This window comes from Eubacterium ramulus (assembly GCF_003122485.1).
In the GTDB taxonomy this organism is placed as follows: domain Bacteria; phylum Bacillota; class Clostridia; order Lachnospirales; family Lachnospiraceae; genus Eubacterium_I; species Eubacterium_I ramulus_A.
Window position 1 is genome coordinate 1 of sequence record NZ_JRFU01000003.1, and the last position, 57,671, is coordinate 57,671.

Below are 57,671 nucleotides of genomic sequence, written 5' to 3' on the forward strand. Positions count from 1 at the left end.
GACCAGAATCACGCACCAAGTCTCACGTGCGTTCGACTTGAATGTCTTTTACTGTTCTTTACTGTTGTGCCGGACTAACTGTCAGTTTTTTATTTCATGATTTCCTGTCCATCAAGTGTCACCGAAACAATGTCATCAACATTGATAAAATCCGGGAATCTCATCAGCCAGTCGCTCTGATTATTATCATTATCCATCACAATAGAGCCACTAAAGATTTTTGTAACGCCCTCTTCTTCTGCGTAATAGACCTGTTCTTCTTTATCCATGGTATGATCCCCATCTTTCATCCATGCAGAATCTAGTTTCTGATAACGATAGATCATGCCGTCTTTCATGGTAACCTCTACCTTTGAAAATGGAAGCGGTTCCAAAGATTCTGTTGACACATCATCTGTAGCATCTGTGTTCCAGCAAATTTTCAGATAGCCGCCAGTAATCTGAACCGTATCACATGCCGTATTTTTTTCTACATTCAGATCAACCACTTTGATATCTCCGGTTGGCTCCAGTTTAAATGTACCAAGCACGCCTGTCTTATTATTTCCACGAATCACCAGCTGATCGGATGCATTTTTTCTTCCATTCATATCAGTAATAATCGCATAATAATGGAACGTGTGACCGTTTTCTATCATAATCGCATCATTCCCTGTATTGGCAGAAGAACCAGAATCAACACCAAAATCTCCTACTATCATTGATCTTAAAATTTCATCATCTGTATCTTCACCTTTTGCTCTGTAAGCATCCATTTCGTCCTTAGTATAAAAATCAGAACCATCGATTGTAGCAAACGTCACATTCGATATGATAATGCCTTTTTCCTTATCATAAAAATAAGAATCCAATGTAACCCGCACATTTCCATCCGTCAAGCTCTGATCACTTTCTACAAAACCATCTGCGACCTGATAAACAGCTTCCATAGAAGCATGCTGAAACATCATTGCAAAAAAGTGAATCGGATCTGTGCCTGTCTGTGCATAGCAGATTCCGGTTCCTGCTCCTCCTGCCAACACCAGACAAATGATAGCCGCTGCCACCTGTGACGTAATTTTTTTCTTTCTACGCAATCGTTTAACCTTTGCATTTGATAATAATTCCATACCGATACGATCATCTAATGTGATATTTGAAAATGCTTTCTCATAGGATTCATGATTCAGTTTCATAGGATACTCCTTTCTCTGTCAGCGATCTGCGGATTTTCTCTCTTCCGCGCTGAAGCTGTGTCTGTACGGCAGATTCCTTTCTCTGAAGAATCTCTGCGATTTCCCGCACAGAATATTCTTCATAATAATATAGGTGAATCGGTAACCGGTATTTTTCCGGAAGCGCCAGCACCGCCTGACGAAGCAGTTCATATTCCGGTTTTTCGGAAACTTTTTCCGGCGTCATATAATCCTCATACTGCACACGCTCTTTATTCCATTTCAGCTTCAACACATTTTTACATGCATTGATCGTTACCCGAATAAACCATGCTTTTTCATGATATTCGTCCGAAAAATCCGGTGCTTTCTGCATAAATTTTTCAAATACATCCTGAAAAACATCCTCTGCCTGCGTCACGCTTTTGCAATACGAATATGCCAGCTTGAAAACAGTGTCCTTATACTTCTGGTAACATTCCAGTACACGATTCTCATTTATTTCTTTCATCTGCACTCCCCACTTACTTCTGTTTATCTGTTTGTTCCAGAGATATCTCTTTCACTAATAAAACAATCGCGCACACTGAAATATCACAAAAATTGGAAAAGCTGGCGAAAAATTCACCAGCTATCACAAGATCCTATTTTGGATATATCACATTTCCTTTTCATATCGATACACGCCCCATGATTGCCCTGCCATATGACCACTCAGCAGCCATTTTTTATATGCCCGCTCCAATCCGGTATTCTCTGGCAGATTTTCAAAATCATTCTGCTCCGCGCCATAATAAATCCGCCACAGATCATTATTGTTTTCTCTGGTACGATACACGTCATAATCTGACAAAAATCTGCGAATGTTGGACTGTTCCGGTAAAATTTCTTTATTTGCCGGGAACAATAACCATGATTCACATACAAACACCAACGGATGCTCCATAAATTCTGTACGATAAAACTCAGCAGCTTTTTCATAGGATTTTTGAACTTCTGTGTAATCCAATTTTCCACAAGATGGAATGTGCACATTTATCACCGGACTGTCTTTATGTAATATCAGACCATCTTTCTCATACTCGTCATCAAATTTAATCAATTCAAATTGAAGCCTTCCCAGTGCAAAACGTTTTAACTGGAACCACCATGGAAACCAATGCATCACAAACGTTCCCCAAATGTCATACATTTGATGACACTCCAACAACTTCCAGTGCATATCTGCCATAGAATCATGAAAAATCTCCCTGCTGATTCCCCGCTTCTGATAAAGTTCCCATGTTCGTCTGCTGATTCCGATCATAAATAATAAATCAAAAGTATATTTCGAAATACCTTCTTCTCCATCAAAATCTTCTGATATTTTCTGAAGTAACACATAATCCAAATCAGGATTTTCCCAGTATTTTTGTTCCCATTCAGTAAACACATGATACAAATGTTCATTTTTGATAATCAATTCTAATGAATTTGAAAGTAATTCTACCGCTTCCGCTGGGAATTCATGTTCTTTTGAGAATGCTATTAAATTTTCCTGCCAATCGTGACAGATTTCAGTTTTGTCTGTTTTGTAATTGTTCATTATACCCTCTTACTCTTTCAGACTCATCCTCCGAAACCGTTTTCAACTTCTCTTTTTTCGGTTCTTTCAGGAATTTTTTAATTGCAAAAATAATCGCCATACCGACAATGGTCAGCAGATTTTCCACCGAGCTTGTTTCAAGTACCACCATATGACGGACAATGACAAACATTACAACTTCCAGAACGGTATCCACATCCGGTTTGCAAAGCATCTTGAAAAACTCAATACCGATCAGAACGTTTAACACATATCCTAAAAAATCCAAAAAAGCATGTGCAGATTCGCGGTTCTGCACAAATTCCATAAACGGTTTCCACAGGGAAATAACCGCCACGATTACTGCAATAATAATGATAATATTGACTGCCAGCTCCAGAAGCTCACTTGCCCGGTCAATCATTCTTCTGATTTTTGATCCCATAGTTTCACGCATCCTTACTGCTGATTTTTATGCTGATTAAATACCACGTCACCGGATTCCTCAAAAATCTCGATCAGGTTTCCTGTATTGTCACGGATAAACACGCCATAGGTGTCATCTACTTCCGCTACCATAGCGATCTCCACGCCCATCGCTTCCAGTTCTTCCTTCGCTTTTCTTCCGTCCGGAACACCAAAAGACATATGTTTGTTTCCGTGTGTCATCAGATCTCTGTTCGGTACTCTGCGGTCCTCCGGCAATGGATTTGCTCCAGGAGCCTCAAATACCTCCAGCAAAAATCCTACACCCTGTAAATGCGCTACTTTGATTCCTGCTCCCGGAATTTCAGATCGATTGACTACGGTAAATCCAAATACGTCTGAATACCACTGAATCGTCTCCTCAATATCTGCAACACTGATCGCACAGTGATTGATTCCATTAATTTTTACTGCCATTTTTTGCTTCCTCCCTCTTTATAAATCCCTGTCCTGCATCACTTACTGTTTTCAGTATATAGAAAAACACAGGTCCGCGCAAGTACCATTCATACCGGAATCTATCAAACAAAAAATCCCGGTTGAAAAACCGGGATTTTCACAAGCTTCGAAAGGGACTCGAACCCTCGACCCACGCATTACGAATGCGTTGCTCTACCAACTGAGCCATCGAAGCATGCACAAAGAATTATATTAGATTTTCAATTTCATTGCAAGCCTTTTTTCATATTTTTATAAACTTTTTGAGAATTTTTTTGAGAAATTCTGTTCTTCTGTCACACTTCATGCCATTTCGAATTTTTTCTAATTTTTCAAAAAATCCCATTTTTGTACAAATGTGCCAATCGACTTTTTCCCGTAGTTACGCAGTTTCTGCCATTTTAGGGAATTTTTAACGGTCTGTGGACACCCTGTATTTTGGCAGATATGCCATCTTGCCTTTTAGAAAAAGCTGTGTTATCTTTAGCCCACAGTAAACATCTGATCGTCTTTTCTTTTTCAACTTAATATGCAATATAACACTTTTCAGACAGTCATCATGGAGCGTTTGGAGCACGATATTCCCGATCCAAAACGCATCTCGATCCAGCAGGTTTCCAAAAATAATGGCATTGTCCTTGACGGACTTACGATTATGGAAAACGACTGTAATATTTCACCGACACTTTATCTGAATTATTACTATGATTCTTATAACCACGGCATCAGTTTTAATGATGTTTATCAGTCCCTGCTCAGCGATTATCACCGACATAAGCCTTCCCAAAAGATTGATCCGTCTTTTTTCACGGATTTTGACAATATCCGGGACAAAATTGCCATGAAGCTGATCCATTATGAGCGAAACAAAGAACTTTTGGAAAAGGTTCCTCATATCCGTTTTCTGGATTTGGCAATTGTATTTTATTGTCTGATCTCCATGGATTTTACGACCGGCAATGCAACAATCCTGATCCATCATTCCCATTTAAAGAACTGGAATATCACAACGACAGAATTGTTTCAGATCGCCAAAGACAATACTCAGAAGATTTTGCCGGAAAAACTGTATGATATGAATGATGTCATTTATGAATTATCCGGACGGCTCACGCATCCTGATCCAACCGTGTCCAGACCATCTCCCTATCCAATGTTCGTACTCACAAACGAAACGAACCTGTTTGGTGCTACATGTCTGCTCTACAAAGATCTGTTAAAGCATTTTTCTGAAGAATCACAGACTGATTTCTATATTCTCCCAAGCAGTATCCATGAGGTCATTCTTGTTCCGACGCTGGAGAATGACTGCTACGGAGAACTGTCTGATATGGTGCGCGAAGTGAATGATTCTCAACTTATGGACGATGAAATTCTCTCCACACATGCTTACTACTACTCCCGCCGCAAGAACGAAATAACGATGTAATCTATGATCCATCTTTCCATTTTATAACATCATAGTTGTAAGTGGATTTTCCAACTCACATAATCATAATATACACAATCCGGCGGAACAGGAAAATTCAAGAATCCATTAACATTCTTGTTGCAGGATACGCCTCATGCAACGCATGACATATTTTTCTGCGTATTTTTATAAGCTTTCATTTCCTGACTCCGCCGAATGTGTAAAAAATTCATTTACAGCAGAATATTGCAAAAATTACTTTTTGCTGGTTTTCTGCGTTGTTGTTTTCTTTGCAGATGATGTTGTTCCTGTTTTTGTTGTCTTTGCAGACTGTTTTTTTGATGCAGAAGTTTTCTTTTTGCCAGTCTGCTTTTCTGCTGCTTCTTTCTCAGCAGTTTTCAGTGTGGCTTCCTGCTCTGTCTCCTTTGAAGCAGCTTTCTGTGCAACTTTTTTCTCTCCCTCTTTTGATGCAGCTTTCTGTGCAGCTTCTTTCTCTGCCTCTTTTAATGCAGCTTCCTCTTCTGCTTTTTTGAGTGCAGCTTCACGCTCTGCCAGTTCAGCTTCCATCATTAATTTTACACGAAGTTCTGCCTCCAGACGTTTCTGCTCACGTTCTTCATACTCCTGCTGCCATTTGTGATCGCGCTGACGGTCTTCTTCACTCCGTTTATAAAGTCCCTCATAGATTTCAGCATACTTGCTTGCAGAAGCACTCCAGGAATAATCCATTGCCATGCCACGCTTGATGATTTCTTCCCACTCTTTTGGATAACCAAAATAGATTTTTGCGGCATAACGGATCATATACAGCATTTCATGTGCATTATAATTATGGAAACTGAATCCATTTCCGGTATGTTCAAACTCATTATATGCCTCTACGGTATCTTTCAGACCGCCGGTTTCACGAACCATCGGTACTGTTCCGTAACGCATGCTCATCAGCTGACTGAGTCCGCACGGTTCAAACAGTGACGGCATCAGAAATGCATCGCAACCTGCATAAATACGGTGTGCAAAATCTTCTGAATAGCAGATATTTGCAGAAACCCGTCCCGGATATTTCTGTGCAAAATAGCGGAACATATCTTCATATCGCTGCTCTCCGGTTCCAAGTACTATGATCTGGATACGCTCGTCCCCAAGGATCTCATCCATCATGTAATCCACCAGATCAAAGCCCTTCTGATCTGTCAGACGTGAAACCATTCCGATCAGAAATTTATCATTTGTCTGCTCCAGACCGACCTCTTTTTGCAGCGCAAGTTTGTTTGCTTTCTTATAAGAAGTAACATTTCCTTTGTAATGCTGTGCGATCGCCGGATCTGTCTTCGGATCAAAAACTTTGTAATCCAGTCCGTTTACAATACCAGAGAGTACAAAAGATTTTGCCCGCATCAGTCCATCCAGTCCCTCGCCGCCTTCGGTAGACTGAATCTCCTTGGCATAAGTCTCACTGACGGTTGTAATATAATCAGAATACACAATACCGCCTTTTAACAGATTGGCATTTCCATAACTTTCCAGCTTGTCCATGGTAAAGTAAGAACTGTCCAGTCCGGTCACATCGCGGATGGCATCCACATACCAGCGTCCCTGAAACTTCATATTATGAATGGTGTATACTGTACGCATGTAGCGGTAAAACTCATTCTGTCGAAACTGTGCCTCTAAAAATACCGGGATCAGACCGGTCTGCCAGTCGTGACAATGAATAATATCCGGCTGGAAACCGATTTCCGGCAGGATCGTCAGTACTGCCTTGGAAAAATATCCGAATTTCTCCGCATCCTGATAAATCTGACCGTATGGTGCAGGTCCTGCAAAATAATACTCATTATCAATAAAATAAAAAGTAACGCCGTCCTCCTGCAGTTCATACACACCCGCATACTGTGTACGCCAGTTTAACTGAACCTGACATTCTGTAACAAGTTTCATTTTTTCGGTATACTTCGTGTCCATACACATGTATTTTGGAACCACGACACGCACATCATACTCTTTCTTTGGAAAATATTTTGGCAAAGATCCTACGACATCAGCAAGACCGCCGGTTTTGATAAACGGTACCGCCTCTGATGATGCAAATAATATTTTTTTCATCCTGTTCCCCCAATCCTCATTGTAGGTCATATTTTAAAAACATTATAGCACACTTACCGGACCTCACCAACCAATTTTATCGGTTTTTCCCGTTTCCGTCTCTTTTTAACTGTTTTCCAGACGAATTTTGTCAGCGATCAATGCAATAAACTCTGAATTTGTCGGTTTTCCTTTGCCATTGTTGATCGTATATCCAAACAGCGCATCAATGGTATCCATTTTTCCACGGCTCCAGGACACTTCAATGGCGTGTCGAATCGCACGCTCCACTCTGCTGGCTGTGGTCTGATATTTCTTAGCGATTGTTGGATACAAAATCTTTGTAATGGAATTTAACATTTCGATATCATTTACAGACATAATGATCGCGTCGCGTAAATACTGATATCCTTTTATATGTGCTGGAATGCCGATCTCATGAATCATATCCGTAACCAGGCTTTCCAGATTTCGTTTCATCAGTTGTTCCTGACTTTCATAAGGAACTGCTTTTCGTATCTGAAAACTTTTCCGCTTCTCACGATGTTTGATCATTTTTATTCTGTTTACGACCACATCTTTCGCGAAAGGTTTCATTATGTAGTAAGATGCTCCCATCTGAAACGCATCTTCTGTGATACCCTCTTTTCCGATCGCGCTTATCATGATAAACTCAGGGCTCTTTTTGATGGTTTTATCTCTTTTGATCTTGTCCATAACAGCAAGCCCGTCCATTTCTGGCATAATGATATCCAATAATACCACATCCGGCTGTTTTGTTTTTATCATCTGATATGCTTCTTCTCCATTCCGCGCAGTTCCAACCACTCGCAATTCTTCATCCTGTGCCACAATATCTGACAGCAGACTTACAATCAGTTCATTATCATCTGCAATTCCGACATTTAGCTTTTCCATACTTACCTCCTAATGATATTTTTTGCGAACAAATACATTATAAAGATTAGATACGACATTTTTTTGTCGAGAATTGTCAATACAAGACAGATTCCAAATCATCTATAATATAATTATATATGTTACTATAGGAATAATTTCTTTGCAATTTTTACATTGTATAAATCCATTTCACTATTGACAAGTAGTAGTTCATATGATTTAATACTCATATGAATAAATAATCACATGTTCAACAATAATTTAGGGAGGTTCTTATGAAAGATACATTACATGACGATATGAATGAACTCGAAAATACTGCATCTGTTCATGAGCATGAGGATGACTGTGATTGCGGTTGCTGCGAACACGAACACGATCATGAAGAACACGAACATCATCATGAGCATGAGGAGCATGAGCACCATCATCATCACCATGAACACCATCATCACCACCATCACGATGACGATCATTGTGACTGTGACTGCTGTGACGATGACGATGATGACTGCGATTGCGGCTGTCATGACCATGATCACCATCACCACCATGAAGAAGTACATCATGTGGAGCGTGTTCATACCGGAAACAGCAAAATCTACATCCTGCAGAATCTTGGCTGCGCGCACTGTGCCGCTAAAATGGAGGAAAAAATTAACAATCTTCCGGGTGTAACTGCTGCTACCATTACTTATACAACCAAACAGTTACGTCTTTCAGCAAAAGATCCGGACAATTTTTTACCGGAAGTTCAGAAAATCTGCGCTTCTATTGAATCAGAAGTAAAAGTTGTTGCCCGTGATGAACTGGAAAAAGCGAAAAAACAGGCTTCTGCCGAAAGTCATTCCCATGAGGAAGAAGGCGATGACAAAAAAGAACTTGGCTGCATTATTTCAGGTGCGATTCTTTTTGCCATCGGTGTTATTTTAAACCACACTATTGACAACACATTAGCTACCTTTATTGTTTTTGCGATTGCATATGTAATCCTTGGTGGAGAAATTCTGGTAAAAGCTGCAAAAAACATTTCCCACGGTCAGGTATTTGACGAAAACTTCCTGATGGGTGTTGCAACACTTGCTGCTTTTGCAATCCGCGATTTCCCGGAGGCAGTTGGTGTTATGCTCTTCTATCGTATCGGTGAATTTTTTGAGGATAAAGCTGTTGAGCGCAGCCGTGGACAAATCATGGATGCCGTTGATATGCGTCCGGAAGTTGTAAACCTTGTATCCGGCAATGACACAACTGTCATTCCTGCCGAAGATGCAAACGTTGGTGATATCCTGCTGATCCGTCCAGGTGACAGAATCCCGTTGGACGGTGTCGTCATTGAAGGAGAAAGCCGTCTGGATACCTCTCCGATCACCGGTGAGCCGGTTCCGGTTGGTGTATCTGCTGGTGATGAGATCACTTCCGGTTGTGTCAATACTTCCGGTCAGTTAAAAATGCGTGTAGAAAAACCGTTATCTGAGTCTATGGTTTCCCGTATTCTGGAATCTATGGAGAACGCTGCCGCAAGCAAACCGAAACTTGACCGTTTTATTACCAGATTTGCAAAAGTATACACTCCTTGCGTCGTTATTGCCGCTGTACTTGTTGCCGTAATCCCGTCCCTAGTAAGTGGAAACTGGAATTACTGGATTTACACCGCAATTTCCTTCTTAGTAATGAGTTGTCCTTGTGCTCTGGTATTAAGTGTACCGCTGGCATTCTTCTCCGGTATCGGCGCCGGTTCCAAAAAAGGCATCCTGTTCAAAGGTGGTCTTTCTATGGAATCCTTAAGCAAACTTGGCGCTGTTGTTATGGATAAAACAGGAACCATCACAGAAGGTAACTTTAAATTACAGAAAACCGTATCTGTCGGCGATCTGTCTGAAGATGAACTGCTTGCACTCTGTGCCGGATGCGAACATTATTCCACACATCCGATCGCAGTCAGCATTGTAACCGCTGCCAAAGAAAAAGGACTCAACATCGAAGAACCTGCAAAACTTTCTGAGATCGCAGGACACGGAATTGTTGCAAAAACCAGTCATGGCACTGTTTTATGCGGTAATCATAAATTAATGGCTAAATATCAGATTGCTATGCCGGATCTTTCCGATGCATCTTACGGTGCAGAAGTATTTATGGCAGTAAACGGTGTATTCGCCGGATATATGGTTATTTCCGATACGATCAAATCTGATGCTGTTTCCGCTATCGGTCAGTTGAAAAAACTCGGTCTGCACTCCGTAATGCTGACAGGAGATTCCCAGTCCGGTGCAGATGCAGTTGCTGCTGCTACCGGAATTGACGAAGTACATGCGAAACTTCTTCCGGAAGGAAAATTAAACGAACTTGGAAAAATCCGCAGCAAATATGGTTCCGTTATGTTTGTCGGTGATGGTATCAATGATGCTCCGGTTCTGGCAGGTGCCGATGTCGGAGCAGCAATGGGAAGTGGTGCTGACGCTGCCATCGAAGCAGCAGATGTCGTATTTATGACTTCATCTACGGAAGCAATTCCACAGTCCATCCTGATCTCCCGTGCAACCAACCGGATCGCAATCCAGAACGTTGTATTTGCACTGGTTATCAAGATTGCCGTTATGATCCTTGGTCTGACCGGACATGCAAACATGTGGATGGCAGTTTTCGCGGACACTGGTGTTGCTATGATCTGTGTACTGAACTCCATCCGTGCACTTTACATCAAGATTAAATCCTGATCATTACCGGATAAAATTACGGAATAAAATTTGACTTGTTTTTCATTTTCCGTTAGAATAAGAACAGTATGTTAAAATAATTTCAATTTGGAGGGAAGAAATAATGGGTATATCAAATATGGATGATTCCAGCAATGATGAAACGTTATATCAGCTTGCTGATCTGTTTAAAGTGTTTGGAGATCCAACCAGAATACGCATTCTGGCAATTCTCTCCAAGCAGGAATTATGTGTGCAGGACATTGCAGATTCGCTGTCCATGACACAGAGTGCGATTTCTCATCAGCTGCGGATTCTCAAGCAGTCCGCACTGGTAAAATTTCGCCGGGATGGAAAAACCATCTACTACTCTCTTGCCGATGATCATGTCGCAACGATCATGGCACAGGGACTGGAACATGTATGCGAATAAGTGTTATCCTGTAATGCATACAAAATATACGAAGTATGACAAAAACTGAAAATGAAGGGATTATGAGATTATGAAACCATTACAAAAACGTAATTCTCTCCTGCTGGTACTTGCAGCATTTATCTGGGGAATTGCTTTTGTCGCACAGAGCGAAGGTGGAAAATCAATCGGTCCTTATACATTCAACGGCATCCGCTTTCTGCTGGGTGCCGCTGTCTTATGTCCGGTGATTTTTCTTATGAATAAAAAAAATGCAACAAGTTCAAATGAGGCAAAACCGGCAAACCGCCACGCCCTGCTGATGGGAGGACTCTCCTGTGGATTTATTCTCGGTATCGCAAGTACACTGCAGCAGCTGGCACTGTTTTACGGTTCCACTGCCGGAAAAGCGGGTTTTCTGACCACCTGCTATATCATTATCGTACCGTTACTCGGACTGTTTCTCGGGAAAAAATGTGGATGGAATATCTGGATTGGAACAGTTCTTACACTGATCGGACTGTATCTTTTATGTATGAATGGCTCTTTTACGTTAGAATTTCCAGATCTGCTCCTGCTGCTTTGTGCACTTGGTTTTTCCTTACATATCCTCTGTGTGGATCATTTTTCCCCGATGGTGGATGGAATCAAACTATCCTGCACACAGTTTCTGGTGGCAGGTATTGTTTCCCTGATCCCGGCATTTTTCGTGGATCTGCAGCATTCCTTTGCAAATGTTCCGGCGATGCTGGCACAATTTGCAGAACCGACGGCACTGATCGCACTTTTGTATACCGGTATTCTCTCCTCCGGAGTTGCCTATACCCTGCAGGTCATTGGTCAGAAAGGTCTGAACCCGACGGTTGCTTCTCTGCTGATGAGTCTGGAATCAGTATTTTCCGTTCTGGGCGGTTGGGTACTCCTGCATGAGCACTTAAGTGGAAGGGAATTACTTGGCTGCCTGTTGATTTTTGTTGCTGTCGTACTGGCTCAGATTCCGGTACAGTCACTTCGAAAACGCCGTGCAGACTAATGTTTTTCACATTACGGAATGTACTTGAATACGCAAATATGTCGTAAACAGATTTGAAATTTCTGCATGACAACGTTTTTTTTTACATCAGAAAAACAATTTAAATACTATAACGCAAAATTTATAAAAAGGAGTCTTATCATGGAAATGAAAAAAGATAACCGTACAGAATTTGAAAAAATGGAAGCCGGTGAAATGTTCTGGAACAGTGACGAAAAGATCGGTGAACTGAAGAAACATGCCCGTCGGCTGGCAGACCGCTTTAATGTTACCACAGAGGATGAATCGGAGCTTCGTCTTTCTATTTTAAAAGAATTATTTGGTGACTGCGATGATGATATTTTTATCAAACCGCCTTTCCACTGTGACTACGGATTTCATATCCATGTCGGCAAGAACTTTTTTGCAAATTTCCAGTGTGTAATGCTGGATGCGGCTCCGATCACCATCGGCGATAACTGTCTGATGGGTCCACAGACCTGTCTGTATACCGTCAACCACCCGATGGATTCCAAGACCAGAGTTGCCAACTATGTCTATGGAAAACCGATCACCATCGGTGACAATGTTTGGTTTGGCGGAAACTGTGTCGTTCTTCCGGGTGTCACCATCGGTAATAACGTGGTTGTAGGTGCTGGCTCTGTTGTGACAAAGGATGTTCCGGACAACGCGGTTGTTGTTGGAAATCCGGCAAAGATTATCCGCTATACAGAATAACAATAACATTATAAAATAACATTTCGTATTTCAGGAGTTAAGATACACTATGTTCTTATCAGAGATTATTACAGATCTTTGTTAGCTTACGATTTACCAAAAACTAATACCTTTGTACAAAAAATCCCGTCTGTTCTGGAAATGAGCAAATTTTTATAGCTGCTCACTCTTCCAATCAGACGGGATTTCTTTATTTTTCTTTTTATTTCATGTTCACTTCTATGATCATACCCATTTTATAACCATACAAAATTTGCAAATCCAATGATCAGCGGTACTGCAAGAATCGACAACAACGTACTAAAGCAAATATTCTTCACTGCTTCGGTGTAATCCATACCATTTAACTGTGCAAAAATCGCCACATTGGTTCCAATCGGTGCGGATGCAGAGATCAGAATTGCCAGACGTACATCCTGAAAACTGGACGGGAACAGCGATAATACCGCAATCGTCAGCATCGGGATTACTACCAGACGAACAACCGTTGCCACATATACGATTTTTGTGGTAAAAAGCTCTGTCAGTTTTGTCTGTGCCAGATATACACCAAGTACGATCATGGCAACCGGCGCGTTCAGCACTGCAATTGAGCTGACTGCTGTCGTTGCGATCGGTGGAACCTGCACCGGAATTAAAAACAGGATAATTCCGATAACAACCGCAATAACGATCGGATTTGTCACAATTTTCTTCGGAGAAACGACACTTTTATCTCCGGTGATGATCATAACACCATACGTCCACTGTAATACAGTCAATAACGCAACAAAGATCGCGATATAAAAAACGGCTTCTTCTCCAAGTGCCATCTGTGTCAGCGGAATTCCGATAAAACCGGCATTGGAAAACGCTGCACAGAAGTTTTCCATCGGATGTTTTTTTCCAAAAATCAGTTTTGCAACCAGCATGGATAATGCCAGTGCTACGACTGCTATCACAAAAGATTTTCCAAGACCAACCAGCTTGTCGTAATCAAATTCTATCATAAACGGCTTGATGATCGCCATCGGCAAAATCACGTACAGTAACAGTGTTGCCAGTTCCTTACTTCCCTGCTTTGTGATCATCTTCTTTTTATAAAGAGTGAATCCAATCATCATATAGATGAACATCAGGAAAATCTGTTTAAAAAGTATCTGCATAATTTCCATAACAACTAATCCTCCCATTTCACAATGTTTTCAGTATAGCAGTTATGGAAACATTTGAACAGTAATTACTTTCGCGATACTAACTGTTTTTATGGTTTTACGATCAGATCTGCCTGTGTCATCTTCTCAGCGATCACATACATATTTGTGACTTCACCGACTTTCAATTTATCTGTTAAACCATAATGGTTCAGGCAAGTACCACAGGTAAGGATCTCCACGCCCTGTGCTTCTAAAGATTTCAGATCTTCCAGTGACGGAGATTCCTCACAGGAAATTTTGGCGCCGCCATTGTACATCAAAATAGTAGTCGGAAGTTCTTCCTGCTGGCTTAATGCATAGATAAATCCCTTCATTAAAATAGCACCCAGTTCATCATCTCCGTTTCCCATAGTAGATGATGATAATACAACTACGGTATTTTTCTTTCGTGCATCCGGATAGCAAACCGTTTTTTCCTCTGCTTCTTCTGTTGCCTGTGATGCTTCTCCGTCCACAGAAATTGTCATAATAACTTCATACTGACCTTCTCCCAGTTTCTGAGATCTGACACCATAGCCTTTCTGGTTTGCCATCTTGGTCAGATTCTGAACTGCGATCTCATTGTCTACCAGTGTCTGTACTTCTCCGCTGCCACCTAACTCTTTGATGGCATTTTTTGTTTTTACTACCGGGATCGGGCAGGTATCGCCCATTGCATCTACTTTGATCATTTCATTTTCCTCCTGATTTTCTTAAGCCTTTTTCTTTGACTCATTTTTCATAGGTTATTCTACACTATCTTTTCTTCTTTGTTTCACATATTTTCTATTCTGAGTTACAATTTTTCATTATTTTTCAGCTTCTGTTATTACAGGATACCCCTACATCGTCACAGTAATCTCTGTCTCGCTTTTTTCAAGCACTTCACCGACAATTGCCGCGGACAGACCTGCTTCCTGCAATTCCTGCTGCAGCGCCTCTGCCTGTTCACGGGAAACAGACACCAACAAGCCACCGGAAGTCTGCGGATCATATAAGACTTCTTCCATGGCAAACGGCACATTGACAAATTTCACATGTTCCTGAACATGATTTCGGTTCCGCTGTCCCGCTGCTGTCAGCAAAAATTCATCCGCATAGTCTAATGCTTCCGGAAATACCGGAACAGCACTTCCATCGATCCGGCAGCTTAATCTGCCATCCATCATCTCATGCAGATGTCCCAAAAAGCTGAATCCTGTGACATCTGTGCAGGCATGAATGTCATACTTCCGGCAGATCAGAGACGCATATTTATTTAAGGTTGTCATAGATTCGATTGCCGCTGCCATTGCATCTTCGGATGCCTCCTGTACACGATTAGCAGTACAGATGATGCCGACACCAAGTTTTTTGGTCAGGATCAGCTTATCTCCCGGATTGCCGCCGTTATTCGGATAAATCTTATCCGGATGCACCACTCCGGTTACAGACAGACCGTATTTCACATCCGTATCATTGATGGAATGTCCTCCTGCCAGCGTTCCACCGGCTTCGATCACTTTCTCAGAACCGCCGCGCATGATCTCTCCTAAAATATTCAGATCCATCTGTTCCGGGAAACAGACGATATTTAACGCCGTTTTTACTTCGCCGCCCATGGCATAAATGTCACTGAGGGCATTTGTCGCCGCAATTTTTCCAAAAGTATACGGATCTTCCACCATCGGCGGAAAAAAATCCAGGGTCTGTACAATCGCAATGTCATCACTGACTTTATAAACTGCCGCGTCATCCTTGCTGTCATATCCGATCAGAAGGTTCGGATCTTCCGGTCCCTTCGGCAGTCGCTCCAGCACCCGGCTTAAAATGCCCGCACCAAGCTTTGCCGTGCAGCCTCCACCCCGGCAAAACGTAATTTTTTCTCCCATATTACCATCCACTCCTTATCATAATTTCCGGATTTTGTTCCATAAAACAGTTGTTATGTTTATTATAACAAACATCCCCATTTTTGCACAAAAGTTTTTTCCTATCAATGCAAATTCTATATTGAAATTCTCAATAAATGCGATATAATAGGGGGCGGAATTTTTTAAGATTGCAAGAATACACTGATTTTTTCATAACATATATCTTGTAAAAAAATATCATAGACATTTGGAAATTTACGACATACTATTTACTATATTAAGGAGATTTTGACATGCAATTAGATATGACAAAAGGACGACCACTCCCGGTCATCCTGAAATTTACCATTCCGCTGATCATTGGAAATGTGTTTCAGCAGCTTTACAACATGGTAGATACTATTATTGTTGGACGTTATGTCGGTGCCGATGCACTGGCTGCCGTTGGCTCTACCGGAACGATCATGTTCCTGCTCACCGGCTTTTCCCAGGGAATTACCGCCGGTTTTTCCATATTGATCTCGCAGCGATATGGTGCCAAAGACGAAAACGGTGTCAAACGTGCGGTTGCAAACGGCATATTTTTATCCATATTCTTTACGCTGCTGCTGACTTTTTCCTGCCTGTTTCTGATGAAGCTGCTGCTGACGGTTATGAACACGCCGGAAAATATTTTTGATGATGCTTATTCCTATATTATGATCATTACTGCCGGCATTGTGGCAAATATTTTTTACAACCTGCTGTCTGCGTATCTGCGGGCAGTCGGGAACAGTAAAGTACCGCTGTTTTTTCTGGTATTTTCTGCCTGCTTAAATGTTATTTTGGATCTGTTTTTCATCATCCGGCTCCATATGGGCGTGTCCGGTGCTGCATGGGCAACCAACTTAGCTCAGGCTATTTCTGCGTTACTTTGTGCAATCTACATCTGGTGTAAGATCCCGGATCTGAAGCCACAGCGTAACCAGTGGAAATTATCACGTATTGATACGAAAAATCAGCTGGCAGCAGGCATTCCGATGGCATTACAGTTTGCCATCACATCTTCCGGAACCATGATCATGCAGTCTGCCATCAACCTGTTTGGTTCCACAGCAGTTGCTGCTTTTACCGCTACCGGAAAACTGCAAAGTCTGCTGATGCAGGGAATGATCGCCATGGGACAGACCATGGCGACATACAGTGGTCAAAACTTTGGCTACGGCGATATCAAACGAATCAAAGCAGGTGTAAAAACCGCACTCTGGATCGCGCTGATCTATGCCGTTGCAGTCGCTGCACTGATGTGTTCCCTGTTAAAACCATCCCTGCATCTGTTTTTCTCCGGTGATGTGGATATGGCAACAATGCTTCCGTGGGCGCAGACTTATGCGTACATGTGTTCTATGTTCTTTATTCCGCTGAGCACGATTTTCATTTTCCGCAATACCATGCAGGGCTGCGGTTACGGTTTTCTGCCGATGATGGGCGGTGTGGCAGAATTATTTGCACGACTGGTGGTTTCTGTCGCTGCCATGAAGATTTTAAATTTCCGTCTGGCATGTTTTGGTGATCCTGCCGCATGGATCGCTGCTGCCGTGTTCACCGGTGTTTCCTATCTGTTCGTTATGCGCAACATTGAGCGAAAACGAAACGGCAATATCGCTGCCAGCTAAAAATTTTACTACATATTGTCATCCCGCAAAGGGGAGTCTCAACTCAGACTGAGATGATCAGAAGTACACTTCCAAAGTTGATACATAGGCTTTGGAGTGGAAACTGATTTGTCACTTTTCGCACGCATTCCCCCTCTTCTATCTCATTCTGCCTTTTTTATTATGCTTTCTCTTTTTTACCTTTGTGTTATTCATAAATTATTATATGGCTTTTTATTTCGTACCTTATTCACTGCTCCCCTGTTCCAGCATCGTTTCTATAAAAATGCCATACCCTTTCGTCGGATTATCGACAAAAACATGTGTCACTGCTCCGATCACTTTTCCATTTTGCAAAATCGGCGCACCGCTCATGCCCTGAATGATACCTCCGGTTTTCTCAATCAGCGTATCATCCGTCACCTGAAAGGCAATGCCTTTATTGGATTCCTGTGGATTCAGATCCACGTCTGTGATCGTGATATCATAAAGCTGGCGCGTATCTTCTAAGGTTACCAGAATCTGTGCCGGACCGGTTTCGATTTCTTGTTTGAATCCAATCTCCATGGCAGACGCTTCCTGCAAAACATCCGGCAAGCCTTCTAATCGACCGAAAATTCCATTTTTTGTATTTTTTGTAATTTCTCCAATCTCGTTGGCATGATTATAGTAAATCTGTCCCACCAGCTCTCCGGGAGAACCTTTCTCTCCGCGAATGATACTGAGAATCTGCGCCTGATAGGCAGTAGCTGACTGCATACTGACCAGATGCTCCACGTCAACATCCGTGATTCCATGCCCTAATGCACCGAATCTCCCCGCAGCCTCCACATAAGTCAGCGTCCCGATTCCTGCCAGATCATCCCTCACCCAGATACCAAGCTGATAATTTCCCGTATCATTTAATGCCGGACGCAGTTCACACTCCAGTGATTCGCCATCCCGCATTACAGAAAGGCACAAGACTTCCCCACCACTTTCTGCTACCGCCTGCTGCAATTCTTCTTTCTCCGATACCGTCGTTCCATTCACTGCCGTAATGTAATCACCCGATTTCAAAATATGCGCCGCCGGACTTTCCACTGTTATGCCATTTTGCACAATATCGCTGATATCCACCACCAGAACACCATCCGTGTGGATATAAATTCCAAACGGTGTCCCACAGGGAATCACCTGTGTTTCTTTTACAATGTGCACCGTCACGCACTTTACCGGAATAATCCCGAATAATCGGCAGGAAACCTCATAACTGCTGCCGTTTATGTTTCCGGAAGAAGTTATCGTACCGTCCGTAGTTTCAAGCTTCGTTGTCACCGGCAAACCTTCTGCCAGCGCCACTTCTTCCCCCTGTAAAATGGATATGGTATCCGGAATGGCATCCACCAGCCACAAATATGCCGAACAGATCAGTATCACACAGAAAAACAGGAAGCTTTTTCTTCTGTATTTTTGATATTTTTTTAGCATCTGCATGTCACCCCCCCATCTTTCTAAAGGAATTTTCTCTTATGTCCGAAATATTTAAAAATCAATTTTTTCTTGCTATGTTATCCATCACCTTTTCTTTTTCTCGCAATTATTACACGCATTCAAAAAAAGATACCCTTTTACAGGTATCTTTCTGTTTTTATTATATGAATTTTAAATGATTTCACACAGGTATTATCTTACCGCATCTGCCATTTCTTTCATCTCTTTCGCATTGGTCAACACCGCATCCGTAATCTTCACGCCGCCAAGCATTCGGGCAAGTTCCTGAATACTTTCCTCGCGGTCCAGACTTCGGATATTGGAAATGGTAACATCTGCACTGGAAGTTTTTTCAATTAAAAAATGATGATCTGCCATGGCAGCGATCTGTGGTAAATGGGTAATACAGATGATCTGATGATTCTTTCCGGTAAGCTTGATCTTCTCCGCTACCATCTGTGCCGTTCTGCCACTGATTCCACTGTCAATTTCATCAAAGATCAGTGTCTCGATCTCATCATTTTCTGCCAGAACCGTCTTTAATGCCAACATGATTCGGGATAACTCACCACCGGAAGCAACGGCGTCCAGAGGCTTCAATGGTTCTCCCGGATTCGTGGAGATCATAAACCGTGTCTCATCCCATCCATTTGCGGTATAATGATCCAGTCTGCCAAATTCCATCTCAAACTGTACATCCAGGAAATTCAGATCCAGCAATGCCTGTCTGGTCTGGTCTGACAGCTCTTTTGCATATTTTTTTCGAATATCCGTTACTGTCTCACAGCAATGCTGTAATGTAGCTTCGCTGTTTCTTAATGTTCCCTCTAATTCGCTCCGATATTCTTCATAATGCTGTAATTGATCCAGTTTTTCCTCTTTTGTCTGCTTTTCCTGCAAAATACGTTCTATCGTTTTTCCATATTTTGCCTTTAAATGATTAATAAGATTCAGACGTTCTTCCACGCTCTGAAATGCTTCCTCGGAAAAATCCAGTTCCGACACATATCCTGCCAGATCTCGGTTAAAATCACTGAACAGACTTTCAATTTCTTCCAGCTGTTCTGAAAAAGCCGCAAAAGATTCGTCAAACTGAGAAACTGCGTGCAGTGCACGTACAGCACGTCCGATCTGATCTGCCGCATTATCGCTGCCTTCGGAACAAAGTTCCTGACATTCTGCCGCCGATTCCATGATCTTTCGTCCGTGGGACATCCGCCGGTAATCTTCTTCCAGCTCCTCATCCTCCCCGATTCGAAGATCTGCATTTTCGATTTCTTCTATCTCATACTGCAAAAAGGAAATCTCTCTTGCCTGCTGCTCCGCATCCAGAGAGGCTTCCTCCAGTTTTTTCCGAATCTCGGTATAATGTTCATATTCTTTTGTCAGTTCTGCTTTTGGTGCTTCCAGCTCCCGTTTTGCATAGGCATCCAGATACTTCATATGATTTCGCTTTGCCAGCAGTGATTCATGCTCATGCTGTCCGTGAATATCAATGAGCAGTGATGCCACTTTTCGCATCAGTGCCTGAGAAACCGTTTCTGAATTGATCCGGCAGACGCTGCGTCCGCTGGCATAGATTTTTCGGCTCATGATGATCTCGCCATCTTCTGGATATACCTCAAGCTCACGCAATGCCGCTTCCTGTACCTTATGCTCCACAGAAAAAATCAGCTCCACCAGCGCAAATTCTGCATTTTCCCGCAGCATGGACTTGGAGACCTTTCCACCCAGTGCCAGATTCACGGAACCGATAATAATGGATTTACCGGCTCCGGTCTCACCAGATAAAATATTGAGTCCCGATCCAAAGGTCACCTCTGATTCTTCGATCAGTGCAAGATTTTTCACATGCAGGTTTAATAACATACTCCTACTTCTCTCCTTCTACTCTCTCTGTAGTCCCCGAAGCCGCTGCATCAGTGCAGCTGTATCCTCCACCGTACGCACCGCGCACATAATGGTGTCATCCCCCGCAATACTGCCGACAATCTCATTACAGTCCATGGCATCTAAAGCAACCGCAACTGCCATGGCCATTCCGGAAACCGTCTTGATCACCAGAATATTTTGTGCCATATCCAGAGAAATCACACCGTCTTTGAAGACACGTCTGTATTTTTCCTCCAGATCCTGTCCCGCATCATAGAGGGAAGTATATTTCTGCTTTCCTCCTTTGATTGCTACCTTTGTCAGCTTTAATTCCCGGATATCACGGGATACCGTTGCCTGTGTCACCTTGTATCCTGCTTCATTAAGCCGGACACAGAGTTCCTCCTGCGTATCCACATCATATTTCCGTATAATTTCCAATATTTTTGCATGCCGTTTTGCTTTCACTTCTGGCACCTCCATAGCATGTCTCACATACCTAATCCCTATGTGTTACATCAAATATATTCTGTCTTTCCATATTCACCCAGTCTTTGCCGTTTTTAATGAATCTCCTGCATTTTTTTTCGCAGGATCTGTAAGAAGCTTAACTGATTCAGCTTCAGAATCTTTGCAGATTCCGGCGCTTTTTTAATATGAATACTGTCTCCGACTTTCATATGCACAAAGCGGTCTCCATCGAAGCTGACCTCTGCCTCCTCGTCCTCCTCCTGGCGACGTTTTGCCAGAATGACGTCAATCTCCGCATCTGATCCGACTACGATACTTTTTGCCAGTGCACTGTGCGGATTGATCGGCGTGATCAGCATCAGATCTGCTTTCGGATCGACGATCGGACCGCCCGCAGACATACTGTAACCGGTAGATCCTGTCGGTGTGGAAATAATGATACCATCGGCGCTGTAAGTTGCCAGATACTCTCCATTGACTGACACGATCAGATTGACGATCTGCGGCATGCCGCATCGATGGATCACAATATCGTTCAGGGCAAATGTTGTTTTACCCGCATCATCCTTGGAATCACTTCCCGCGATCAGCATGCGTTCTTCCAACTCATACTGATCGTTAAACAGCTTGTCAATGGCATCAAATACCGTGCTTCGCTCCAGCTCACACAGATAACCTAACGTTCCCATATTGACACCGATCAGCGGAATCCCAATACTTGCCATATCTCTGGCTGCCCGTACCAGTGTACCGTCACCGCCAAGCACAATGATACAATCCGCATCTATGTCGGACTGCTCAAAACGCCGAAGATTGCGCTCACTCCATCCGGTTTTTGTGCTAACATAATGGGTGCAGGTTCCACCTTTTGCAATAATATAATCGGAAATGGCATTGGTAACTGCCAGATTCATATCTTTATGTTCGTTTGTGATGATAAAAAACTTTTTCATAATATTACTTATCAAGCTCTGCATGTGCAGCTTCTACGACTGCCACCGGATCAACGCTTTCCTCCTTTGTCGCAGTTTCGCTTTTCTGGATGTGCACCAGATACTCAATATTTCCCTCCGGTCCTTTGATCGGAGAATAGGAAAGGTGCAGCACGGAAAATCCGTGTTCCAGCGCAAAGGATACAATGCGCTCTACCACTTCCAGATGTACTGCCTTGTCTCTGACCACGCCTTTTTTGCCGACTTTTTCACGTCCTGCCTCAAACTGTGGTTTGATAAGACAAACCATCTGTCCGCCGTCTCTTAAGAGATTTCTTGCAGGCTCTAAAATTTTCGTCAGTGAGATAAAGGAAACGTCCACCGATGCAAAATCTAGCACATCATCGATATCCTCCGGTGTCACGTAACGGATATTGGTTTTCTCCATGCAGACCACACGCGGATCCTGACGCAGCTTCCAGGCAAATTGTCCATATCCGACATCCACAGAATATACCTTTGTGGCACCGTTCTGTAACATGCAGTCCGTAAAACCACCGGTGGAAGCACCGATATCCATACAAATGTCACCCTCTAACGTCAGATCAAACTCATTCATGGCTTTCTCCAGTTTCAGACCGCCACGACTGACGTATTTTAACGTGTTTCCATGAATCTCAATCGGGACATTTTCATCAAAAGAGGAACCTGCTTTATCTTCCCGCTGATTGTTGACAAATACATTTCCTTCCATAATCATTGCTTTTGCCTTTTCTCTGGAAGGAGCCAGATTTCTTTTTACCAGTAATATATCCAGTCTTTCTTTCATCTTCGTTTTTTATATCCTTTAATCCTAATTTTTTATCCTAAATGGTTTTGTATGTCTCAATAATTTTCTCTGCCATGCTCTGTGCATCCAGACCGATCCGCTCATGTAACTGGGAAACCGTTCCATGCTGTACGAACTGATCGTCAATGCCGAAATGAAGTACTTTTGTATTCACATTTGACGCACTTAAGAAAGCTGCTGCTGCATAACCGAAACCACCACGCAAAACGTTTTCCTCCATGGTGACGATCAACAAATGCTCCTTTGCTGCTTTCAGAAGTGTTTCCTGATCCAGCGGTTTTACAAAACGGACATTAATCAGCGAACAGTCATAGCCTCTCTCATGAAGGATCTCATGTACCTTCACAGCTTCTTCTACCATGTTTCCAACGGCAAAGATCGCAATCTGCATTTCTTCACAGAGCCATTCACTCTTTCCATAACAGATCGGTGCACGGTGCTCTTTCAGACCGTCATAGGCAGTTCCACGCGGATACCGCACTGCCACCGGTCCATTCTGCCGGAATGCAAACCGAAGCATATCTGCAAGCTCCCATTTATTTTTCGGTGCAAGCACCGTCATATTCGGGATCATTCCCATATAGGACAGATCAAACACGCCCTGATGCGTCTCACCGTCTGCACCAACCAGACCTGCACGGTCAATGGCAAATACAACTGGGAGATTCTGCATACAGACATCATGTACAACCTGGTCAAATCCCCTCTGCAAAAAGGAAGAATACACCGCAAATACCGGATGCAGTCCCGCTGCCGCAAGTCCTGCTGCAAAAGTGACTGCATGTCCTTCCGCAATTCCCACATCAAAAAATCTGGCAGGATATTCCGAACGGAACCGTTTTAAACCGGTACCGTCTGCCATAGCAGCCGTAATTGCCACAACTTCATCATTTTTTGCAGCAATCTTACAGATTACCGTAGAAAACACATCGGTATAGGTTGCTTTTTCCTTTTTTGCCAAAGCTTTTCCAGTCGCAATATCAAACGGTCCTGTGCCATGGAAATGCGCCGGATGTTCTTCTGCCGGCAGATAGCCAAGTCCTTTCTCTGTCTGTACATGTACAACTACTGGTCCGTTGACCTTCTTTGCTTCCTGCAAAATCCGAACCATATCGTTCAGATTGTGTCCGTCCACCGGTCCCAGATACGTCACTCCCATATTTTCAAAGATCATACCCGGAATCAGAAGCTGTTTTAAACTGCTTTTTGTCTTGCGGATTCTGCGCACCACACGTTCACCATACGGCAGACGCTCCAGAGAACTGTGTACCCCGGACTTAAATTCCTGATATGCCTCTGCGGTTCGCAGAGAAGCAAGATGTTGGGAAAGTCCTCCCACATTTTCAGAAATAGACATCTTATTATCGTTTAATACAATGATCAGATTGGTATTCAGCTCTGCTGCATTGTTCAATGCCTCAAATGCCATACCACCGGTCAATGCACCGTCTCCGATCACAGAAACCACATTGTAGTCTTCCCCAAGCAAATCTCTGGCTCTTGCAAATCCAAGTCCTGCGGAAATGGATGTAGAGCTGTGTCCTGTATCAAAGCAGTCACAGTCACTTTCCGACCGTTTTGGAAAACCACTCATGCCATCTAACTGCCGCAGATGGTCAAACTCATTCTTCCGTCCGGTCAGGATCTTGTGTGTATAAGACTGATGTCCCACATCCCAGATCAGTTTATCCTCCGGAAAGTTCAACACCAGATGCAACGCCATCGTAAGCTCCACAGCACCCAGATTGGATGCCAGATGCCCTCCGGTTTTGGAAAGATGCTCGATCAGAAACTGCCGGATCTCTCCGGGCAATTCTTCCAACTGCGTCTCACTTAAATATTTTATATCATTTGGTTGATTAATTCGATCTAATACCGACATTTTTATCCTCTATTTTTTTCTGTGAATCAGGTATGCTACCAATTCATCCAGATAACCATTTTTTTCTTTCAGAGAGGCAAGGCCGTCCAATGCTCTCTGTGATATTTCTTCCACGTCCTTCTGTGCCTGTTCCAGTCCACGGATTGTCACATAAGTTGTCTTGTGGTTTTTCTCATCGCTTCCGATCGGTTTTCCCAGTGTCTCCATATCACTGGTGACATCTAAAATGTCATCCTGAATCTGAAATGCCAGACCGATATCTCCGGCAACCTGTAGGATCACATTCTGTGCTTCCTCATCAGCACCGGCAAGCACCGCTCCGATCAGCATAGAAGCCTCGATCAGTGCCCCGGTCTTCAGATCATAGATAAAATCCAGTTTTTCCCGCTCTAACGGTAATCCCTCAGATTCCACATCAGCGACCTGTCCGCCAAGCATGCCATAAATACCGGCTTTTTGTGCTAACAGCTGCATCGCTTTTGCCACATTCGGATTGCCCGGCTCCAACATCAACCCTTTGCACGCTGTCTCAAATGCAAAATTCAGCAATGCATCACCGGCAAGGATTCCCATTGCTTCTCCATATACGACATGTGTCGTTTTTCTTCCACGGCGATAATCATCATTATCCATTGCCGGAAGATCATCATGGATCAGGGAATACGTATGGATCATCTCAATTGCTGCCATAAATGGCTCAATCGCTTTGGAGCTGCCACCAAACAGACGATACGTTTCCAGCATCAGCATTGGGCGCAGACGTTTTCCGCCTGCCAGAAAACTGTAATTCATTGCCTCCATGACCGTCTTCTGATACCCCTCCTCTGCCGGAAGAAATTTTACAATAATATCTTCCACCTCTTTGGTATGCTCCATTATTTTTTCTTTGATTTCCATATTCCGTACCTCTCCTATGCAAAAGGAACTTCCGTTCCATCCTCTGCGATCACCATCATCTTTTTCTCTACCAGATCCAGCTTTTCATTACAGCTTCGAATGTCCTTCATCCCCTGCTCATACAGAGAGAACGCATCCTCCAGTGAAATATCCGGATCTTCCATATTGTTAAGAATCCCGTCCAGACGTGCAAACAGCTCCTCCAGAGATGGCTGACGCTCCTGTCCGGCTTCTGTATCTTTTTCTGATGCCTGATTTACTTCCATATTGTGCATTTCCTCTATACTGACTGCTCTCCATTTTCTGAGAACTTTCTTCGCAAAAAATGTCCGCAGATATTATTCTTTCTTCTTAATCTGGCGCACTTCGGCTTCAATCGTGCCATCCAGCATATGCGCTGTAAAATGGTCTCCCGGATGCAGCTTAGCTGCCTGCTGCAACGGCTTTCCATCCGAATCTGCCAGAAACGCATACGGTCCCTGCAATTTTTTTAATGGAGAAACACCTTCCAGTCTCGCCGCATACATTTCCAGTCTGTGCCGTTTCTGCCGCAGAATCTCCTGCATTTTACGTTCTAATGCTTCCTCCTGATCCGTAAGATACTGTCTTTTTTGCAGTAACTGATTTTTCGGATGCAGATTCTGCAAGCGCAACTGATATTCCCGCAGAAAACTTCTCTTTTTCTCAATCTGCTGCTGCAGACGCCGCATGAGCAGTTCTCGTCCGTTTTGAAGCATATCCAGTACCCGGTCAACCTCAAACACTGCCAGCTCTGCTGCTGCAGAAGGTGTCGGTGCCCGCAGATCTGCCACATAATCGGCAATGGTAAAATCCGTCTCATGTCCCACCGCGGAAATGATTGGAATCGGACATTCAAAAATAGCCCGTGCGACAATTTCTTCGTTAAATGCCCACAGGTCTTCCATTGAACCACCGCCCCTGCCAACAATGATCACATCCACATTTTTTGCTTCCAGCGCGTGAATGCCCTGCACGATAGATGCCGCAGCGTACTCGCCCTGCACCAGTGCCGGATACAAAATCATCTGTACGTAAGGGTTTCTCCGGTGTGAAATATTCTGAATATCGCGGACAGCAGCTCCGGTTGGTGCTGTCACAACACCTACCCGGGATACAAAACGTGGAATCGGCTGCTTGTACTCTTCCGCAAACATGCCCATTTCTTCCAGTTCCTTCTTTGTCTCCATAAATTTCTGATAAAGAAGTCCTGCGCCCTCCCGGGAAATTTCTTCCGCATAAAGCTGATATTTTCCGTCTCTCTCGTAAATCCGGATCGCTCCGATCACCACAACACGGTCGCCCTCTTTCATACGAAAAGGCAGTCCCCGTGCTGCCTGTGTCCGAAACATGATCGCTTTGAGCACACCGGTCTCATCTTTCAAAGTGAAATAAATGTGCCCGGAAGAATGATATTTGCAGTCAGACACTTCCCCACGTACCGCAACATGATTCATCATAAAATCCTGAGCAAACATATTGCGGATATACGTGTTTATCTGTCCGACGGAATAGACATTTCGTTGTTTCATACCATTCCTGATAAGATTCCGTTTACGAATGCCGGTCCATGATCTGATCCGTATAATTTTGCCAGTTCAACTGCCTCATTAATGGATACAGATACCGGAATATCATCCTCATACTTGATCTCATATGCAGCAAGACGCAGAATGGAAAGCTCTGCTTTCGCCATACGTGTCGTCTTCCAGTTTTTGGATGCCTGGTTGATCATTCCGTCGATCTCATCCATATGCTCCACAATACTGCGTACCTTTCCGGTCATATAGTCGGCATCTTTTTTGCGGATGTCTCCCAAATCCTCCATATATAATCCAATCTGTTCCTCCAGTTCATCTGCACTGTGAAACTCAACTCCAAACAGAATTTTAAAAATCTGTTCTCTCTGTTCTCTTCGGCTCATATTTTCCTCCACCGTTTTTCTATTTGTATTTCATGGCGCTCACCATACGCCCACGCGCAGATTTTCCTACTCAGCTGCGCCTTTCATATCAACATCTGCAATTCTTACATTGACACCAGATACTTCCAGTCCTGTCATATTCTCGATGGCGGATTTGATCTTCTCCTGTACGTTACGGGATACTTCCGGGATTGCATAACCATAAGCAATATTGATGGTTACATATACCTGAACTTTATCCTCCTCATCCACTTCGATGCGTACACCTTTGGAAAGATTTTTCATACCAAGACGGCTTACCAACTCTTTTGTAATGTTGCCGCCCATGGAGCAGACACCCTCAACTTCTGTAGCTGCCAGTCCTGCAATAATTGTAATTACTTCCTCTGCGATCTGAACTTCTCCAAGTCCATCCTCTTTGATCTTTAATCCTCGTCTATCTTCAGCCATGGAAAAAACCTCCTTATCATAATCAGATTTTCAATATTATTTATTAGTATACCAAATTATTTGATGTTTGAAAACGTTTTTTTATGGGATCGATGCAAATACGTTGCACACGATCAGGGATGCCGCCGCCGAAAACAGTACCATCTGTAATGGGCGCACCACACCGCGCCGCCGCCAGAATACATTTAACAGAAAAATGCCAAAGGTCAGCAGTACCATAGATACCAGCGGCCAGAAATACCAGCAGGCAATACTTATGTTCTGATAGATCATGGAAGTGCACACTGTCAAAAGCAATCCTGCCACGATGGGGCGCATATACGTCTGCAGCACCTGAAAAATCTGCAGATTTTCAAATCGTTCATAAATATAGACTACTGCGGAAAATGTACCGCCGGATGCTGCAATACTGCAGGCAAACCCACATAATGCCACAAAAATGCCGCACCAGACACCGCCGGACTGACACCCCAATATGTATCCCACTCCTGCCAGGATCTTGCACAGGATCGAACCCGGCAGACCATTCGCTACAGAAGCAATCTTAAAATAGAAATCATCATATCCGATCATTCCCGTATTGACAAACATACCGTTTGCCACCGCCAGATAAGCATCTCCGCCGCCAAATGAAATAACTGCTGAGATCAATCCTCTGCCCGCAAATGCCAGTGTCTTTCCAAAACAGAGCAACGCCGGCAAAGACAGCAGAAAAAACATTGCCGCCCAACAGACTTCCTCCCGAATCAACCGCTTTAACGATTTCCATGAAAACGGAATCTTTCCTTCGATACCAGTACGCAGTCCATAAATTGACAGCACCACCATGGTAAGCCGGATGATTCCAAGCACCACTGTACTGCTGATCAGATGCATTTTTCCCACGCAGAGGCAATACAGCACCGTAATGATAATGGATACGATCACTCTGCCCCATCGAAAAACACCACCGGTATAAAAAATGATAAAAAATGCCGCGCACAACACGTCAAGGGTTGAAATATCAAAGATCGGTGTCCGATTGATGCCAAATAACTGAAACAGTTCCTTTCCGGAAGTCAGGAAAAACACCAGAAACATAAAAAACATACCGCTTTTTGCCGTTCCACTCTCTCGACATTCCCGCCAGGTCCCTTTTGCATACATGATCAGCATATAAATGATATAGGCGGTGACACCTGCGGAAGCAAACAAAATCTGCTGCAACACCCGTATTCCCGAACTGTTGATCAGAATCAGCAGTAATACCGTCAGGAACGTTCCCGGCATTCCCATCAGAAGTGCGGAGAGCAGCATCCCCGGCATTCCGCAGACCTTCCTGCCAACTCCTGCTGCCACCTCCACCGGAAGGGCACCCGGGGTGATATTTGCCACGATCACATCCTTTGTATATTCTTCCTTATCGATCAGCTTTTTTTCGTATACAACTTCGGATTCGATGACCGGCACCAGTGCCGTTCCGCCGCCAAATCCGATGCAGCCAATTTTGAACATCGTAGCAAGTAACTTTTTCATATTCCGTTTTTTTTCGTGTCTGCTGTCCTTTTTACTCATCTGTCACTATCCCAAATTTCCGTCAATCTAACAACCTGCAGGCAAATCGGATCAATCCGCTCATGCTGCCTACTTATACACAAATAACCCATACAGCCCTATCTATTTTCAATCCATTTTCTGCCTATGCATCCTTCTGGATCATATGCAGAAATTCTTCTTCTGTAATTACCGGGATTCCAAGCTGCTCCGCTTTCGTCAGCTTGCTTCCGGCATTTTCACCTGCCAGCACATAACTGGTCTTTTTCGAAACACTGCCGGCAGCTTTTCCACCGTTCTTTTCAATCAGCTCCTGTGCCTCTTTTCTGCCAAGGTTTGGCAGCGTACCTGTTACAACAATGGTCAGACCTGCCAGCAGATCACCGACCGTATCATCTTCCGCCAGTTCCATGGTAAGTCCATATTCCCGCAGGCGTTCCAAAATCTTCTGATTCTTTTCACTTGCGAAATAATCAAGAATACACTCTGCGCTGACTTCTCCGATATCGTTCACTTCCAGAAGCTGCTCTCTGTCTGCCTTTGCCAGGGCGTCAATGCTCTTGAACTGGCGCATAATTGCCTTTGCCGCTGCTTTTCCCACATTCTGGATTCCAAATCCTGTCAGCAGACGGAACGGCTCATTTTGTTTGGACTGTTCAATGGCATCCAGCAGCTTGTCTGTATTTTTCTCTTTTCCGATAATGCCCTGTTCGATCAGTTCCTCACGGTGATTTTTCAGAACGTAAATATCCGCAATATCATGAATGTAGCCAAGGCGTACCAGTTCTGTCACATAAACGGCACCAAAGCCCTTGATATCCATGGCATCACGTCCGACAAAATTAATGATATGCCGCTCTAACTGTGCCGGGCAATCCGGAGAAACGCATCGAATATCTGCCGTATCTTTTTCCCGGACCGTTTTTGCTCCACAGACCGGGCAGGTATCCGGAATCTGGAATCGCTGCCAGTCTGCCGGACGTTTTTCCTTGCGCACTTCTTTGATCTTTGGAATGATCTCACCGGATTTGTATACCACAATGGTATCCCCGATTCCCACATCCAGAGTATTGATAAAATCCTGGTTATGCAAAGTTGCACGGGAAACACTGGTTCCGCACAGACGGATCGGTTCAAAAATGGCAGTCGGCGTGATACGTCCTGTTCTGCCTACGGACAACTCGATATCCAGCAGCTTTGTCTCCTTCTCCTCTGGCGGATATTTATATGCGATTGCCCAACGCGGTACTTTAGAGGTTGCTCCAAGTTTTTGACGGTCAGCGATAGAATTTAATTTTACAACGGCGCCGTCAATATCATAAGACAGATTTCCTCTGTTCTCGCCAATCTTGCAAATGGCATCCCACACCTCATCCGCAGTATGACAGACACGGTAATCTTCGATCACCGGGACGCCCTGTTTTTTCAGATATTCATATCCTTCCACATGCGTTTTAAATTCATGTCCACGCACTTCCTGCACATTAAATACAAACATAGAAAGTTTTCGTTCTTTTGTGATCCGGCTGTCTAACTGACGCAGCGTGCCTGCCGCACAGTTTCGTGGATTTGCAAAGGTCTTTTTGCCAAGCATTTCCTGTGTCTCATTTACCTTTTCAAAATCTGCATTTTTCATATAAACTTCGCCGCGGATTTCGATATATGGCAGCGGCTGTTTCAGTTTTTTCTTCACATCGGAAATCACTCTGGCATTTGCCGTCACATCCTCACCCTGAATGATACCGTCTCCACGGGTGACTGCCAGCTTCAATTCGCCTTCTTCATAACGAAGCGCCATGGAAAGTCCGTCAATCTTGTATTCTACGACAAACTCCGGATTTTCTAACTGTTCCTGCATCTCATGCACAAACTCATAGACTTCTTCCTTAGAAAATACATCCTGCAGGCTCAGCATCGGCACGTTATGACGCACTAACACGCCCGCGGTACGTTTTGCAGTTCCGCCGACTTTCTGTGTCGGAGAATCCGGTATCACAAGCTCCGGATGCTCTTTCTCCAGCTTTTTTAACTCCTGCATCATCATATCATACTCATAATCGGTGATCTCCGGATCATCCATATTATAGTAACGATTGCTGTGATATTCTATTTGTTTTCGCAGTTCTTCTGCCCTTACTTTATAATTTTCCTGTTCCATTTTCATTTCTCCGTCTTTATACTTACGTCAATCTATATTCTGTAAAGAATAGGTCATTTTGTCACATGCCAAGTTCCACATGCATTCTATTTGATTTGATCTGCTCGATTTTTCAGTAGTCTTAACTTACTTTCTGGCTGTCCCCTTTTTACCAGATTTTGGTGCACTGTAAGAATGTGCCGTCAGTTTCTTCAACTCCTGCAATTCCTCTCTGGTCAGATCCCGATACGTTCCGACTTCCAGATCTCCAAGCAAAATATTCATGATCCTTGTACGCACCAGCTTTCGCACACGGTAGCCACAGGCTTCACACATTCTTCGGATCTGGCGGTTGTATCCCTGTGTCAGAATGATCTGAAAGGTTCGCGCACTGACTTTTTTCACTTTGCACGGTCTCGTATGTACATCCAGTTCCTCCAGATACAAACCATTTCGCATCTGATTTAAGAAATCACCGGTAATATCTTTGTTGACCGTCACCACATATTCTTTTTCGTGATAATTGCCTGCCCGCATCATCTTATTCACCAGTTCGCCCTGATTGGTCAGCAGGATCAGACCCTCAGAATCCTTATCCAGTCGTCCCACCGGATAAATCCGCTTCGGATAACCGATATAATCAATGATATTATTTTTTTCCCGTTTCTCTGCCGTACACACGATTCCCACCGGCTTGTGAAACGCGATCAGAATCTCCTCATCCTCAGGAGAAACTTCTTTTCCGCAAAACGTCACTTTCATTCCCGGCAGGATCCGGTCACCGGTCACTGCCTTTCGACCATCAATCCATACGTTTCCCTTTTCAATTTCACGATCCGCAGCGCGCCGGGAGCAAACCCCGGCTTCGCTGAGATATTTATTAATGCGGATTCCCGCCTGTTTTTCTTCCATATCCCGCTCCATTTTCCTTATCGTAATTTTGCCATTCGACTTAACTACCACGGTTTAACGATTATCATATTTGTGACAGCTTTCATCGTAATCTTTCAAACATTGTAATTTTCCTATGCTTCTTCGATTGTTTTCCATTCATTCCTCATCCAGATAAGAACGCATCTTTTGAAGATTCTCCTCCTCAAAATCTATCATTTCCTTTGCCAGCTCTGTGGCATAAATTCCGGCATCTTTATATTTGTGGATCGCATGTTTTAATTCCCTGACTCCACGGTCATTTCCCTTATACATCAGATCTGCCATATCTCCAGTCTTATTCTGCACCATTGTTTTCATACGGATCGCCGTTTTCAGCATCGCCGTAGAGATTGGTTTCGGTTCTGCCGGTTCTTCTCCGTTCTCCCGCAACCGCATTCCTGCCTTTCTGCCAAACTGCTGCATTTTATCTGCCTGCACATTTAATTCATATGCAAACTCCTCATCATAAATATCCTTTAGTACTTCGTGAATCGCTTCCACACCCATGCTGGCATTTCTGCATATCTCATGTAACAGATCGTCTTCGTCTTTTTGTGTCATGACAATACCTCCGTTTTTGGTTAGTATTGCCACTCCCGTTTAAAATATGTATCTCATTATACACCAGAACAAATGTTCTGTCTATTTTATTTTTATCGAAGCCGCACACCCCAGACAGACATCAAAAGGGAACAGACTGGCTGTCCCCTTTTTCTTATCTTTATACGCCGCTTGCGTCTTCCTTTTACGGATGCTGTGTCGTTACATATTCTGTTTTCACATATCCGACGATATCACCGGTCTTAACCTTGCTCCATCCATCCGAAGTAACGGCAAGCTGTCTCAGCTCAGACCCCTGCAATGCAGATGCCAGTACCGCAGACTGCTCATTCGGCTCCTGACGGATGTTCATTGTTTCGGTTGCATAAACCCATGCTTTCTGCTCTGTCTCCGTCGGTGTCTGCTGCTGATCCTGCTGTTGCTGTTGATCTGCTGCCTGCTGCTGGTCTTGCTGCTGTTGATCTGCGGCTACCTGATTTGCAGCTTCCTGTGTTTTCTGCTGTGCCTGCTGATCCTGTGCAGTTTTCCATTCGTTGATTGCATTGACAATCGTTGTTTCGATCATATTTTTCAAATCCGCATCCTGTGCAATTGCTTCCTCATAACGTGTCTGAACGTTTGCCTGTAATGCAGTTACGTCCTCACCCGCCTCATAGTCGTTGATCAGCTGACGGATCGTATCATCCAGCGGATTTTCCTGATAGCTCAAATTGAAAGAACTGTAAGTATTATCAATGTATACCTGTCCTTTGTCATTGGTACGGACATAGAAGAAATCCAGTCCCGGTGCCGCTGTCTCTACATTTTTGTATTTCAGATCATAAGCAACGGAAACAATGTAGGAATTCTCATCTGCTCCGGTTTTTGTATAACAAATAATATTGTCAAACTTCTCAATATACTGGCTATACATGGAAATGTAACTTTTTTCCATGTCCGTAATCGGATTTGCATAGCCAACCATTTCTTCGGTATCACCAGCTGCATATGCTTTATAGTAATTTACAAACAGCTCATTGATCTCTGCATGTCCGTCTTTTTCATATTCCTGTGTGGACAGCGTCTGATTTTTCTCTGCCGCCGCTTTCTTTGCTTTCATGCTCTTTACGCCGATCACGATCGCACAGATCGCCACAACGACCACAAGACAGGCAATGCCGACAAATGCTATATTTCTACGCATGAATGCCACGGATTTTTCCTTTTTTGCCTCCATCTCGTCCACGCTGCGTCGCAGGGTTTTCTTTTTGGAAACAAATTCATGGGAGATTGGTTTTCCCTCTGCCATACGGGACTTATCCTTTACGGATTCCTCAGAGATAAACTCAAGATCTTCCATAATATCATCCTGTGCGGCTTTCTTACTATGCTTTTTATTTTTCATTTCAAATGTATGTTTTTTATTCTCTTTGTTATGTTTTTCTTTATTATTTTCCGAATTGGTCTGCTTCATTGGTTTCACTCTTTTTTCTTTTTTTATTTTCGGTTCTTTTGCTTCTTTATGTTCGCTTCCTCCGGTCACGATGTCCGGGATCTCATAAATTTCATCTGTATCTGTATCGTTTTTTATATTTGGTTTCTTCTTATCAAAATCTGACATTTTCTACCTCCGATATTTCGCCTAACATCATACCACAGCAAAGAAAATACGTCTAGGTATTTCCCAAAAAGTTTATGAAATGCTTAGAATTCATAAGATTTTCATAACTCTTTTCAAACCCAGACGTATTTTGTTTTATCGCAAAGTCGCTTCCAGCTCTGCTTTATTATTCGTATAAATTGCTGCATCTTCTCTGGTAATATATCCCTGCTGCATCAACCGTACCAGATCCATATTCAGAGTATGCATGCCAAGTGCTGTTCCCGACTGCATCATATTGGAAATCTGATGTGTCTTTCCTTCCCGGATCAGGTTCAGGATCGCATCCGTTGCTACCAGAAGTTCCGTACCTGCCACACGGGTCACACCGCCGCCACACGGGATCAGGCACTGACTGACAATGCCTTTTAACGTACCTGCAAGCTGGACTCTGACCTGATTTTGACCTCCCGTCGGGCAGGCATCGATCACTCGCTCTACCGTCTGTGCCGCGCCTGTTGTATGCAGAGTAGACAGTACCAGATGTCCTGTTTCCGCCGCAAGTAAAGCTGCCTGAATCGTTTCATAGTCACGCATCTCACCCACTAAGATCACATCCGGATCTTCACGCAGGGCACTTCGCAGAGCCGATGCAAAATCTCCCACATCTTCGCCAACTTCCCGCTGGTGGATCAACGACTTTTTGGTTTCATACACATACTCGATCGGATCTTCAATCGTAATGATGTGGCGGTCACTGTTCTGGTTCATATATTCGATCATCGCCGCCAGTGTGGTTGATTTTCCACTTCCCGTCGGCCCGGTAACAAGGATCAGACCACGGGGTGCTTTTGCCATCTCATAGAGCACCGTCGGCATCTTCAGTTCTTCCAGTGTCGGAATGGATGCATTCAGCAGACGGATCGTACCTGCCATCTTTTTTTGCTGGCGGAACACATTTACCCTCTGGCGATGTCCATCGGAAGTCTGAAAGGAAAAATCTGCATCAAATCCTTTTTCAAATTTTTCGGCATGACGCTTCGGCATGATCGCATACAGCATACCGCGAATCTCCTCCGCCGACATCTGTGTCTGCGCCGGAAGCAGACGTCCGTTGACACGATACCAAATCGGCATCCCTTCTGAAATATGAATATCTGATGCTTTTCGCTCACGGGCTTCCCGGATGATCGCATCCGCCGCCTGTCTTAACGCTTCTTCTGCCACTTTGTCAGACCTCTCTTTCTGCCTGAAACACCTTGCATTTCCTTGCCAAAATATTTCTCTTTTCTTCCTGTTACTTTTCAAAATTTGTTTGTCAGATTTAGTTTTTCCAAAACTTATTCATAACTGATCTTTAACAATTCTTCCGGTGTTGTCTTTCCCTCTTTTACAAGAATCAAACCGCTTTCTTTTAAGGTACGCATATGCTGATGCTCTCTGGCATACGCTGAGATTTCTTCCACCGGACTGTGATTGATGATCATTCTGCGGATCTGATTATCGATTGCCACGATTTCATGCACCGCGATTCGTCCACTGTAACCGGTATGATTACAACGTGAACAGCCTGCGCCACGACGTATTGTCTTGATATCTTCTCCCAGAAAATTACGCTCCTGCTCCGTCGTTGGCATTTCTGTACTGCAATTCGGACACACTTTACGCATCAGACGCTGTGCCACCAGTCCCACCAGAGAATTGGCAACCAGATACGTCTCAACGCCCATATCTTCCAGACGGACAATACTGGAAACCGCATCATTTGTATGTAATGTACTCAAAACCACATGACCGGTAATCGCCGCACGTACCGAAGTACCGGCAGTCTCGCCGTCACGGGTCTCTCCAACCATGATAATATCCGGATCCTGACGCATCAGGGCACGCAGTCCCACATCAAACGTCAGACCCGCAACCGGATTTACCTGCGTCTGATTGATTCCCGGAAGATTCTTCTCCACCGGATCTTCAATGGTAGAAATATTGACATTTCTGCCGGAGAGATAATCCAACACCATATACAGCGTGGTCGATTTTCCACTTCCGGTCGGTCCGGTAATATAAATAATTCCATTCGGATGGTTCAGCATCGGTGCAAACTGGTTATAACTGTAGTCATCCATACCAAAATGATCCGCATGATCCATATGCGTGGTTGCTGCCATAATACGCAGAACCGCCTTTTCACCAAATACTGTTGGCAAAATAGATACACGGATATTGACACTTCCGCCCTCTAACGTAACACGAAAATGTCCGTCCTGTGGAATACGTTTTTCCGCAATATCCAGATTAGACAAAATCTTGATACGTGCAATCAGCGGTGCATGAATGTTTCTCTGGATCGTAACATACTCCATGATCACACCATCAATACGCATTCGTACTTTTGTTTCCGTCTCAAATGGTTCGATATGAATATCACTGGCTTCCGTTTTGATGGCTCGTTCAATCAGACTGTTCAACAATCTGATGATCGGTGCTTCATCATCCCCGGATTCCAGATCTTCGATTTCGATTTCATCCTGCGCTGCTACTGCAAAATCCACATTCGCCTGTGTTGCTGCCTTCCGCGCATTGACCTCCGCAAAATAATAAGAAATAGCTTTTCGCAGTGGTTCTTCTTCGCTCAGGGAGATCTCAAGATGGCAACCGGTCTGCTGTCTTACTTCCTCCAGGGCAAAATAGTTCAGCGGATCATTAGTCACGATCTCCATATTGTGTCCCTGAAGACTCACCGGAAGGATCAGATTCTTTTCACAGACTTCTCTGCTGACCTTGCCTACCGCCTGCAAATCTACAGAAAGCTGAGCCACATCTACAATATTCAGATGCAGTCTGCTGGCAAGAGCATCCAGCACCTGTGACTCTGACACAAATCTCAACTCCATCAGGATCTGTCCGACACGTTTATCCCTGTGCTCTTTCTGCCAGGCAAGTGCCTGATTCATCTGATCCGGGGTAACATATCCCTTTTCAACCAGAATATCTCCAATTCTCAGATTTGTTGTTTTCACTTAATTACTCGCTCCTTCAGTCTGTGCAGTCTGTTGCTCTCCGCAGACATATACTGCCAGCGTGCAGCTACAACTCATCTCGGAAACAGTCTGCATTGTTGTATTCACATAATCATTTTCCTGCATATTAAATGTACGTACCTGAATACCAGGATAATTTCTTGCAATATCATCTAAAAAAGCTTTGATCTCTGCTTCGCTTCCACGGATTGTCACATCCACAGACGTCGTGTTCACATATGGTGCAGAAACAGCTGCACTGCTCTCTGTCGCAGAATCCTTGGAATCACTGCTGTCTGTGCTGTCAGCAGCAGCGGAATCTTGTGTTGCATCCGTCGAAGTGTCTGCGGAACTGTCTGCCGTCGAAGTATTGCCCGTCGCTGCCTGTGGGGCATACAAATAAGCTTCCGGAACACCCGCTGTCGTATCTGTAATATTCAGATAAACCGGAAACAGGTTGTGATTTAACACGATTCCGGTGATCAGTTCATCCACCTCCCGGTTTTCCAACAGGTCATAATAGCCCTCCTGCGCACTTTTTAACGAAGACTGCTGATTTGCAATAATGGCATCAAATGTATCCATTCGGTCGATCAGTGCCTGCATATCTTCCTGTTCTGCCACGACTTCATCCCGCTGATCTACCAGATCCATATGTTTTTCAATTCCCGGGAAGATCAGAAAACGGATCATCACAAACGCGATCAGTACACATCCCAGTACCTTTAAGAGTACAATATCCTTCGGTTTTAAATCCATCTCCAATTTCATTACTGATCACCTCCGGTCTCTGCTGCCTTCAACACACAGGTCAGCATCAGGGAATACTCATTATCTTCAAAATTATATCCGCTGTAATTTACGGATTCAAACAATCCGGTATCATCCAGTTTCTGAATATAAGTTGGAATATCAATAACTTTATAACTTACTGCATGAAACGTCAGTGTTCCGGTTCCCATATCCAGAGATTCAATGCGGACAGACATATCGTTTCCACCGACATCCTCAATCTTTGCGATCATATCTTCCGTCAGATCCGGATAAGTTGCCAGATTTTCTTTCATCTGATTTACCTGATTCAGATCAAAACTCAGCTGACTGCTCTGCTTCTGCTTCGCCTGCGCCTGACTATAATCTTCCTGCACCTGCGGATCATTGATCCAGTCCTCAATCTCAGATACTTTGTGGGATTCCGCCATATTCCAGACCATCACACCGGCATAGATCACTGCACAGATTCCAAGCACCGCTGCCGGATACAGAATCTGTTTTACCATACTTTTGGATTTTACCATACCGGTCTCATTATTTTCACTCCAACTGCGGTACAGATTGATCTCCTTTAATTTTTCCTTCGTCAGTGCACCAATGCAGGCAAGCCAATCCTCCGCTCTCTCTGCCGCATGGAAAGACAGGTCGATCTTTAACGGCTGTGCTTCAAGCTGCATTGCATGAATTCCTTCCATACTGACCTCGAAATCATCCGGATCACATGCCGCATAATAAACATCCGTGATCGGTGTTTCTGAATTCGTTGTCGTATAGAACTGTAAAATACCGGAAATGTGCCGCACGATCTCTGTTCCAAAATCCAGTGTACCACGCTCGCTGAAAATACGGCTTTTCGTGGAATACAGATACACACCGTTTCGATATAACAGACTTGTAACACTGTTTTCCTCAAAGATCAGATAGATTGCCGTTTTCTGGCTCAGTGCTTTCTGGTGTGCGATGACACGCAGATAACTCTCCACATAGACACTGATCTCCTTCACATCCAGACCGATTTTCTGGCAAAATCCCATAATCTTGGAAATATCCGCTTCTTCCGCACTTCCACAGCAAAGTGTAATTCCCTGTTTTCGGTTCGCGGAGATCACACCATAATCTGCCAACGCATTACTACCGGCTTCCTCCATTACTTTCTCTGCCATCTGAACCAGTTCTTTTCCTGTTGCATATGGGATCTGCGTCACACGACCAGATGCATAAGCAGAAGGAAGTACCAGCTTCACCGGTCCCAGATCATGCGTTTTCGTATATTCAGTCAGTGCTTCTTTCCAAAGTTCGATTGGATCGCCAAAACCATTTAACGGGATCCGCTCTACTTTCTGTACTTTCGGTGGTCTGCCCGCTTTGCCGACAGCGACCAGAATGCACTCATCCTGTACTACTATTACTGTATCACTCATTTACGTTTACTCCTTTAAGAATTCTCAATCGATGCATAGGATTGATAAATCGGTAACATAACTGCAATCATAATAAATCCAACAATCACTGCCATAAAAACGATCAGAATCGGCTCCAGCAGCGTTACGATCCGCTTGGTAGCCTGTTCTGCCTCATCCTCCAGAGAAGATGCGATAGAATCCAGCATCAGATCCAGACGACCACTTTCCTCACCGATCTGAACCGTACTTGCCAGTTTTTTCTGAAATCCGTCCACACTGTGCAGTGCCTGAGATAACGGCACACCGCTTCGTACCTGAGTTACCACTTCTTCAAACTGTTCCTCAATGTAGCGGTTTCCAATGGTATTTCCCGCTGTTGCAATAGCAGTCGCAATCGGCATACCACTACTGTACAGACTGCTTAACGTACGCGCAAACCGCGCTGTATAGATTACTTTAAATAAATTCCCAAATACCGGCATCCGCACTTTGCCACGATCCAGCGTTCTTCGCACACCCGGAATCCCCACGATCAGTTTTACTACCACAACGATCGCAAATACGACCATCAGTGCAACGTACCAACGCTGCGTTATAAAATTCGAACACGCGATCAGAATGGTCGTCGGCACCGGAAGAGAATCCATCTGGTCAAACAGTGACTGAAACTGCGGTAAAATAAAGGTTACGATCAAAATCACGATCGCCACACACAATATCAGCAGGATCATCGGGTAAGTCATCGCTGACTTCACCTGCTGTGTCAGCTTATAATCCTTCTCATACTGTGTTGCCAAACGTCCGGTCACCTGATCGATATTACCGCTTCCCTCGCCGGAACGAAGCATTCCAATCATCAGCTCCGGAAAACATTTTTTGGACTCCATCGCCTCAGACAACAGAATACCTTTTTTCAGATCCTGTAAAACATCCTGATATACTTCACGTTCCGAATCCGGAATTCCCTCCTGATTCGAAATAATATCCAACGCACGTACCAGACTGACACCGGATGCCAACAACGTTGATAATTCCCGGCAAAACACAGCAAGCTGCTTTGCTTTCAGCTTCTGATACCCATGTGTATCCGTCAGATTTTTTGCACTGATCAGAAAAAGTCCTTCTTCCCGCAATTGCTGCTGCAACACATTTTCAGCTGTAGCTTCCAACGTGCCTTTATGTCTCTTTCCCTTCATGTCCTTCGCAACATATCGAAAACGTGCCATCCTCTGATTTCCTTTCTGTCTATATTCCTACTGTCTGTTCTCTATAACATTCCCAGATACCATTCCGCGATCCGGTCTCCTGCAAACACGGCAACTGCCAGTCCAAATGCCAGAAACGGACCAAACGCAAAATGATCTTTCCGGTCTAATTTCTTACTTATCAGCATATATGCTCCGTAACCGCCTCCGGTCACCAGACCGATAAACATGGCGCATACAGTAGGCGCTGCTCCCAAAAACAAGCCTGATACTGCCATCAGCTTGATATCTCCGCCGCCAAAAGCTCCCGGAATCAGCAGACTGATCACCAGCATCGGTACTGCGATCACAACTGTCCCAAGCAGACGACTTCTGACCCCATGCTCCGGGAATAACCAGATTGCGGCTATCGCCAGCGCCAGAACCATTACATGAAATCTATCATATATCATCTGTGTATCCTGATCGATCAGGGCTACTACAAGTAATATTCCTAAATACGCAAAAATTACTGCGCCTCTCAGAGAAATAATCCCCGAATTGCCGCAGCCAAAATAAGTTCCACAGCCAATAAATGCTGCTCCTCCAATTATTTCTACTATAAAATCTCTCGGCGGTATCTTTACACCGCAAGTTTTACATTTTCCTCCAAGACAGATATAACTGATGCACGGAACCAATTCCAATGCTGTCAACTCTCTGCCACATTTTGTACAATGGCTTCTCCCCCGCACCACACTTTCCTGACGCGGTAATCGGTCAATGACCACATTCAAAAAGCTAAAAATACATGCTCCGAAAAAGAACTGTATTACTTTAATGATTATCTCTATTGCTACTAACATCTCAGTCTCCGGTGTGAATGATATTATCTTCATGATATACAAGGTACTTCGCATCGGCATCCGCATCATACCACACTGTATATTCATTTTCCCGGTAAACAAACTGACGCACGGTATAACCGTCGTCTTCCATCTGAAGAATCCAGAAATCTCCGGGTGCTTCACTTAACTGTAAAATTTCCTCATATAAGCCATCTGCGATGCCTCCCTCCCGGGTAGCATCGCAGAAAGCATTATCCCCGCCATACTGTTGTGTTGCAATTACCTGGATTGCCATCCGCACCGATTTGGCATTCCCCAGAGCTACCTGGGAGTCTGCCCGGTAGATTAACCGGAGCACCCCAGGAACTACTAAAACAATAGCAAGCAGGATTATGATCAGCAGGTAAATTGTCATCCTGATCCAACGATATTTAGTTTTTGTTTTCGTGGATGCTGTGACTGACATTGGATTACCTCTCCAAAACATTGCTTAACGTTTGTTATTTTACATCATTTACCTCATATTTACCTTTACCGCCATCAGTTCCTGCTTTATATGTACAAGTTTTTCCATCATTAGTATATACCAGCTCCATTACTTTACCGGCTGTTACAGTAGCAGACGTAATGTTCGCTTCTTTTACCTCTGCAAGTGTTGCAATGTCACTAATTTTTACAACAGTCTTACCTTCAACGGCATCGGTGCTAATCACAATTGCATTATCTGCTGCTGTTAAATCTAATTTACCATACGCTTCATCTACTAATGTCTGTGCTGCCATTACTGCCTGACGTGTCTCAGCTACGATAGATTTCTCTTTCGCTTTATTAATGTATCCTGTCAGTGTCGGGATTAAAAGTGCTGCTAAAATAGCAAGGATTACCAGAACTACGATCAGCTCTACCAGAGTAAATCCTTTCTTCTTGTTGTCTTTGAGTTTTTTGTTTCTTAATTCGAATAATTTTGCGAACATTTCTCATACTCTCCTTAGTAAAAATATTTGTTATTGGTTTGTATTATATCAACGCTTCGGTGCAGCGTTCATACCTGAAATAATAGATTGCGGAGATACACAGAATAATAATATCATACACTGTATGACGTGCATCTCACAGCAAGAATGCCAATAGCATTCTTGACTTTTCTGCAGGAGCTACTCTCCTGCATCTGTCCCAACTGTAGCTGTCACCGTATCCTTTCGCATCAGACTATGCCGAAGCTGGATTACCTCAGAATCTGTTACAATCAGATCTGTGCGGTCTCTGTCACGGTATAATGATGCCGTAACTGTAAGCTGATCTGTCATATCACCTGCATTTACACTATCCGGAAATGCCCACTGTACTTCCAGATAATTGCCCATGTAAAAACCTATGCCAAACACCGTTGCTACGGCTCTGGCCGCCAGTTCATCGTTCCAGATATATTGATACGTTCCATTATTGTAAAAATAGTATCTGGTCAATAGCTGTCCTTCGTCCACCGCATCTGCTTCACCGGACTCCTGTCGACCGATAAAAAGCTGCGTTTTTTCGCAACCATCCGCGGAAATCAGTACAGCATAACCGTCTCCATTAATAAATTCTAATATATTTCCCGAATTATTTCCAGTCTTATCTGTAATTTTTTGATTTTTTTTGCGTTCAACGTCATAAATTTTAATGTATCCGTCTGCATTTTCGACAATTCCGCGCAATTCTGTCATAGTTGTATCCAAAATCGACTGTGCGTACTGTAATCTCTGTTCCCGGACAAACACTTTTGCAACGGAACTTAATGCCGTAGCTGCCATGGCAAACATAATGCTGATCAGTAGCATGGTCACAATGGTTTCCACCAGTGTCGTGCCATCCCGTTTTTTTAACAACCGCCTTACTTTTTTCATGGAGTATCCCCTCCTTCAAACGGTGTCACTGACGCATCCGCAGAAACATCATACAGGGAAAACACAATATTTTTGCTTTGCCCATTTGTATCCTGATACGTTACCGTTTTGGTGGCCAGAGTGAACGGCACTCGAAATACAACGGAACCTTTCTTATCCATCTCTGAGGTTGTTGCAATAAAGGATAACGTTTTACTTTCTCCATCTACTTTCTGTGCAGAAGCAAGCCCCTGAATGATCTGTGTATTTTCCTCTCGGATCTGTTTATTCTTCTGCATAGATGCATGACTGTAAGAAACAGCTCCCTGAAGAATTCCAAACAGAATCAGGAAAATGAACATGCTTGCTAACACTTCCACCAGTGTCTCGCCTGATTTTTCTCTCAGTTTTTTAATCATCACCTGCTGTTCCTCCTCCCGCTGTCTCAGTATACACATTTTCCTTGAACACACAGGATGTAGTTGTATTTAAAAATTCATACTGGATGTTCTGTGATGTATCCGGTGTATAAACCTCACCGCTGGTATTACCTACTCTCCAGCAGGAATTTGTATCATCCCACACGATTACTTTTCCATTATGCGTAAACTTAACGTCATATTTTTCCTCACGGCTGTATTCAGTTGTATAGGTATACGTTGCATCTTCATAGGAAGCAGTTACTGCCACAGAAAAATTGTAGTCACGAACGGTAATATTTCGTATACGGTCAATTTCCGTTTTATAATTGGCAGCATTGTTTGCAGCTGTATGGATCTCTCCGGTTTTCAGACTGTCCGAATCCTCTGATGCATTTTTTTCTTTTGTCAATGCAATTCTGATATTTCCATATCCTTCCGGAAGGGAATCCGCCTTTGACAGATCCGACAGATCCGTGTCTGAAACCAGAAAATTGTATTTTGTTGCATCCGGATAATCTTCACTGTAATCCAGATACTGAGAATCATCCAAAAATTTGTTGACAAAGGTATAAAAACTGTCGCTTCCTGCCTCTGTCGTATCCTTATTGGTATATTTTTGAAGTTCCTGATCCAATACATCTGCCGCCGATTTGGCAAGCTGGCTGCACCGCTCCTGTTTCAGACGCAGATTAGACTGCGCCGTCAACATTCCCGCGGTATAGAGGATTGCCGCCGCGAAAGCGACAAAGAAAGCTGACACACAGAGTACCACAGCCATTGATATTCCATTTTTCTTCTGCTGCCGCAACTGCTGCCAACCTTTCTTTATCATAAAACTTCCTCCATTGTAACTTTTACATCATTAGTTATTCCATTTGATCTCGCAAGGATCAGATGCCGCATAAGCACTGCTTGGTGTAGCCTCCAGGTTTTTCTGAACATTTGCAATAAACACTGCCATATTTGTAATTGTGAAATCGGTATGTGTTACTGTGCTGCCATCTGCCGCTGTCATCTGTTCCACATCCGGCAGTTTCAACGTGTAATGCATGCTGCCATCTGCCTGAAGCTGTGCTTCCACCTGTGCCGTCAGCGTCAAGATGTAGTAATTTGGATTACCACTTTCCGCTGTGTAGCTGGATGAAATCGGCACACTGTAAGTACTGATGTCCCAGGTATGTACTTTATCGGTCTCCGGTGTGTTTGCCGGATAGCTTGTCGGGTTTTCTGCAATGGCCTCCCATGCATATCCCCATTGTGCCGGCTGTGTTCCAGTTGCCTCTTTTATAATTTTCCATACATATTGCTGTACGCTTGCCTTTTTTGTTCCGGAAGCATCCGTTGTCTCCAGCACACGAATCTGTGGCTGTAACGCTTTCATTCCATTTGCCGCTGTCAGATCTGTCACCTGACCGGTCAGATTAATGCTGTACACATCTGCACAGTCCACGCTGTTCCATTCCAGAACAGTGTGTCTTGCATTCCAGATCTGTACACTTCCCGGTACGTTCGGTGTCGTCTGTACCGTCGCTTCCAGACTGTAAGATTTTGTATCGGATGTCACACCAGGCTGTGCCAGTTTTACATATGGGAGCTGATATGCCACCGTTGATCTCGTCCAAAGCGAACTTACGCTTCCGGCACCGGAAGAAATACGCGCATAAAATACCACCCATTTTCCGGCATATTTAATGGACAGATTGTCAAATAAATGATAATAATTCTGTGCATTTGACACATCCATCTGTACCGGTACATTTCCGGTCGGATATACCGTCGTATAATTACCCGGATCGGATGCTGTTGCCTGATTTGCATCACTCAGACTGTTATATACATAAGCACGTAGTAAGTATGCACTGCCTCCAGGTGGAATACTTGAACTATCTGCTCTAAGTCCGACACGAAGTCCTCCTGACAGGAAGTCTGCACTTTCCATCGGCTGATTTGTATCATACGTCCAGTTCACATTCCATGTTACCTTCGGTGACGCGATACGCGCCGGAACCTGAATCTCGCTGGTTACTCCGACAGCACTGTCTATAAATACCGCACTGTTGCTGGATTCTGCCACCAGATAAACAACAATTCGCTTTCCGGCATATTTTTCCAGATTTACCATCTGTGAATAAGTTGCCGCGCCGGTTGCTTTTTCTAAAGTCCCTGCTTTTTCTGCTGTTCCAAGACTACCTGTTGCACTGTACTCCCGAACATAGATCTGATAGCCCTGGCAATAGCTTTCATCAGAAATACCGGACCAGACAACATTGTAATTCAATTCATTGTCGTCGATATTTGTCACGGAAGGCTGTCCCGGTTTTTCCAGTCTCTGTGCAACATAATAGGTTGCGGTTGTGGAAAGACCGATCTTCTTCTGGGAAGCGTCGCCGATACGTGTTACTTTCAGGCGTACCTGGGTATAGTTCCAGTCTTCTCCATCGATGGTCATGCTTCGACCACCCGTATAACTGCTGCTGGTATCAATGGTGACTTCTCTGCCATTTGCATCAATACCGGTCATGGAAACTTCATATTTTGGATCATCCGTAGTAGAAACATTCTTGTCCCAGGAGAACGTATACTGCATCCGGTTGTCGCTGTCGTAAGTCGGCGTTAATGTACTTCCGTCTGTCTGATCCATTTTTGGAGCAGCAAGCCAGGTAAATAACTGACTGGATTCATCCCTGTATGCATTAAAATCTTTCCACTCATTTCGAATCGGCCAGCTGTAACAATATCCCCATGTCTCATTTCCGTTTTCGTCCACATTCAAAAGTTCGCTGACGTTCGCATCCGAAGCATTATCTGCCTCATGATACAGATATACCGGTCCCAGACCTGTCTGTGCATACCACAATCTGACATGAAGATTTGTCGCATCTTTCAGATATTCCGGTAAATTGCTAAACTGCGCCGTTGCAACACCCTTGGATACGGTCATAATATCTGTTTTGGCAAATACAACATCCTTTTTATCTCCCCAGTTACCAATTAATTCTGCCCGATAAATCGGTGCAACTTCCAGGATTTCACTGGAATTGCTGTTATCAATCGACACATTTACATTTAAGGTATCCAGCGTGTCACCGGAAATGGTATAGCTTGTAGTTGCACGGTTTGTCACAGTATCTGTTCCAGGGGAATTTGCCGGATTCAAACTGATAAATGCCTGATAATATGGCATATATGCCGCCGTAGAAATCACCGGCGAACTCTCATATTTACCTGTCGTTGCAGTCGCCTGCGAAATGATCTGATAGGTATTATTCCTGTCATTTCGTTTCTTTTGACCCTGATCACCAAGATCCAGATCTGTCATCACTGCTGTCGGATGATCGGCATCCAGAACCACATTTATATCTTTGCCATATGCATTGATATAGATTGTCACTTTCCAGTCATCGTATTCGCTGTAAGCCTCCAGATTATTCAGGCTAAAGGAATAGCGATAATCTGTTCTCCATCCGCTGATCTTGTTCTGTACGGTTAACTCTGCACGGACATCCGGACTTGGAAGAACAGCACCACTCTGTACGACATCTGCATTATATTCCGTAGAATCTAATACATCCGAGAACATACTCTTTGCACGAACCGAAACTTTTATGTTTCCAGATATACCTTTCGGGATTTCAAAGCTTCCGGTTTCAGAATAGATTGTTTTTTCTACTGTGGTTCCATCACTTCCAACAATTTTTACCACATAGGCAAACGGATCACATAACTGAGAATTATCCGTTGGCAGTGTTCCGGGCTTAACAGCAATGTCAATCATTCCATCTGCCACTTTGGCTTTTGCATATACTGGCGCCTGAAGCTGGTTTTTATCGTTTACTGTTATAATTCCTTCCAGACGTCGATAGCTCTCACGGGAATTGTAATAAATAGCATCATTTTTACCATCAGGATCCAACAGTCCTTTTTCTGTACATTTATAATACAAATTATCATGATCTTTGTGATCCTCGTCCCATGTATAGAACAGAATCTGACCGATTCTTGTTGTTTTATCCGCTTTTACAATATAGCCATTTGCGTCTACAAAGCAATCGCTCCCGATCGTATTACATCCGCTGTAAATTTCTGCATAGGCATACCGATATCCACTGGCAGTCTTTTCTACTGCAACCGCATGAATATTACTGATATAGTTATTCCATGTCGCATTTGTTCTTCTGGTAACCCCTACATTTGTTTCTCCAGTTCCGTACGATTGTACACTTCCATCAGCATTCAGTCTTCCAAGAACAAATTTATTAAAGTAATAGCCATAGTCTGAACCATACTTTCTAGCCTCTCTACCATTGATAAAGAAATTATTTTTTCGATCCTCCGCATTCGCAATATTCGCTACGCTGCCTTCATGGTTATTTCCGGTGGAATAAATCGGACTCCCCTCCGGAGTATAATGCTTGTCTTTTTCAGCACTACCTGTCGCCAGATCCGCAGAATAACAATCTTTTACAATCGTATTACTCCAACCGGTTACAGAATACCGGGCACCAAAGATACCACCGCAGAAAGATCTGCCGCGCAGTACGTTTGCAAAATTTCGACACCGTTCAACATCAATTTTTACCTTGCAGGTAGATTTTTGTATTGCATCTACACTTGCATTATCGCAGGACAGGTAACCGAAAATACCGGCTCCCATAGAAGCTGAATACAGTTTCACACCCGGTCCGTTGACACAATCCAGAATTCGAATGGTGAAGTTCTGTGCCCGTTCAGCATTATCAACCTTATAAGTAGTCACATTACCAAGAATTCCCGCACTATCGTTCGCGCCATGCGAATCACCAGACAGACTTGCGCCATCACGCATGTAAATATTTCCATGGTTTTCACAACTGATGATATTGTATTCATTGTCCTCATAAGCATGATACAACTGTGCTACAATACCGCCGGAAGCACCTTTCCAGTCACACTGATAGGTCGTCTGAAGACTTCCAAAGTTCCGGCAATCTTTGATCGTACCGCCAGATGCTGTCCACTGACCAATAATTCCTCCGGAATAGTGCGTACGATAGCAATATACCGTACCGAAATTGATACAGTTTTCGATTGTCCACTCATTTCCGGTAGAAGTATTCTGATTACCGATGATACCACCCGCAAAACGGTCTGTCTGTCCCTGTTCATAATCTTTACCATTAATGTTTTTTGCAGATACCTGACGTCCCACAAAAGCTCCATTGACCAGACAGGTCAGATCATTTTCTGATTCATTCATGCCAATGATTCCACCGGTACCAACACCAATTGCCTCGGATCGGTTCAGCAGGAACCAGTTTCCTGATACACAGCGATTTACCAAACCTTCGGTGCTGTTAAATGCAGTAATGCCTCCCACATTACCGTTGTCTGTCATTTTCAGATTCAGACGGTTGGCAGAAATCTTTGTATTTGTATTTTGATAAGTTGCATTTTCCAGCAAAAATCCATTGTTATATGACCAGTTGACCGGATTACTGTCTGCCGACAGATTACCCTTGTTTTTATCCACTGCTGCGTCCGTTAGTGTAACGGAATCTTTTATACTATCCGTTGTCATAATGCTTGCAGTAATACTACTTCCGGACATCTGGATCGTACCTTTATTAAATCCGGTTACTCCACCTAACATGCCAAATTTTGCCTGAAGAACACTTCGACTGTTATCGGTTAACGTACAACCATCAATCAGTGCATTGATTTCATTTTTTCCAACGATTCCTCCGGCATGACTTGCCATTGCCTCTTTCTGCGCTGTGGTACTTGTACTGGTTGCCGTGTATACACCCTGAATATTCATCGTAATCTGATCAACGGTATTGTTCTTCAGCTCATCATAGTTAATACCTGCAATACCACCGTAGCAGTTTCCGGCTGCACCGGCATTTACCTTTTCTGTCATGATTCCGGTAAATTTACAGTTTGTTACACTGATCTGTGCACCGGCATTTTGCGGATTCTGGTTTACTGTCACACCATTCGTACCAACAATTCCTCCCAGATACTTGTAACCACTGAAATTTTCAAAGCACAGATTGCTTGCCACAATGCCGGATACGACACCTGTATTGGAGCCAACTGCACCACCAACGGTCAGACCGTTCTTATCTGATTTGATCTGTGGCATATAACTCAGATTATAAGCACTGGTTCCTGCTGCATTTAAAGCTGCAGATGTTACTTTACCGGTATTTTCCCCGACAATTCCTCCATAAACAGTTGCATTACCGCGCAATATTACCGTTGCTCCCGGAAGACAATCTGTGATCGTACCACTGTTTGTTGCAGCAATCGCACCACTGGCATTCACACCAAGGCTATAGATTTCTACACTGTTTGAAGAACCAGGACTCTGTACACGACAATACTGGATCATACCGGCATTTGTTGCCACGATACCACCGGCATACCCGTCACTGCTTCTGACATTTCCATAGTTATTGCAGTTTTTGATGATTGCAGTTTTATTTGTATTTTCCGCCACGATACCGCCTGCATTGCCTGCATCGGCACTGACACTCTCGCATCGGTTCACGGCATAATGAATATCACCATCTGTCACACCGACCACTCCACCAGCGGTTCCGTGGGACGCCTGCACTTTCTTTGCCTGTGCTGTAATATAGGCTGGACTTCCGGAATGACTAAATTTGCCATGATTGATGCCGACGATTCCGCCGACCTGCTCATATCCCTGTACCGTTACTTTATTAGAAACAACAATAATTTCTCCACTGGTGCCACCTGTTCCGGTTACCTGAATCTGACCGTCAGATTCATTGATACCAACCAGTCCACCAACGCCGGCACCTTTCGCGCCTGATACCGAACGGCTTTTTGTAGAGCTGTCCTTCTGTAAAACAATCGTGCCACTGTTCTGACCGGCAATTCCACCAACGGCTGCATAATCGGAGTTATCTTTTCCGGATGCATTGACAGTTGCGTAATTCTCATTTCCAGTCAAAGTACCGCCTTTCAGATTCCATCCTGTGATGCCACCCAGATGATTATTTCCGGAAATGGTCTTGCCCGCATCCGTAGTACACTTGGAAATCGTTCCACCATTGCTGTTGATGCCGACAATTCCACCGACATATTCCAATGCCACATTTCCAAAATGTTCACTGAGCTCACAGTTTTTGACGGTTCCTGCATTCAAGCCAACCACACCACCAATTCCGGTAAATCCGGACAGAGATCCGGTATTGGCACAATGCGTAATGGTCTCATTCTGTAAATTCACACCGGTGATTCCACCAATAAAATGCATTTCCAGTTCGGAAGCATCCTTGGTAAGAAGTTCCGGAATTTCTCCACTGGCAGCATACTTGCCCAGTTTAATTTCTCCAGTACTATCTTTTTCCAGCAAATCAGAAGCAAATGTAATGCTTCCGGTATTTTTACAGTTCTTAATCTCAATCTTTGAGCCTTTGTCACAATAGCCAAGTACGCCACCGGAATACATTACCGTCTGGATTGGAATATTGTTTGTATTGACCGTCAGGGAATCATCCGTATTGCCTTCTGTACTGATCGTCAGTGTATAGGAATTCTTGGATGCCATAACAGCTGTTGGTATATTATTTTCGTTCATTCCCGGCAACAGTCTGTCAGAACTGCTGGTACTATTCTGCGCCGCCTCTACTGCCGCACGGATTCCATCTTCATTTGTATCTAATTTATAGTTTAACTGGTCAGCATCATAGGTTCTCTGATAGCCGATCACGCCGCCAGTGAATGCTTCTCCGGTAATGGTTCCCAAAGTATTTTCTGCACGCAAACCGGAAATTATTGTATTTTTGTCAATAGCCAGGACATTTGCACCCATGACACCGCCGACAAAATATTTTCCCTGTACACTTCGTGGTTTTACAGTCAGAGACTGCCTTGCTGCATTTTCCGATGCGTTAAATCCAAATGCGCCACCGGCACAGGTCTCATAAGCATAAATCTGTCCACCGATCAGGGTATAATTTACATCCAATGTTGCCTGTACATCATTGAATCCGGCAATTCCTCCGACATAATTATTTCCGACTACAATACTGGATACAGATTTGACCGTGATTGCCTCACTGTCTTTTGTAAATTCAATAAATCCATTATTATATCCGGCAATTCCTCCGACATAATCACTTTTGGCATCCCAGTCATTGACGATCATATTGAAAATAGAGCTGCCATAATCGGACAGATAACTTGCACAGTTATGGATGGTCGCACCATTTGCATTGTATCCCACGATACCTCCGACATAACGACCGCCATCTCCGTTATCTTTTTGGGTTCCTGCTACCACACCGTTATTGATACAGTTAGATAACATAACACCAGCTGTATTATGTCCGACAATTCCGCCGACACATTCGTTTCCAACGACATAGCTTCGGTTCGTCGTAACCGATACACTCTCCTGCTGGTGTGCCTGAATTGCCTCATTTATATTTCCGCCCAGTCCACCGGCAATTCCTCCGACGTATTTGGAGCCAAGGATATAACCGTTGCTTTCGGTTCCACAGTTTGCCATCAGGCTGTGATTGCCATATCCGACAATTCCACCAACGTACTGTCCTTTCAGTAAGTCCTTCTTATCCTTATTATATGTAAACCCGGAAGTTCGACCGGACGCACTGGTAGAGTTGTAGATCAATGTCTGATAAGCATAACCGGCAATTCCGCCAAAATAATTTCCAACGACAGTCGCTGGCGTATCTTCCGTACAGAGGATCAGTCCGGTATTGGAGCTGTCTTTGATCGCAGCGTCATTTTTCCAGGTTGTCTGGTCAAACTTCGTTGCCGTGCCATCAATCTTACCGGCGATTCCACCTGTCATATAATTGCCAGACACACCCGCATGGTTTTCACAGGAAATAATAACGCTCTTTTCTCCGCCTGCGCTCTCAATGTTCGCATATCCTACGATTCCGCCGATTCCAAGCGCATAATTTTTCAATGTATCATTTTCAGAAGAAATATCTGCTGTCACAGATACATTCGGAAGCTGCACTTTTACAGCGCCTTCCATGGTAACGTTCTCCAGTTTTCCAGAAGTCAGTGTGGTCAGATTGCCGGATTTATCCGTATCTGCCAAAATACCAACAACACCGCCTACTACTGCCTGTTGCGTTCCGTTGGCAGAAACTGCTGTAGAAGACAGTGAAACCTCTACATTTTTTTCTGCCTGATCAGAAGATGAATCTTCTGTCGAAGTAAGAGATGTATCCTTAATGCTTCCCGCATTGCGGCCTGCTAAAATACCGATTCCTTTCAGGGAAGCATACGTGCCCCTGCTGTCTGCTGTGTTGGAATCTCCATCCTTGGAAGAAACACCAAAGGACAAATGTGCATCCTGAAGTGTCACATTATCAATGGTTCCCTCTATTTCGCCAAACAAGCCCAGATATTCCATTGGATTTAATTGTACACTCGCTCTTGTTCTGGATTCTGACGCTGCCTGTGTCAGATTGTTAATTGTCTCATCATCAACAATGGAAGCTTCTCCTAATTTCAAATGAGACACCAGCGTAAGTTTTCCTTTCCCTGTCAATGTCTGCTTTTTCGGCAGATTTGCAATGGTTGGAAAATCGACCGTCTTGCTGGTGCTGTTTTCTTTCCATGCAAGCTTCTGCAATGTATTCGATCCACTCTGTTCTTCGGTCAGATCATACACACCGGTTCCTACTGATGCCCAGTCCATATTTTTGTCCGTCAGCGTAAAAGCAGCTTCCTTCGTATCGTCATAATATCTCATATTCGACAGGTGGCGGAATACTGCGATCCGAACATCATTTCCATCCGTTTTATCCGCATACATACTGTTTGCCGTATTAGAAGTTGCCGCATCACTGGCACTGTATTCTTTTGAAACGACCACATGACTGTCCGTTCCGGCATAGGACATTGCCTCTACTGTCGCATAGATATCCTGCGGTGTAGCAAGCGCCTGATCCTCCGTCATTCCTGCCAGACGGCAGATGCTTGTGCTTAACGTTCTTAATAACGCATTTTCACTGTCTGTTCCGGTACGGGAAGTCAGCAATGCCTGTGTTTTGGCAGACATCATCGCATCCAGCACCAGAGAATATTTATTATCACTATAAGTCAGTGGAAAACTCCATTTTCCCTGATCTTTACCTGATCCATCCAGAAGTGTTACACTGGCAAATGCATAGGTACTGCTCTCATCCTTGCCAGACCATCCTTCCGTACGGACATCAAAAGGAGACAGCACCATGGAAAATAACGGTGTGCCGTCTTTTTTGTACATTGCGATCTTATAGCTGACATCCAGACTTTCTCCTGCATTCGAAGACCAGTTCAGTGTCAATTTCTCACTGTTCTGCAGACTGATAGTTGTGATACGAAGCTTCGTTGGCTTCAAGGATACCACATTTACCGTATCTTCCGTAGAATAATAACCAAGCAAGCGTTTCTTTCTGCTGTCATAATCACGCTTCTGCATGGTCAGATAATCATCTTTATCCTCAGATTCATACGTCAGTCCTTTGCATCTGGAACCATAAAATGCAGAATACACTTCGCCGGATTCAATATCGATCTCCACCGCTATCGATGCATTCAGCATATCTTTGTCGTAAATATAGTCATCAATCAACTGCAAAAGCAGATTATTTTTCTGATCCGCATCTGATGCATTTTTATCCAGTCGTAATGTATAAATACGTCCATTTAACTGTACGGCATTTTCCTGATCAGGAGGAAATACCGCTTCTTCTACGGTTCTGTTTTCATCACTTTTCTCCTGATCCTTTTCTGCCTGTTTTTTGATCTGTTTTTGAAAGCTGTCCCATTGACCGGAAGAACGGTAATATGTGAGTTTCGATTCAGCTGCCAGATACACCGTCCTGGCATTTTCCTCATTCTTTCGAAACTCTGCATTTCTCCAGTAATTCGTAAACAACGGAACTGCGATCGCGGCAATAATGCCCATAATTACAAGTACAACAATTAATTCCGTCAGCGTAAATCCTTTTTTGCCTGTCTTCCTCATTCAATTCTCACCTAATTTATCTATCGTAATTAATATATTTGTTAATTTTTCATACTCAGAATTAGCATAGCATATTTTGGCAAATTATCAAGTTTTTTATCATATGCCAGTTCTCTATGAATATCATATTCAACTTTTTCTATACCTGCTTTTTATTGCTGCACATCATTTTATATTCCATGCCGACAGCACTTTTATCGTACTATCTGAAAAAAAATCCCGGTCTCAAACCGGGAATCAGAGTGCAGCCGGCGGGAATCGAACCCACATTGCAGGAGTCGGAGTCCTGTGTTCTATCCGTTAGACTACGGCTGCATAAAAATATATTGTTAAATCAACAAAGATTATAATACCACAGGATTGTAAAAAAAGCAAAGCCTTTTTCGTGAAAGTTAAAAAGCATAATAATTATAACGGACGAAAAATAGGAGAATTTTGTCTCCGTCGCTAACAATCGCTCCTTGAGAAAAAATTCTCCTATTTTTCTGTTCATTGATAAAATATACGTTGATTTTTCACACTCTTCATTTAATCAAGTATCTTTTCCATAAATTCAATACGGTTAAAATCCGCATCTCAAAAATGATTAGCCTTGACTAATTTTCAAAATTTCTTCCGCGATTTCCTGCGGTGTCTTTCTGTCTGTTGCCACTTTAATGTCACATGCATTCACATACAGTTCCCGGCGTTTTTCCATTAGCTTCGCAATATGTTCCACATTCATATTTCCATTTAACAAAGGACGGTCTGTACTGTCTTTGACACGCTCATATACCGTCTCCGGTGTCGCTGTCAAAAGCACGATCTTTCCGGTCTCCTTCATCATCTGTGTATTCTGGTCACGGAGTACTGCGCCTCCGCCACAGGACACGATTGCCGGTTCCGTCTGTGAAATCTCCCGAACTGCATCGGTCTCCCGGTCACGAAAATAGGTCTCACCATATTTTTCAAACATATCGTTGATGGACATCTCATTTTTCTCTACGATCCATGCATCCATATCTACTTCGTTGGCGCCGGTCAGCTCCTGTAATTTATGTGATATCGTTGTTTTTCCGGTTCCCATAAAACCGATCAGATAAATGTGCTGTGTCATACTTTTTTACTTCTCCTTTTACTATTTAACATAATCCCTGATGGATCACGCTCAGAATATCCTCTAATTTGTCAGCTGCGATCTGTCCCGGTGCGGAAGTCTCTCCCACGGCACCGAACGTAATACAGGAACCAAAAATTTCTCCTGCCATACGGCTGACAACACCAAGTGCACCCATGGACATGGTTACCACCGGCAAAGTCGGATATTTCTGCTTCATATCGTTTGTCAGTTTTAACAGACGAACCACATCATCCGCACTCTGCGGCATCACTGCCAGTTTTGCCACGTCTGCGCCGCCCTGCTGCATCTGCTCCATCAGCATTCGCAAAATACGATCATCCGGTGTTGCATCAAAATCATGGTGGGAAGCAATCACCCGAACGCCCATCCGCTGAAACCGGCGGATCTCTTTTTCCGGTTTTGTTGCTTCAAAAAATTCCAGATCAATCATATCCGCACAACCGCTTTTTGCAGCTGTCTCATTCAGTTTCAGGATCTTCCATTCTTCCATTCTCCGGCTTCCACCCTGCTGCTTTGTCCGGAACGTAAACAGGAAAATCGTCTCTGTGAGGAACGGTTTTACAGTATCCAGTACTGCTCTGACTGCCGCCACATCATCTGCCTCACGAAAACAGTCCACTCTCCATTCGATCATCTGCACTTTTTGTTCTGTCAGTGATTTGATCGTTTCAATAATTGTTTCTCTTTCCGGTGCAACTACCGGCACACAGATCACCGGCTTGCCATCTCCGATTCGGATTCCTTTTATTTCAAATGCGTTCTGCATACTTACCTCCATTCCGCAATGCGCTTAACGGTTTTTATTGTACCATATTTTTGCAGATTGAGGAACCTTAAAAGCCGACAGACATTGACTTTTTTTGAAAAAACACCTATCATAGTACCATATATATTTGCAGACGAACTATTTTGTATTTCCCCATGGCATTCACATGGGGCAGAACACAATAATCTGATTAT

The 57,671-nt window shown here is 43.7% G+C and carries 45 protein-coding genes, 2 tRNA genes and 1 pseudogene; 6 read left to right on the top strand and 42 right to left on the bottom strand.

Annotation, left to right across the window (positions count from 1 at the left end):
• Positions 1 to 89: 89 nt before the first annotated feature.
• From LG34_RS00055 to LG34_RS00080, 6 genes are all read right to left on the bottom strand, one after another.
• A complete protein-coding gene (locus LG34_RS00055) occupies positions 90 to 1,175 on the bottom strand; it encodes a DUF4179 domain-containing protein (protein ID WP_109214281.1) in 1,086 nt (361 codons plus the stop codon).
• Positions 1,159 to 1,665, bottom strand: coding sequence for an RNA polymerase sigma factor (locus tag LG34_RS00060; protein ID WP_109214282.1), 507 nt, complete (start codon positions 1,663 to 1,665; stop codon positions 1,159 to 1,161). The genes LG34_RS00055 and LG34_RS00060 overlap by 17 nt, the downstream gene beginning before the upstream one ends.
• 147 nt (positions 1,666 to 1,812) lie before the next feature.
• Positions 1,813 to 2,739 (bottom strand): acyltransferase domain-containing protein, encoded by a 927-nt coding sequence (locus LG34_RS00065; protein ID WP_109214283.1) that lies wholly within the window; start codon positions 2,737 to 2,739, stop codon positions 1,813 to 1,815.
• Positions 2,711 to 3,163 carry a phosphate-starvation-inducible PsiE family protein gene (locus LG34_RS00070; RefSeq protein WP_109214284.1) on the bottom strand — a complete coding sequence of 151 codons (453 nt, stop codon included), beginning with the start codon at positions 3,161 to 3,163 and terminating at the stop codon, positions 2,711 to 2,713. The genes LG34_RS00065 and LG34_RS00070 overlap by 29 nt, the downstream gene beginning before the upstream one ends.
• A 14-nt stretch (positions 3,164 to 3,177) precedes the next feature.
• Positions 3,178 to 3,621, bottom strand: coding sequence for a VOC family protein (locus LG34_RS00075; protein WP_109214285.1), 444 nt, complete (start codon positions 3,619 to 3,621; stop codon positions 3,178 to 3,180).
• A gap of 144 nt (positions 3,622 to 3,765) precedes the next feature.
• Positions 3,766 to 3,838: transfer RNA gene (locus LG34_RS00080), tRNA-Thr, on the bottom strand.
• Positions 3,839 to 4,171: 333 nt separating this feature from the next.
• Here LG34_RS00080 and LG34_RS00085 point away from each other — a divergent pair.
• The gene (locus LG34_RS00085; protein ID WP_256385904.1) at positions 4,172 to 5,071 is read left to right on the top strand and encodes a DUF5688 family protein; all 900 of its coding nucleotides are present in this window, start codon (positions 4,172 to 4,174) and stop codon (positions 5,069 to 5,071) included.
• 654 nt (positions 5,072 to 5,725) lie between these two features.
• Here the strand turns inward: LG34_RS00085 and glgA are convergent.
• A pseudogene (gene glgA, locus LG34_RS00090) lies at positions 5,726 to 7,159 on the bottom strand (glycogen synthase GlgA); the annotation flags it as partial.
• Positions 7,160 to 7,264: 105 nt separating this feature from the next.
• Positions 7,265 to 8,056, bottom strand: coding sequence for a sporulation transcription factor Spo0A (spo0A, locus tag LG34_RS00095; RefSeq protein WP_109214288.1), 792 nt, complete (start codon positions 8,054 to 8,056; stop codon positions 7,265 to 7,267).
• 257 nt (positions 8,057 to 8,313) lie between these two features.
• Between spo0A and LG34_RS00100 the strand changes: the two genes are divergently transcribed.
• The 4 genes from LG34_RS00100 to LG34_RS00115 all read left to right on the top strand — a co-directional run bounded on the left by LG34_RS00100 (position 8,314) and on the right by LG34_RS00115 (position 12,893).
• The gene (locus LG34_RS00100) at positions 8,314 to 10,752 is read left to right on the top strand and encodes a heavy metal translocating P-type ATPase (RefSeq protein WP_242979756.1); all 2,439 of its coding nucleotides are present in this window, start codon (positions 8,314 to 8,316) and stop codon (positions 10,750 to 10,752) included.
• Positions 10,753 to 10,855: 103 nt separating this feature from the next.
• Positions 10,856 to 11,164 carry an ArsR/SmtB family transcription factor gene (locus LG34_RS00105; RefSeq protein WP_109214289.1) on the top strand — a complete coding sequence of 103 codons (309 nt, stop codon included), beginning with the start codon at positions 10,856 to 10,858 and terminating at the stop codon, positions 11,162 to 11,164.
• Positions 11,165 to 11,234: 70 nt separating this feature from the next.
• On the top strand, positions 11,235 to 12,176 hold the full coding sequence (locus LG34_RS00110) for a DMT family transporter (protein WP_109214290.1): 942 nt from the start codon (positions 11,235 to 11,237) through the stop codon (positions 12,174 to 12,176).
• Between the two features lie 147 nt (positions 12,177 to 12,323).
• Complete coding sequence (locus LG34_RS00115) at positions 12,324 to 12,893, top strand: sugar O-acetyltransferase (protein ID WP_109214330.1); 570 nt, start codon at positions 12,324 to 12,326, stop codon at positions 12,891 to 12,893.
• 236 nt (positions 12,894 to 13,129) lie between these two features.
• Here the strand turns inward: LG34_RS00115 and LG34_RS00120 are convergent, their stop codons facing one another.
• From LG34_RS00120 to selD, 3 genes are all read right to left on the bottom strand, one after another.
• Entirely contained in the window at positions 13,130 to 14,047 is a 918-nt protein-coding gene (locus tag LG34_RS00120; RefSeq protein WP_109214291.1) for an AEC family transporter, read from the bottom strand.
• An 89-nt stretch (positions 14,048 to 14,136) separates the two neighbouring features.
• Positions 14,137 to 14,760, bottom strand: a complete 624-nt coding sequence (yedF, locus tag LG34_RS00125; RefSeq protein WP_109214292.1) for a sulfurtransferase-like selenium metabolism protein YedF — start codon at positions 14,758 to 14,760, stop codon at positions 14,137 to 14,139.
• Positions 14,761 to 14,910: 150 nt separating this feature from the next.
• Complete coding sequence (selD, locus tag LG34_RS00130; protein WP_109214293.1) at positions 14,911 to 15,939, bottom strand: selenide, water dikinase SelD; 1,029 nt, start codon at positions 15,937 to 15,939, stop codon at positions 14,911 to 14,913.
• 275 nt (positions 15,940 to 16,214) lie between these two features.
• Between selD and LG34_RS00135 the strand changes: the two genes are divergently transcribed.
• On the top strand, positions 16,215 to 17,576 hold the full coding sequence (locus LG34_RS00135) for an MATE family efflux transporter (RefSeq protein WP_109214294.1): 1,362 nt from the start codon (positions 16,215 to 16,217) through the stop codon (positions 17,574 to 17,576).
• Between the two features lie 225 nt (positions 17,577 to 17,801).
• Here LG34_RS00135 and spoIVB read toward each other — a convergent pair whose 3' ends face one another.
• The 31 genes from spoIVB to aroD all read right to left on the bottom strand — a co-directional run bounded on the left by spoIVB (position 17,802) and on the right by aroD (position 57,477).
• A complete protein-coding gene (gene spoIVB, locus LG34_RS00140; RefSeq protein ID WP_181369236.1) occupies positions 17,802 to 19,025 on the bottom strand; it encodes a SpoIVB peptidase in 1,224 nt (407 codons plus the stop codon).
• Positions 19,026 to 19,220: 195 nt separating this feature from the next.
• Positions 19,221 to 20,897 carry a DNA repair protein RecN gene (gene recN, locus LG34_RS00145; protein ID WP_109214296.1) on the bottom strand — a complete coding sequence of 559 codons (1,677 nt, stop codon included), beginning with the start codon at positions 20,895 to 20,897 and terminating at the stop codon, positions 19,221 to 19,223.
• An 18-nt stretch (positions 20,898 to 20,915) separates the two neighbouring features.
• Complete coding sequence (gene argR, locus LG34_RS00150) at positions 20,916 to 21,383, bottom strand: arginine repressor (RefSeq protein WP_431602593.1); 468 nt, start codon at positions 21,381 to 21,383, stop codon at positions 20,916 to 20,918.
• An 80-nt stretch (positions 21,384 to 21,463) separates the two neighbouring features.
• Entirely contained in the window at positions 21,464 to 22,324 is an 861-nt protein-coding gene (locus LG34_RS00155) for an NAD(+)/NADH kinase (RefSeq protein ID WP_109214332.1), read from the bottom strand.
• Positions 22,325 to 22,328: 4 nt separating this feature from the next.
• The gene (locus tag LG34_RS00160) at positions 22,329 to 23,132 is read right to left on the bottom strand and encodes a TlyA family RNA methyltransferase (RefSeq protein WP_109214297.1); all 804 of its coding nucleotides are present in this window, start codon (positions 23,130 to 23,132) and stop codon (positions 22,329 to 22,331) included.
• 37 nt (positions 23,133 to 23,169) lie between these two features.
• Entirely contained in the window at positions 23,170 to 25,035 is a 1,866-nt protein-coding gene (gene dxs, locus LG34_RS00165) for a 1-deoxy-D-xylulose-5-phosphate synthase (protein ID WP_109214298.1), read from the bottom strand.
• 9 nt (positions 25,036 to 25,044) lie between these two features.
• Positions 25,045 to 25,932 (bottom strand): polyprenyl synthetase family protein, encoded by an 888-nt coding sequence (locus LG34_RS00170; protein WP_109214299.1) that lies wholly within the window; start codon positions 25,930 to 25,932, stop codon positions 25,045 to 25,047.
• Positions 25,933 to 25,946: 14 nt separating this feature from the next.
• Positions 25,947 to 26,198, bottom strand: a complete 252-nt coding sequence (xseB, locus tag LG34_RS00175) for an exodeoxyribonuclease VII small subunit (RefSeq protein WP_109214300.1) — start codon at positions 26,196 to 26,198, stop codon at positions 25,947 to 25,949.
• Positions 26,199 to 26,270: 72 nt separating this feature from the next.
• Positions 26,271 to 27,482 carry an exodeoxyribonuclease VII large subunit gene (gene xseA, locus LG34_RS00180; protein WP_109214301.1) on the bottom strand — a complete coding sequence of 404 codons (1,212 nt, stop codon included), beginning with the start codon at positions 27,480 to 27,482 and terminating at the stop codon, positions 26,271 to 26,273.
• Complete coding sequence (gene nusB / locus LG34_RS00185; RefSeq protein WP_109214302.1) at positions 27,479 to 27,874, bottom strand: transcription antitermination factor NusB; 396 nt, start codon at positions 27,872 to 27,874, stop codon at positions 27,479 to 27,481. Before nusB ends, xseA begins: the two co-directional genes overlap by 4 nt.
• Positions 27,875 to 27,940: 66 nt before the next feature.
• Positions 27,941 to 28,324, bottom strand: a complete 384-nt coding sequence (locus LG34_RS00190; protein ID WP_109214303.1) for an Asp23/Gls24 family envelope stress response protein — start codon at positions 28,322 to 28,324, stop codon at positions 27,941 to 27,943.
• A gap of 81 nt (positions 28,325 to 28,405) precedes the next feature.
• On the bottom strand, positions 28,406 to 29,878 hold the full coding sequence (locus tag LG34_RS00195; RefSeq protein ID WP_109214304.1) for a chromate transporter: 1,473 nt from the start codon (positions 29,876 to 29,878) through the stop codon (positions 28,406 to 28,408).
• Positions 29,879 to 30,002: 124 nt separating this feature from the next.
• Positions 30,003 to 32,015, bottom strand: coding sequence for an NAD-dependent DNA ligase LigA (gene ligA / locus LG34_RS00200; RefSeq protein ID WP_109214305.1), 2,013 nt, complete (start codon positions 32,013 to 32,015; stop codon positions 30,003 to 30,005).
• A gap of 126 nt (positions 32,016 to 32,141) precedes the next feature.
• Positions 32,142 to 32,906, bottom strand: coding sequence for a pseudouridine synthase (locus LG34_RS00205; protein ID WP_109214333.1), 765 nt, complete (start codon positions 32,904 to 32,906; stop codon positions 32,142 to 32,144).
• A 138-nt stretch (positions 32,907 to 33,044) separates the two neighbouring features.
• A complete protein-coding gene (locus LG34_RS00210; protein ID WP_109214306.1) occupies positions 33,045 to 33,488 on the bottom strand; it encodes a hypothetical protein in 444 nt (147 codons plus the stop codon).
• A 184-nt stretch (positions 33,489 to 33,672) separates the two neighbouring features.
• Complete coding sequence (locus LG34_RS00215; protein ID WP_109214307.1) at positions 33,673 to 35,088, bottom strand: SH3 domain-containing protein; 1,416 nt, start codon at positions 35,086 to 35,088, stop codon at positions 33,673 to 33,675.
• Positions 35,089 to 35,223: 135 nt separating this feature from the next.
• Positions 35,224 to 36,294, bottom strand: coding sequence for a type IV pilus twitching motility protein PilT (locus LG34_RS00220; protein WP_109214308.1), 1,071 nt, complete (start codon positions 36,292 to 36,294; stop codon positions 35,224 to 35,226).
• 113 nt (positions 36,295 to 36,407) lie between these two features.
• Positions 36,408 to 38,087, bottom strand: coding sequence for a GspE/PulE family protein (locus LG34_RS00225; RefSeq protein ID WP_347486525.1), 1,680 nt, complete (start codon positions 38,085 to 38,087; stop codon positions 36,408 to 36,410).
• Complete coding sequence (locus tag LG34_RS00230; protein WP_109214309.1) at positions 38,088 to 38,858, bottom strand: hypothetical protein; 771 nt, start codon at positions 38,856 to 38,858, stop codon at positions 38,088 to 38,090.
• Positions 38,858 to 40,282: a hypothetical protein gene (locus LG34_RS00235; RefSeq protein ID WP_109214310.1), complete on the bottom strand. Its 1,425-nt coding sequence runs from the start codon at positions 40,280 to 40,282 to the stop codon at positions 38,858 to 38,860. Before LG34_RS00235 ends, LG34_RS00230 begins: the two co-directional genes overlap by 1 nt.
• Before the next feature lie 14 nt (positions 40,283 to 40,296).
• A complete protein-coding gene (locus tag LG34_RS00240; protein WP_109214311.1) occupies positions 40,297 to 41,490 on the bottom strand; it encodes a type II secretion system F family protein in 1,194 nt (397 codons plus the stop codon).
• A gap of 41 nt (positions 41,491 to 41,531) precedes the next feature.
• Positions 41,532 to 42,314 (bottom strand): prepilin peptidase, encoded by a 783-nt coding sequence (locus tag LG34_RS00245; RefSeq protein WP_109214312.1) that lies wholly within the window; start codon positions 42,312 to 42,314, stop codon positions 41,532 to 41,534.
• Between the two features lies 1 nt (position 42,315).
• A complete protein-coding gene (locus LG34_RS00250) occupies positions 42,316 to 42,762 on the bottom strand; it encodes a hypothetical protein (protein ID WP_109214313.1) in 447 nt (148 codons plus the stop codon).
• A gap of 34 nt (positions 42,763 to 42,796) precedes the next feature.
• Positions 42,797 to 43,270 (bottom strand): prepilin-type N-terminal cleavage/methylation domain-containing protein, encoded by a 474-nt coding sequence (locus tag LG34_RS00255; RefSeq protein WP_109214314.1) that lies wholly within the window; start codon positions 43,268 to 43,270, stop codon positions 42,797 to 42,799.
• A 180-nt stretch (positions 43,271 to 43,450) separates the two neighbouring features.
• A complete protein-coding gene (locus LG34_RS00260; RefSeq protein WP_109214315.1) occupies positions 43,451 to 44,182 on the bottom strand; it encodes a pilus assembly FimT family protein in 732 nt (243 codons plus the stop codon).
• Complete coding sequence (locus LG34_RS00265) at positions 44,179 to 44,583, bottom strand: PulJ/GspJ family protein (protein WP_146190154.1); 405 nt, start codon at positions 44,581 to 44,583, stop codon at positions 44,179 to 44,181. Before LG34_RS00265 ends, LG34_RS00260 begins: the two co-directional genes overlap by 4 nt.
• Positions 44,573 to 45,415 carry a hypothetical protein gene (locus tag LG34_RS00270; RefSeq protein WP_109214317.1) on the bottom strand — a complete coding sequence of 281 codons (843 nt, stop codon included), beginning with the start codon at positions 45,413 to 45,415 and terminating at the stop codon, positions 44,573 to 44,575. Before LG34_RS00270 ends, LG34_RS00265 begins: the two co-directional genes overlap by 11 nt.
• Before the next feature lie 30 nt (positions 45,416 to 45,445).
• Complete coding sequence (locus LG34_RS00275) at positions 45,446 to 55,591, bottom strand: type II secretion system protein (RefSeq protein ID WP_109214318.1); 10,146 nt, start codon at positions 55,589 to 55,591, stop codon at positions 45,446 to 45,448.
• A gap of 243 nt (positions 55,592 to 55,834) precedes the next feature.
• Positions 55,835 to 55,906, bottom strand: a tRNA-Arg gene (locus LG34_RS00280).
• Between the two features lie 271 nt (positions 55,907 to 56,177).
• Entirely contained in the window at positions 56,178 to 56,687 is a 510-nt protein-coding gene (locus LG34_RS00285; protein WP_109214319.1) for a shikimate kinase, read from the bottom strand.
• Positions 56,688 to 56,712: 25 nt separating this feature from the next.
• Entirely contained in the window at positions 56,713 to 57,477 is a 765-nt protein-coding gene (gene aroD, locus LG34_RS00290; protein WP_177957684.1) for a type I 3-dehydroquinate dehydratase, read from the bottom strand.
• Positions 57,478 to 57,671: the final 194 nt, after the last annotated feature.

Excerpts from the sequence above, each read along its gene's own strand:
- LG34_RS00255 (WP_109214314.1), bottom strand. The coding sequence starts at position 43,270 with ATGTTCGCAAAATTATTCGAATTAAGAAACAAAAAACTCAAAGACAAC.
- LG34_RS00100 (WP_242979756.1), top strand. The coding sequence starts at position 8,314 with ATGAAAGATACATTACATGACGATATGAATGAACTCGAAAATACTGCA.
- spoIVB (WP_181369236.1), bottom strand. The coding sequence starts at position 19,025 with ATGCTAAAAAAATATCAAAAATACAGAAGAAAAAGCTTCCTGTTTTTC.
- nusB (WP_109214302.1), bottom strand. The coding sequence starts at position 27,874 with ATGAGCCGAAGAGAACAGAGAGAACAGATTTTTAAAATTCTGTTTGGA.
- LG34_RS00070 (WP_109214284.1), bottom strand. The coding sequence starts at position 3,163 with ATGGGATCAAAAATCAGAAGAATGATTGACCGGGCAAGTGAGCTTCTG.
- LG34_RS00210 (WP_109214306.1), bottom strand. The coding sequence starts at position 33,488 with ATGACACAAAAAGACGAAGACGATCTGTTACATGAGATATGCAGAAAT.
- LG34_RS00285 (WP_109214319.1), bottom strand. The coding sequence starts at position 56,687 with ATGACACAGCACATTTATCTGATCGGTTTTATGGGAACCGGAAAAACA.
- aroD (WP_177957684.1), bottom strand. The coding sequence starts at position 57,477 with ATGCAGAACGCATTTGAAATAAAAGGAATCCGAATCGGAGATGGCAAG.
- xseA (WP_109214301.1), bottom strand. The coding sequence starts at position 27,482 with ATGAAACAACGAAATGTCTATTCCGTCGGACAGATAAACACGTATATC.
- spo0A (WP_109214288.1), bottom strand. The coding sequence starts at position 8,056 with ATGGAAAAGCTAAATGTCGGAATTGCAGATGATAATGAACTGATTGTA.
- argR (WP_431602593.1), bottom strand. The coding sequence starts at position 21,383 with ATGGAGGTGCCAGAAGTGAAAGCAAAACGGCATGCAAAAATATTGGAA.
- LG34_RS00205 (WP_109214333.1), bottom strand. The coding sequence starts at position 32,906 with ATGGAAGAAAAACAGGCGGGAATCCGCATTAATAAATATCTCAGCGAA.
- LG34_RS00240 (WP_109214311.1), bottom strand. The coding sequence starts at position 41,490 with ATGGCACGTTTTCGATATGTTGCGAAGGACATGAAGGGAAAGAGACAT.
- LG34_RS00115 (WP_109214330.1), top strand. The coding sequence starts at position 12,324 with ATGAAAAAAGATAACCGTACAGAATTTGAAAAAATGGAAGCCGGTGAA.
- LG34_RS00195 (WP_109214304.1), bottom strand. The coding sequence starts at position 29,878 with ATGAGTAAAAAGGACAGCAGACACGAAAAAAAACGGAATATGAAAAAG.
- LG34_RS00065 (WP_109214283.1), bottom strand. The coding sequence starts at position 2,739 with ATGAACAATTACAAAACAGACAAAACTGAAATCTGTCACGATTGGCAG.
- LG34_RS00235 (WP_109214310.1), bottom strand. The coding sequence starts at position 40,282 with ATGAGTGATACAGTAATAGTAGTACAGGATGAGTGCATTCTGGTCGCT.
- LG34_RS00190 (WP_109214303.1), bottom strand. The coding sequence starts at position 28,324 with ATGGCTGAAGATAGACGAGGATTAAAGATCAAAGAGGATGGACTTGGA.
- LG34_RS00060 (WP_109214282.1), bottom strand. The coding sequence starts at position 1,665 with ATGAAAGAAATAAATGAGAATCGTGTACTGGAATGTTACCAGAAGTAT.
- recN (WP_109214296.1), bottom strand. The coding sequence starts at position 20,897 with ATGTTATTAAACCTGCATGTGAAAAATCTTGCACTGATCGAAGAATCA.
- yedF (WP_109214292.1), bottom strand. The coding sequence starts at position 14,760 with ATGATCAAAGTAGATGCAATGGGCGATACCTGCCCGATCCCGGTAGTA.
- ligA (WP_109214305.1), bottom strand. The coding sequence starts at position 32,015 with ATGGAACAGGAAAATTATAAAGTAAGGGCAGAAGAACTGCGAAAACAA.
- LG34_RS00260 (WP_109214315.1), bottom strand. The coding sequence starts at position 44,182 with ATGAAAAAAGTAAGGCGGTTGTTAAAAAAACGGGATGGCACGACACTG.
- LG34_RS00250 (WP_109214313.1), bottom strand. The coding sequence starts at position 42,762 with ATGTCAGTCACAGCATCCACGAAAACAAAAACTAAATATCGTTGGATC.
- selD (WP_109214293.1), bottom strand. The coding sequence starts at position 15,939 with ATGGGAGAAAAAATTACGTTTTGCCGGGGTGGAGGCTGCACGGCAAAG.
- LG34_RS00075 (WP_109214285.1), bottom strand. The coding sequence starts at position 3,621 with ATGGCAGTAAAAATTAATGGAATCAATCACTGTGCGATCAGTGTTGCA.
- LG34_RS00135 (WP_109214294.1), top strand. The coding sequence starts at position 16,215 with ATGCAATTAGATATGACAAAAGGACGACCACTCCCGGTCATCCTGAAA.
- LG34_RS00245 (WP_109214312.1), bottom strand. The coding sequence starts at position 42,314 with ATGTTAGTAGCAATAGAGATAATCATTAAAGTAATACAGTTCTTTTTC.
- LG34_RS00085 (WP_256385904.1), top strand. The coding sequence starts at position 4,172 with ATGCAATATAACACTTTTCAGACAGTCATCATGGAGCGTTTGGAGCAC.
- LG34_RS00055 (WP_109214281.1), bottom strand. The coding sequence starts at position 1,175 with ATGAAACTGAATCATGAATCCTATGAGAAAGCATTTTCAAATATCACA.
- LG34_RS00270 (WP_109214317.1), bottom strand. The coding sequence starts at position 45,415 with ATGATAAAGAAAGGTTGGCAGCAGTTGCGGCAGCAGAAGAAAAATGGA.
- LG34_RS00120 (WP_109214291.1), bottom strand. The coding sequence starts at position 14,047 with ATGGAAATTATGCAGATACTTTTTAAACAGATTTTCCTGATGTTCATC.
- xseB (WP_109214300.1), bottom strand. The coding sequence starts at position 26,198 with ATGGAAGTAAATCAGGCATCAGAAAAAGATACAGAAGCCGGACAGGAG.
- LG34_RS00160 (WP_109214297.1), bottom strand. The coding sequence starts at position 23,132 with ATGAAAGAAAGACTGGATATATTACTGGTAAAAAGAAATCTGGCTCCT.
- LG34_RS00215 (WP_109214307.1), bottom strand. The coding sequence starts at position 35,088 with ATGTCAGATTTTGATAAGAAGAAACCAAATATAAAAAACGATACAGAT.
- LG34_RS00155 (WP_109214332.1), bottom strand. The coding sequence starts at position 22,324 with ATGAAAAAGTTTTTTATCATCACAAACGAACATAAAGATATGAATCTG.
- LG34_RS00170 (WP_109214299.1), bottom strand. The coding sequence starts at position 25,932 with ATGGAAATCAAAGAAAAAATAATGGAGCATACCAAAGAGGTGGAAGAT.
- LG34_RS00105 (WP_109214289.1), top strand. The coding sequence starts at position 10,856 with ATGGGTATATCAAATATGGATGATTCCAGCAATGATGAAACGTTATAT.
- dxs (WP_109214298.1), bottom strand. The coding sequence starts at position 25,035 with ATGTCGGTATTAGATCGAATTAATCAACCAAATGATATAAAATATTTA.
- LG34_RS00230 (WP_109214309.1), bottom strand. The coding sequence starts at position 38,858 with ATGAAATTGGAGATGGATTTAAAACCGAAGGATATTGTACTCTTAAAG.
- LG34_RS00110 (WP_109214290.1), top strand. The coding sequence starts at position 11,235 with ATGAAACCATTACAAAAACGTAATTCTCTCCTGCTGGTACTTGCAGCA.
- LG34_RS00275 (WP_109214318.1), bottom strand. The coding sequence starts at position 55,591 with ATGAGGAAGACAGGCAAAAAAGGATTTACGCTGACGGAATTAATTGTT.